The following is a 57,671-nucleotide window of genomic DNA, read 5'->3' on the forward strand; positions in this document are numbered from 1 at the left end:
AGCTCGGTGGCTTTGGCACTGCCTTTCCTGGGATGCGGAAGATCGGCGGCCGCCGTGTCGTACCACGTCGGCGCGAAGGTGCCGCCCAGGCCGGCGATGCGCAGCGGCCCCACACTCGCGGCTGACGCATTGGCGATGTGGTGCAGGCCTCGCGGCAGATCGCCGGCGGCAATGGCGTCGAAGTTGTCGTTGTTGCCGTGAATCCAGTGGACGTCGGCGCCAAGCGGCTCGTAGCGCCCGTGTTCATCGGCGATGTCGCCGACGCACAGCCACGCGAGGATGTCAGGATGGCGGCTGATGACGGCGCGGGCTGAATCGAAGGCGCCGTGGATGTCGCCCAGAACCCCGATCATGGGAGGATTTGGAAATTTGGAAATTTGGGAATTTGGAAATCTGGGAATTTGGGAATCGACAAGATTTCCAAATTTCCAGATTTCCAGATTTCCAGATTTACTCGCTCGTCTGCGCGGGGACGAGCAAGTCGGCCTTGTCCCAGATGAAGTCCTTGTTGCTGTAGACCGCGAGCTCGTAGTCCTTGCCCATGAAGATCGCGGACACCGGGCAGGCTTCTTCGCAGTAGCCGCAGAAGATGCAGCGCGTCTTGTGGATCTGGTAGACCTTGGCGTAGCGCGGGCCGGCCTGCACCGTGCCGTCGTTCTCAGCCGCCTCGAGGTAAATCGCGTCCGCCGGACAGGCCACCGCGCACAGCCCGCAGGCGACGCACTTCTCGAGGCCGTTCTCGTCGCGCATGAGCACCTGTTTGCCGCGCCATTTCGGGAACACCGGGATCTTCTGGTCGGGGTAATTGACGGTCACCGGCTTCCGGAAGATGTGCTTGAAGGTGGTGGCGAAGCCGTGGATCAACGGACGGATCATCCTTGAATCATATCGTAAACTGCTAAGCAGACAGTGCCGCCGCAATCTCCCCACCTCGCGTCGGAGCGTGACCTGCTCTTCACGCTGATGGCGCAGCTCGCCGTCGGGGCGGTCCTGTCGACGATGCTGGTGCGGTTTCCGTGGTTCAGGCGCATCCTCCTGACCGAGAAGCGGGACTGGCCGGAGCGGCTGATCTTCGCCGCCAGCCTGGGGCTGCCGCTGACGCTGGGCGTGGTGTGGCGGCTCGTGCTCAACAACAACGGCGCCGACCTGACCCTGTCGGGCGCGTTTCTCGCCGGGCTCCTCGCCGGCCCGTACGCGGGCGCCATCGTCGGCGTCATGCTCGGCATCCCGCCGCTGTTCGCCGGCGAATGGGGCGCGCTCCCCTTCGCGATCGGCTGCGGGTTCGCCGGCGGCGGGCTCCGCGAGATCTGCCCCAAGGAAGCGATCTGGCACTTCTCGCCGCTGTTCTTCACCGGCCTGCACCGCCACGTGTGGCGGCTGGTCCGCCGCTTCGAGATCGACTGGGTGGTGATTCTCCTGGCCACGCCGATCGGACTCGCGCTGATTCAGCAGGCGGTCGGCTACCGCTGGCCGCTGCGGCTGTTCGTGATCCCGGCGCACACCACGGGCATGTGGGTCGCGGTGCTGATCTGCGCGGTGCTGTCGGTCGCGATCCCGATCAAGATCTGGAACAGCGCGCGCATCGAGCATCGCCTGCAGGAGCAGGAGAAGCTGCTCATGGCATCGCGCCTCGACGCGCTCTCCAGCCAGATCAATCCGCACTTCCTGTTCAACACGCTGAGCTCGATCTCCTCGCTCACGCGATCGCAGCCGGAGACGGCGCGGACGCTCATCCTCAAGCTGTCGGGGCTGCTGCGGCGGCTGCTGCGCAGCCAGGATCACTTCGTCACGCTGCGCGAGGAGCTCGAGGCCATCGACGAGTACCTCGACATCGAGAGCATCCGCTTCGGTCCGTCGCTGACGATCGAGAAGCACATCGATCCGGCGACGCTCGGGCTGGTGGTTCCGAGCATGATTCTGCAGCCGCTGGTCGAGAATTCCATCAAGCACGGCCTCGCGCAGAAGCTGGGCGAGGGACGGATCACCATCCGCAGCCTCCGCGAGCGCGACCACGCGATCATCGACGTCATCGACAACGGCATCGGCATCCCCGCGACGGAGGCGGGGCGGGTCCGCGGCACCGGCATCGGCCTGCGCAACGTCAACGAGCGGCTGCGGGTGATCTACGGCGCCAACTACCAGCTGCAGCTCGACAGCGTGCCGGGCCAGGGGACGTGCGCGCGCGTGGTGATTCCCGAGACCACCGTCGCAGACCGGATCACCGCATGACGTCGGCGGCGCCGCTGCGCGCGATCGTGGTGGACGACGAACAGCTCGCGCGCGACGAGGTCTGCTTTCTGCTCGATCAGCTCGGCGGGGTCGAGGTGGTCGCGCAGGCGGGAAACGGTGTCGACGCGCTGACCGTAATAGAGGAGTACCAGCCGGAGCTGGTGCTGCTCGACGTCCAGATGCCCGGACTGACCGGGTTCGAGGTCGCGCGGCGGGTCGTCCAGGCCGGGATGGACTGCCACATCGTGTTCGTGACGGCGTTCGACCAGTACGCGCTCGACGCCTTCGAAGTCAACGCGGTGGACTACCTGCTGAAGCCGGTCGAGCCGGGGCGGCTGGCGACCGCGGTCGACCGCGTCCGGAAGCGCCTGGCGGCGGAAAAGGGGCCGCAGCGCGCCGACCTGGATCAGCTCCTCCAGATGCTGGGGGACCGGCAGGGGCGGCGGGAACAGCTGGCCATCAAGGTGGACGAGCGGTTCCTGCTGGTGCATGCAGACGAGGTGGTCCATGCCTCGGTCGAGGACGACCAGATCCGGGTTGTAACGAACAGCTTGTCAGGAACGTCCAACTATCGGACACTGGATGAACTCCAGACCCGGCTGGATCCGGCCGTGTTCTGGCGGGTGCACCGGTCGCACCTGGTGAACATCAATAAAATCAAGGAGATCGTGCCCTGGTTCAGCCGCAACTACATCCTCCGGATGAAGGACGGCAAGGGCAGTGAGATCCCTGTGAGCCGGTCGCAGACGCGGCGGCTCCGCGAGTATCTGAAGCTATGAACGACAGCAATCACGATCCGCGATTCGACGCACCGCCGCCGCCGGCCCACGACGCGCCGCCGGACGCTGACGTGTTCCATCCCGCGGACCCGGTGCTTGGCACGGCTGCCGATCCGAGCCTCGGTCCGTCCGCCGCCCCGCCGCCGCCCGTCGACAACGCGTCGGTGTGGCTGAATCGCGTCGGCGAGGAACTGGTCGCCTGGCTGAAGACGCTGGCGTCGGCCGCCGTCTACGCGACGCTGATCGTGACCTTCGGCTTCCAGGTCGCCCGCGTGGAAGGCATGAGCATGGCGCCGACGCTGCAGGACCAGGATCGGCTGATCGTCAACAAGCTCGCCTACCGGCTCGGCGATCCCAAGGTCGGCGACATCGTGATGCTCTACTATCCGCTCAAGCCGGAGAAATCCTTCGTCAAGCGGATCATCGCCGAAGAAGGCGATCAGGTCCGGATCGTGGACGGCCGCGTCTATCGCAACGACGTCCCGCTGGACGACAGCTTCGTGCCGCCCGACTACCGCAGCCACGACGACTGGGGCCCGAAGATCATCGACGAGGGCTACTACTTCGTCATGGGCGATCACCGCAACAACAGCTCCGACAGCCGGCACTGGGGACTGGTGCCCAAGAAGTACATCATCGGCAAGGTCCAGCTGCGCTGGTGGCCGATGGGGCACGCGAAGGTGTTCTGATCCCGGCGCGCCACCAGGAAGTCTCGCGGGTACTGACGCGGGTCCTGGTTCTCAACCTGGCCGTGGCGGCGGCGAAGCTCGTGCTCGGCTACGCCACCGGCGCGGTCAGCGTCCTCTCGGACGGCTTTCACTCTCTCACCGACTCCGCGTCGAACATCATCGGGCTCGTCGGGCTGCGCGCCGCGGGCAAGCCGCCCGACGCCGAGCATCCGTACGGCCACCGCAAGTTCGAGACGCTCGCCGCCGCCGCGATCTTCATCTTCCTCGTCTTCGCCGTCATGGAGATCGGCCGCACGGCGGTGGCGCGCTTCGGCAACCCGGTGCCGCCGGCGGTGACGTGGGTCAGCTTCGCGGTGATGGTGGCGACGCTGCTGGTCAACATGTGGGTGGTGCGCTACGAGGCGGGCCGCGGGCGGGCGCTGGGCAGCGAGCTGCTGCTCGCCGATGCGGTCCACACGCGGACCGACGTGTACGCCACCGTCGGCGTGCTCGCCTCGCTCGCAGGGGTCGCGTTCGGCTATCCGGTTCTGGACCCGATCGCCGGCGTCGCCATCGCCATCGTGATCGCGCGGACGTCGTTCGACATCGCCCGGGACACGTCGAGCATCCTCGCGGATCGCATGGTCATGGACGAGGACGACATCCGGCGGGTGGTGATGAGCGTCCCCGAGGTGATCGGCTGCCATCACATCCGGACCCGCGGCTCGCTGGATCACGTCTTTCTCGACCTGCACGTCTGGTTTCCGGAGGCGATGCCGCTGGTGCAGGCGCATTCGCTGTCGCACGAGGTGAAGGATCGGCTGATCGCGCGTTTCCCGCAGATCGCCGATGCCATCATCCACATCGAGCCGCCGCCCAACGCGAATACCTGAGCCCGCACCGCGCGCGAACCGCGCCCGGGGCCATGGGCTGGATCGTCTCGTTCGAGGACGCGATCCCGGATCCGCGATGCCGGATCCGGGATGATCGATCAGGGATTAAGGATTCGACGGCTAGGTGCTGAGCGCGCGGCGGCAGTACTCGAGGCACTTGCGCACTTCCGCCACCGGGGTGGAATCCGCGGGCACCGTGTACTCCAATTCGATCGACGCCGGGAACTTCCACTTGTTCTTCCTGACCAGCTGCAGCACTTCCTTGATCGGCGTCTCTCCCTGGCCGAAGGGCAGGTTCAGCGCGCAGTGCTCCGGCGTGGTGCGGTCCTTGACGTGGAAGCTCGAGACGCGATCGTGGTACTTCTGCAGGAACTGCATCGGCGTGCCGCCGATGTTGCCCGCCGCCACCCAGTGGCCGATGTCCACGTTCGCCATGTTGCCTTTCGAGAGGGCGAACGCCTTGTCGAAGGCGGTCATGCTCCCCTGCAGATGCGTGTGGTAGGCGGCGTAGATCTTCTTCTTCATCGCGAAATCGCCGACGCGCTTGAGGATGGCGTCCGCGCCCTCGCCGGTCGGCAGCTCCAGCGTCGTGTGAGTGCATCCGAGCGCTTCGGCGACGTTGAAGATGTACTCGTACTCCTCGTCCGACATGTTCGGATTGAGCTGCTTCCACGCGTAGATGGTGACGCCGGCGTCGTTGTACATCTTGCGCAGCGCCTTGAACGTGTCCATCGACACCGAGGTGCGCCAGGCCTTGACCTTCGCGTTCTGCTCTTCCTGAGCGGCGCGCTGCTCCGCCGTGAGTTCGCCGCGCCCGCGGCCGCCGCCGACATCAGGTCGTCCCCCGCCGCGCGCTCCGGGAAGCGCATCGCCGCGCGGCGCCGCGTTGCACGGCTGGCCGTTCCACGACGAGTCGAACTGCGCCGGAGGCGCGTCCGCTGCGCCTTCGCCGCGGCGGCCGCGGCCGGCGCCGCGGCCGCCGCCGGGCCCGGTTGACGGAATCCCGGCGAAGCTCTCGACCGGACCGCCCATCAGCTCGATGGCGCTGATGCCGGAGTCGACCACGTATTTCAGCGTCGCCTCGGCGCTCTGATCCGGCATCGCCCGGTAGCTGTAGGTGATCGCTCCGATCTGCACGCCTTCGATCAGCGAGTTCGGCTTCGCCTGCGCGAACGCACCAAAGATCGACTCTCCACGGCCCAGCAGCGCAGCCGCCGGGAGACCGGCGAGCGCCAGCCTTCCGAATTCCCGTCTCGTGTACGACATCGCTCTCTCCTCGGTCTTGATCCGAGGGCGTCGCCCCCGGACTCCCCTCCGCACGCGCTCGCGCGCGCCACCGGCACGCCCCCTGTGCGTGCTCACCCGCCGACGCCCGCTCGTCTAGGTGACGGCTTTGAGCTCCCACCCCTTGCGGAAGAACGGCTTCACGAACGTGTTCGCCTCGCGGCTGTTCGTGAACGCCATCTTCTTCGCGTCCCACAGCAGCTTGCCGGGCACGCGCGCCGCGATCGCGCCGAGCACCATCCACTCGGTGTACGGCCCGGCGATGCCGAAGTGCGAACACGCCGCCTCGCCCCCCTTGCAGGCGCGGATCCAGTCGCGCTGATGTCCCGGCGATCGCGTCAGGCTGCGCGGCGGCAGCTTGTAGTCCGCCCAGCGGCTGCCCGGCAGGAGCCCGACGCTCTCGCCGCGGCCGCCGGTGCCGAGGTAGCCCCTGGTCCCGACGAACACGGTGTTGTAGCCGCTGCCCTGCGGCGCAGCGCCGCCGCGGGCGCCGCCGCCGCCGCGGGCGCCGCCACCGCGGCCGCCGCGCGCGCCCTGCGTGCCTTCGATCTCCGGTCCCGTGCCCGGGATCGCACGCATCTGTTCGACCGTCATCCCCGCCGGCGTATACGGCTCCCCGGTATCCGACCAGTAGATGGCGACGGGCGGCATCGTGCCGCGCGCCGCGAACTCCCATTTCAGCGCGACGCCGCCGCGCGGGAACGTATACGGGCTCTGCCCCTCGCCCAGCTTGAGGCACTCGACGCTGACCGGGCTGCCCAGCCGCAGTGCGAGATTCGCCGGCCCGAGCTGATGAATCCCCCAGTCGCCAATCAGGCTGGTCCCGAAGTCGTAGAAGCCGCGCCAGTTGAACGGCAGGTAGAACCCGTACTGCTGCTGGTTGTACTCCTTCCGGTAGGCATCGTCTCCCGAGGTGTACGGACGCATCGCTGCCGGACCGAGCCAGAGATCCCAGTCGAGCGTGTCGGGCACTTTCTCCGCCGCCGGCAGCGACTGCATGCCCTGCGGCCAGCTCGCGCGATTGCGGAACGAGTGCACCTCCGTGACGTCGCCGATCTCCCCCGACCAGATGATCTCGGCGGCGACGCGGGTCGCGTCATGGGAGTAGCCCTGGTTTCCCATCTGCGTGGCGACTTTGTACTTCGCCGCGGCCTCGGTCAGGAGCCGCGCCTCCCACGGCGTGCGCGTCAGCGGCTTCTCGACGTACACATGCTTGCCGAGCTGCATCGCGGCGAGCGCGACGTGCGTGTGCATGTGATCGGGCACGATCACGGTGACCGCGTCGATCGACTTCTCCTTCTCGAGCAGCTGGCGGTAATCCTTGTACTTCGCCGCTTTGTCCCAGCGCTTGAAGCCCTCCGCGGCGCGCGCCCAATCGACGTCGGCGAGCGCGACGATGTTCTCGGATTCCATCGCGCCGAGCACCTGGGTCGCGCGGCCGCCCGCGCCGACGCCGGCGATGTTCATCTTGCCGTTCGGCGACTGGTAGCCGAGGAACTTCAGGGACGGCACACTGCCGAAGCCGGCGCGCGGAATCACGCCGGCCAGGAGCGTGCCGAACAGGAAATGGCGTCGTGAGAAGTCGGTCATCGGGCCTCCCCCCGATCAGCGGCCGTAGAGCGCGAACGCGGCAAGCGCGTCGCCCAGCGACACGAGCAAATACTGCCTGCCGTCCAACGAGAACGTCTGCGGCGCACCGGCAACGTTGCCCACCCGCGCGTGCCATAACGGGTTGCCGTTCGCCGGATCGAAGGCGACGATATTGCCGCCGCCATCGCCCGCGAACAGCAGCTTCCCCGCCGTCGTCAACATGCCGGTGGCGCCGCCGCCCCCCGGGAGCGCGTGACGCCACACGATCCTGGCAGTCAGCGGATCCATCGCCGTCACCGAGCCGCCGGTCGACACGCCGCCGCCCCCCTGCGTGCCGCCGAGCCCCATCGACCCGCGCGGATCATCATTGATCAGGTAGCGGATCCCGAGGCTGTTGCCCTCCGGAAGATAGAACAGCCCCGTGTCCGGCGAATACGCCGGCGGAGGCCAGTTCGTTGCGCTGCTGCTGACGATCGCCCCCGGGACGGTGGCAACCTTCTCCGGGTTCAACACCGGACGTCCCTGCTGGTCGAGGCCACTCGCCCAGTTCGCGGTGGCGCTGAACTTCCCGCTGGCGACATATTCCCCCGTCACGCGATCGACGGTGAAGAAATACCCGTTCCGCGCGCCCGTCGACACCAGCTTGCGCGGCTTGCCGTTGATCTTCACGTCGATCAGCACGGGCGTCTGCGTCGAATCCCAGTCGTGCATGTCACGCGGCGAGGTCTGGTAGTACCACGCCATCTTGCCGGTGTCGACGTTCACCGCCACCAGCGAGCAGGTGAACAACCCCACGCCGACGCCGCGCCCCGCCGGCGTATACGCCGGCGTCGGGTTTCCGGTGCCGAAGATATAGAGCCGGGTCTCCGGGTCGTAGACGCCGGGCACCCAGGGATGGCCGCCGCCGTGCCGCGCCGCCTCCAGGCTCGGCCAGGTGTCGAGACCGGGATCACCAGGATTCATCGGCACCGTGTACAGAATCCACTGCCGCTTGCCCGTCTCGGGATCGAACGACTGCAGGAATCCCGGGGCGTCCAGATCGTTGCCGGTGCCGACGATCACGTGATCGCCCACGATCACCGGCGCCATGGTCGAGAAATACTGCTGCTCGAACGGCGCGATCTCGACATGCCAGGCTTCCTTGCCGGTCCGCGCGTCGATCTTCACCAGGTAGTCGTCCGGCGTTTCGAAGAACAGGTAATTGCGCCACATGCCGACGCCGCGGTTGCCGATGTGCGTGCCGCCGCGCGTCTTCCAGTAGTACTGCCACAGGATCGTGCCGTCCCGCGCGTCGACGGCCCACACGTTGTCCGGCGACGTCGCGTAGAGCACGCCGTCCACCATCAGGATCGACCCTCGCATCGCCGCATTGCCGCCGGCATTCAGCTCGCCGGTGCCCTCGCCGCCGACAATGATCGGATGGTCGGCGCCGCCGCCGCGGCCGCCGCCGCCGAAGCCGCCGCCGAAGCCGCCGCCGCCGAAGCCGGCACCGCCGCCGGCCCCGCGTCCGGTCGGACCTGACCCGTTGGTGAAGCCGCGCGACAGCCAGGCGAGCCCGAGGTTCTTGACCGTCGTTTGATTGATTTGCGTCAACGAGCTGTAGCGCCGTCCCGTGTAGTCACCCGAGTACGTCGGCCACGTGTCGCCGAGCGGCTTCAGCAGCGCCGCCGGATCGAGCCCGCTCGACGGCGCCTGCCCTTCCACCACGCCGGCGCCGTGCGCCAGCAGCGCCGCGGGAAGGACGAGCGTCAGAACGATCGCGCGTATGGTCATTTACTTGATCGTCCAGAGGTAGGCGGTGACGTCGTGCATGTCTTTGTCGGCGAGCGCCGCCACCATCCTGCGATGCGCCTCCGCCGGATCGTTCAGCTCGATGCGCGGGTCGGTCGCGGTGCGGCGCGGGAACGTGCGCCGGCTGCCGTCGGCGAGTATCACCGAGACGAGAAAGTCGTCGATCCGCGACAGCCGTCCCTCGATGGTGGCGCCGCCGGTCGGCGTGATCTTGACGGTGGCGCGGCTCGAGGTACCGCCGCGTCCACGGCCGCCGCCACGGCCGCCGCCGCCGCCGCCCGACACCCACAGATTCTGCAGCTCCCGCGCGTCTGCGACGCGCGAGGCGAGGCCTTTCAGATCGCCCGATGTCGAGTGGCAACCGGCACAGGTCGCCTGAAAGTACTTCTCTCCCGCCGCCGGATCGCCGACCAGCACCCGTTCGGGCGCCACGGTGTCGTCGATGGGCGGACGCCCCTGGCGGCCGCCCTGCGCGAGCACGCTGTGGATGTATTCGCTCACCGCGGTGAGGTCGTCCGGCGACATCGGGAACGGCGGCATCGCCGGTGCCGGCGGCGCCGGATTGGGACGTCCGCTGACGATCACCGGGCCGATCAATTCGCCGCGCCTGTCGAGCAGCACCGTCTGCGATCGCAGAAGGTTCGGCCCGCCGAGCTGTCCGCCGCGCAGATCGATGCCGTGACACGCGCCGCACATCGTCTCGTAGATACCCTTTCCCTTGGCGATGACGGCCGCGTCGGCCAGTTGACGCTGCTGCGCGGGAAAGGAACTGCCGCCGCGCCCGCGTCCCTGCTCGGCGCCCCGCCCGCCGCCTTGCGCGGCGGCGCGGGCGCCACTCAACACCACGATCGTCAGGATCATGGCGATCGTCGGGGGGATGACCGAGCGTCGGATCATGCAGAGGTTCTCCGGGTTTGTCGGGCTCGATCCGATCTAGAACGAGAACCGGATCTGCAGCTGCATCGTTCGCGGCGCCTGGTACGCGTTTGCCACGCCGAAGCCCGCGTTCTTGGGCTGCGAGCGGGAGACGACGACGTTGCCGCTGGCGTCGTAGGGCAGATTGGCCGGCGTCGGGTCCAGCGGGCTGGCGACGCTCAGCGTCGTGTTGCGGCCGGTGGTGATCGCGCTGTTCGGGGCGTTGAACACGTCGAGGCGGATCTGCAGCTGCTTCTGGCCGGGGAAGCGGATGTTCCGCGCGATCGACATGTCGAGCGTGCTCTGGAAACAGCCGCGCAGGTAGTCCGCGCCCGATTCGAGGCCGACGCTGTTGACCAGCGGCGGGGCGAATCCGGCGGCGACGAACTGGCGCAGCGGATCGCTGCTGCATCCCGAGCCGATGTCGCCGACGATCCGCATCCGGCCGCCGTAGTCGGGCGAGCCGGTCACGTTCTGGCTGCCGCCGGTCTGGTACGAGGTGCCGACGGTGTACGCGGATCCCGTGGCGCCCGTCCAGACGCCGGACAGCTGCCAGTCGTTCAGCGCCAGCCCGAGCCCCTTCATCGCCGCCCCGCTGCCGTGCAGGTCGGGAAGATCCCAGACGAAGTTCCCCTTGAACGTGTGCTTGACCGGCACGAAGCGGCCGAGCAGCCGGTCGGCGTCCGCCTGATCGGCACGTTCGGAGAAGGTGCCGTCCGCATTGTGCTGGAGCCGCGCGCCGGCGCTCCCCTTCTGCGAGATCAGCCACGCATCGTTGAAGCCGAACGACACGCCGTTGCGGAAGCGGCGGTTGAACGACATCTGCAGCGAGTGGCTGGTCAGCCAGCCCCGCGGCTGCGCCTGGGTGATCGAGCCGAAGCCGCGGAACGCCCGCATCTGGTCGGCGGTCACCGCCGCGCCGCCGGGCAGCGCGCTGGAGACCGTCGGATCCTGATTGGCCGCGAGATAGGCCGTGCCGAAGTCGATGGCGTTGATGTTGACGTTCTCGACCAGGTTGTAGGCGTGCTGCCCGGTGTACTCGACGTCGAGCGCGACCGCCCACGGCAGCACCATCTGCACGCCGCCGTTCCACTGCCACGTCGACGGCAGGCCGCTCTCGTACTGATACACGGTCAAGGTCGGAGGCGCCTCGGTCGCCAGGCCCGAGGTGAGCGACTGGAGCGTGCTGTAGCGCAGCGTGACGTTGCGGATCGTCGGCGGGTTCTGCACCTGCTGATAGATGGAGTTGCCCGCCGGGCGATCGAAGAACAGCCCGCCGCCGCCGCGCAGCACGAGGTTCTGACGGCCGGTCACGTCATACGCGGTCCCGAAGCGCGGCGCGACCCGCAGCTTCGGCCAGATGTAGGTGGTCTTCGAGATCCCCTGTCCCGACAGGAACAGGCCGTTGGTGGTGTTTCCCGAATTGGGAACCAGCGTGCCGATCGCCACCGACGTGGCCGGTCCGAGGAGCAGCCCGGTCCGGGGATCGCGCGCCTGCCGGTTGTTGCCCGTGCACGGCGTCGCCGCGCAGCCGGCGGTGTAGAGATACGGCGCGCTGCCGGGCGACCACTGGTCAGGCAGGAAATTCGCCGCCTGCCCGAGCTCGTCGTACTGCGGCTGCTGGCGCACCAGGCGGATGCCGTAGTCCAGCGTCCACTTGTTGTTCACCTTCCAGTTGTCCTGAACGTAGCCCTCGGTGTTGTCGTAGACGTAGCTCCCTTCGACGTACTTCGAGAACTGCTGGAAGGACGAGAACACGCCCACCGCGGCGTTGGCGTAGCCGAACGTCGTGTCGAGCGGGTTGTTCGCGTCGTTCTGGAAGTTGATGGTGCCCTGCCAGCCCTGGCGCTGCTGCGCCTTGTAGCTGTGCGTGTTGTAGAAGCCCGCCTTCAGCGTGTGACGGCCGCGCACGTTGGTCAGGCTGATCGAGATGTCGTTCGTCTTGTTGACGTTGAGATAGCCCGGGAACGGAATGTTCGACGGGGCGTTGGCAATGCGCGAGCCCCAGGCGAAGTTCGGCACCATCGAGATGCGCGTGCCGTCCCAGATGGGCGGGTTCACACCGTTCAGCGCCTCGTAGGCGAAGTAGCTCTGATTGATGACGCTCGCTTCCGGGAAGATGAACGGCAGGTTCTGCAGCCCGGCGCCGGCGAGGCTGGCATTGTCGTTCATCGGGAACGCGGCGCGGCAGAAGGACGGGCCGGTGTTCGCCTGGGCCAGCGCGCAGCCGGTCAGCGAGTTCTGCGCCCGGCCCCACGTGCCTTCCAGGAAGGTCGCGTTGGTCACCGAATAGTTCACCGTCGTCGCGATCGTGCGCACGAACGGGTTGTACTGGCGCGTGTCGTTCCATCCGGGAATCGTGCCCGGGATGATCACGTCCTGCTGCGACCATCCCGCGTACTTGAACGTGCCGCGCAGCTTCATCGTCGGCTGATAGTCGAGCCGCAGCGCCGGCTGGTTGGCGCGCAGCTTCTCGGCCGGGCGCACCAGCTCGAAGTTGTACTGCGCCGCGGTCACGTTGGGCATCGGATACATCTTGAGGATGTTCAGGCCGGTCTGGTAGAGCCGGTCGGCCGGGATGCGGCCGATGACGCCGCCGGACTGAAAGCAGCCCGCCGTGTTGTTGGCGTTGCAGGGGGCGCCGCTCAGCGGATCCCTGACATAGGGATAGAGGTTGCCGTTGTTGTCGAGGCTCTGCGAGAAATCGCCGGCGCGCTCCAGCGCGGTCGGGAAGCGGAACCGGACCGTGTCGCCGCCCGACGTCCGCGGCGCGTACTCGTGGGCGTAGAAGAAGAACAGCTTGTTGTTGCCGCCCGGCTTGCCGATCGGTCCGCCGATGGTGTAGCCGAGATCCTTCTCGTTCACCCGCGCTTTCGGATCGCCGTTGAGGATGTTGGTGCGGCTGTTCGAATTCCAGCGATCCTGGCGCATGACGTCGTAGGCGGAGCCGCGGAAGCGGTTGGTGCCGCTCTTGGTCACCGCGCTGACCTGCACGCCGCTCGACCGGCCGTACTCCGCCTGGTAGCTCGAGACCAGGACCTTCACCTCGGCGATCGACTCGACGTTCATCTGCAGCAGCACCGAGTTGCTGCCGGTGTCCATCGTGGAGATGCCGTCCATCATGATGTTGCTGTTGTTGCCGCCGGTCGACGACCGGTCGCCGACGCGCGACGGGTTGTTGCCGGTCACGCCGGGCGCGAGCGAGGCGAGCTGCACGAAGCTGCGGTTGGAGATCGGCAGGTTCTGCACCGCCTGGGTCGTCACCGTGAACGAGCGCTCGCCGCTCTGCGTCTGCACCAGCGGCGACTCGGCCTGCACGGTGACGGTCTCGGTCAGCGCGCCCACCTCCACGACCAGCACGCCGAGGCCGACCCGATCGCCCGCGCTCATGCTCAACCCGCTGCGCTTGAGCGGCTTGAACCCCTGCATCGTCACTTCGAGCGTGTAGGTGTCGGGGGGGACGTTGACGATGACGAAGTCGCCCTGCGCGTTGGTGACGGCGGTCGGCAGCTGCGTGCCGCGCGCTTCGCTGGTGAGCACGACCGTGGCGCCGGGCACGACGAGCCCGGTGCCGTCCTTAATGGTGCCGGTGAAGGTCCCGGTGGTGAGCTGGGCCGCGGCGGGCGCCGCGATCAGCACGGTGAGGAGCAGAGCAACCGACGCCGACGTCCGTCCGACCATGGTTCCTCCCCTTTCGCGTTCCGGACCGTGTCATGACTGAAATCGATTGCACCGATGACGGATTTCGAGGCCGGACGCTATCAGAGTCTGAAATCGGTTGCAAGACCGCCCCGCCCGGCCCGGGCGATAATGGCGCGGCATGCCCAACATCTACGAGGTCGCCAGACGCGCCCGCGTGTCGGCGGCGACGGTGTCGCGCGTCCTCAGCCGTCCCGACGTCGTCTCGGCCAAGACGCGGCAGCGGGTGCTGCGCGCCGTCGATCGGCTGGGCTACACGCCGAACTCCACCGCCAAGAACCTGCGGCAGGCGCGCACCGGCAAGCTGCTGGTCACCGTCCCCGACATCTCGAACCCGTTCTTCTCGCTGATCCTGCAGGGCATCGAGGAGGCCGCCCTCCGCGAGGACTATGCGGTGCTGTTCGGCGACACACAGCACGACCCGGTGCGCGAGGAACGCTACGCGCTCATGCTGAAGAGCAAGGAAGCCGACGGGCTGATCTTCCTCGGCCACCGGCTCCCCGAAGCCGCCGCCGAACTGGCCCGCGCCGCCGCGCCGCGCTGCGCGCCCGTGGTCAACGGCTGCGAGTTCAATCCGCGGCTGGGGGTGCCGAGCGTGCACATCGACAACGCCCGCGCCGCCGCCGACGTCATGCACGTGCTCTACGATCTCGGCCACCAGCGCATCGGCGTCATCACCGGCCCGCTCGCCAGCCCGTTGAGCCGCGATCGCCTGCGCGGCGCCACGACCACCGCGCGCAACCGCCGCGCGCAGAACCTGCTGGTCGTCTCCGGCGACTTCTCCGTCGAATCGGGCGCCGCCGGCGCCGCGCAATTGCTCGCCGCGGCGAAGCCGCCGACGGCAGTCTTCTGCTTCAACGACGAGATGGCGATGGGCGTGCTGGAAGCGGCGCGGCAGCGCCGGCTCCGGGTCCCGAGGGATCTCTCGGTGGTCGGCTTCGACGACATCCGCTTCGCGCGCTACACGCAGCCGCCGCTGACGACCGTGGCGCAGCCGATGCGCGCCATCGGCGAAGGCACCGTCCGCCTCCTGCTCGCGATCATCGACGACGGCAGCGCCGCTCCCGACTCGGTGACGCTGCCCCACACCGTGGTCCGCCGGGGAAGCACCGCGCCGGCGCCGGCGCCGCGGTAGCCCCCTCGATCAGCGCACCAGCGCCTTCTGCGCCGCCGCCCACGCGCGCACGCGATCGCGATACGCGGCCACCCTGCCGGGAAGCTCGCCGGCGCGGTCGCGCGACTCACCCGGATCGGCGCAGACGTCGTACAGGGACGATCGGCCGCCATCGATGTCGTGGACGTACTTCCAGCAGCCATCCGCGAGCCCGAGCCAGCCGGTCGAATAGTCGGTGAAGAACAGCGCCATGCGGTGACCGGCGGTCAGCAGCGAGGTCCCCTGATGCAGCCTCTCCGCCGGGAGGCCGAGCAGGTCGAGGATCGTCGGCGCCGTGTCGATCGCGCTGACGACGCGCTGGAGCCGCCGCTCGCGATCGATCGCCCCCGCCGCGGCGATCAGATACGGCACGCGGACGTTCTCCTCGTGGATGAACAGGGTGTGCGCGAAGTTGCCGGGATGCTCGCCGAAGGCCTCGCCGTGGTCGCCGAACACGACGACCAGCGTCTCGTCGTCGAGGCCGAGCCGGCGCAGGCCGTCGAGCAGCAGGCCGAGCGCCTGATCGGACTCGTGAAGCGAGTTCAGGTAGCGGGTGAAGTCGTCGCGGCCGCGGAACGGCCCCGGCGTGGCGGCCTCGTACGGATGGTGGCCGGCGATGGGCAGATAGGTCAGGAAGAACCGCTCGCCGCGCAGCGACGCGATCCAGTCGAGCATCCGGCGGACCGTCGACGCGTCGTCGATGCCGAAGCTCGAGTCCACCTGGCCGCCGATCGCGCCCGCGTCCTCGAGCCGCTCGAAGCCGCGGCCTTCGATCATCGCCGGCATGCCGAGATACTCGAACCGGCCGGAGTGAAACAGGGCCGTGCGGTAGCCGGCGCGGCGCAGGATTGCCGGAAGCGGCGCGCACGGCACGCCGGCGTACAGCTCCGGAGGCGTATCGAAGGCCGGGTACCGCGAACAGAGCGTGGCGAACAGGCCCTTGATGCTCTCCGGATACACCGCGTAGGCGCGCTCGACGACGATCGCTCGTCGCGCGAGCGCCGTGAGATTCGGCATCGGATCCACGTCCGCGCCGTACGTCTTCAGGTGCCGCGATCCGGTGGACTCGAGCGCCACGACGACGACATTGCGTCCGCGCATCGCGCCGCGCAGGGCGGAGAGATCCTCCGCCGTCCGCTGCGGAAACGGACTCGCCCGCCAGTCGTCGTCGGCGGCGAGCGGCGTGACGCGAGGCAGGCTCGTCGCCACCAGGGCGCCGATGGCGTTGCGATGCAGCCCGAACGTGTTCACGCGCGTCGTCGCGATCGCGCCGAGGGGGACGAAGGCGAGCCCGAGCGCGATGGCCCACGCCCGGATCCTCGGCGTCCGCCGCGCCAGCAGCAGCGGCAGCGCGATCGCCAGCCCCAGCGGGATCGCGAGCGCGATCAGGTTGGCGGCCGTGACGTAGTGGCGGACGGCGTCGGCGAGCGGTCCGCGCGCGGCGCGCGCCATCGTCCAGGTCAGCGGCGTCGACAGCACGCGCGCGATCGGCACGTTCAGCGCGGCGTAGGCGGCGATCGCGGCGTACGCCGTCCACGCCGCGGCGGGCCGCTTCACGATGCGGTCGAACGCGAGGAACACCAGAACGACGCAGACGTCCTGCCAGAAAAAGGCGAACGGGGACCAGGCGGACAGCGGGACGGGACGGCCCGCGAGCGCGATCGCCTTGGCGCTCGCCAGGACGGCGAGCAGGGCGATTGCTCTCAGCGCGTGACCAGGTTGAGCCGCTTCAGCAGCAGCCACGACACCGGGACGCCTCCACCGCGCCGCTTCCATATCCAGTCGTGGACGACCGCCGCCGCCGCGGGCGGATGGCGGTACACGCGCTCGCGGTCGCCGATGAAGGCGAGCGGAATGACGACGAGGTCCGCGGGTTCGGGCACCGCGGGATCGAACAGCCGCTGCTCGCACTCGACCGAAGACGGCAGGTACGCCGCCGCGATGTCGAGATGCTCCCGCCTGGCGTCGACCACCGTCAGCAACGCGTCGGGGAGCAGCCGGCGCACCACCAGCGCGGTTCGCGGAAAGAGACCGCCGCCGACGATGGTGACGCGGCGTATCGACGGGAGCTGCGGCAGCAGCGCCGCGAACGCGCGTTCGTGCGCCCCGACCACGAACCGCTGCAGCCGCGGCGATCGCAGCACCACGCGCTCGAGCGATTCGAGCGACACGGCGTCCAGCCAGCGGAGGACCGGCGGCCACCGGCTGGCGCGGGCGCCGTCGCGCGGCGCGCCGGGCAGGCGGGTCCAGTGCTCGCCCGGCCGCCGGTGATGCTCGGCGTGATACCCGTCGTTGAAGAAGGCGCGGTTGTACAGCCAGCCGTAGTGGCTGGTGGTGCCGCGCGCGTGCTCGAAATGCCCCTGCAGCGCGCACAGCCCCAGCCCGGCGAGGTAGCCGGGCGCGTAGACCAGCAGCAGGAATCGCGCGTCGAGCAGCGCGATCGCCGTCCATGCGGTCAGCACGAGCGCCGCTTCGACGGCCGCCTGACGCGTCCACAAGGGCGGCGCCGGCGCCGGCCGAGCGGCGCGTTCGGGATGGTCCTCGAGGACGTGCTCGTGATGATGGCGCAGGTGGCGCGCGCGCCAGAGGCTCTGCGGGACGCCCATCAGCACGCTCAGGAACAGCGCGTACGCGCGATTCAGCCGGCGCGATCGGAAGAACGGCGTGTGGATGAAGTTATGCGCCGCGGTGTTCGCCGTCCACCAGAGGCCGACGGCGATCAACAGGATCGAGGGCGCGGCCACCAGGAGCGCGGCATAGCCCAGCGACAGCGCGATCAGGACCGCGTCCCAGCCGGAGTAGCGCAGGAGATGGATCGATCTGGCGCCGACGGTGCCGTGCACGGGTGCCTCCGTGTGCTAGCGTCCGCGCAGCACGGCTTTGATGCGCTCGATGACCGGCAGCGACTCGTGTCCCGCCGAGAGACGCGTCAGGCCGCGTTCGATCGGATACACGTCCGGCGACGCCGGCGGCTCGTCGGCCTTGCGAACGCGCCCGGTGGGAAGGTACCGCCCGCCGAACCCGATGCCGATGTCCTTCCCCGCGACCGACTGCAGGTCCGCCCATTCGCGGCGGCACACGGCCAGCTGCGCCGCCGGACAGGAATAGTAGAGATAGCCGCGCTGCGCCTCGCCGTAGCCGCTGCCGCGCTTGCCGTCCGAGAACGCGAACGCGCCGCGGATGACGATCCGCTCCGGAGCGCTGTCGCTCGGTTCCAGCACGACCTTGTCGATCACGGCATAGACGCCGACGAAGTCACTGGCCCCGAGCGTCGCCGTCGCCGCGACGACGCAGGCGCCGGCGAGCACCAGACCGCCGATACTGCTCAGTCTCATGGCACGTCCTTTCGAATCCGGGTCACGCAGAGAGGACGGCATCGGGCTCGGGGTGTTAGCGGATGACTAGCGGCGACTGGGTAGCTCGAGGTTCTTCGGGTTCCACGGTCCACGGGTTCCACGGGTCCACGGGTTCTTCGGGTTCCACGGGTTCTTCGGGTTCCACGGGTTCCACGGGTTCCACGGGTTCCACGGGTCCACGGGTTCTTCGGGTTCCACGGGTTCCACGGGTTCTCCGGGTTCGGGTTCTTCGGGTTCGGAGTTCGGGGTTCTCGGTTCGGGGTTCACGGTTCGGGGTTCTCGGTTCGGGGTTCACGGTTCGGGGTTCTCGCGGACGCTCGACTTTTCGCGGGAACCGCGGAGAACCCGAACCCGGAGCAACCCGAACCCGGAGAACCCGGAGAACCCGTGGAACCCGTAGAACCTGAACCGCCGAACCAGAACCCGGAGCAACCAGAATCCGGAGAACCCGGAGAACCCGTGGAACCCGTAGAACCTGAACCGCCGAACCCAGAACCCGGAGCAACCCGAACCCGGAGAACCAGGAGAACCCGTGGAACCCGTAGAACCCGAACAACCCGTGCGCCCGAAGGACCCCTGCCCTCCGAAGAACCCCCGTCAGTCTCAGTAGAGAGAGAACGCGTAGAGGGTGTCGCCGACCGCGACCAGCACGTACTGCTTGCCACCCACCTGGAACGTCTGCGGCGCGTTCGACGGCGAGCCGATGCGCGAGTGCCAGAGCGGCTTGCCGCTGGTCGCGTCGAAGGCGACCAGATTGCCGCCGCCATCGCCGGTGAACACCAGCCGTCCCGCGGTGGCGAGGATCCCCCCGGATCCGCCGGCGCCGCTCACGCCCGGGAACTCATGCCGCCAGACCGCCTTGCCGGTCTTGTAGTCGATGGCGCGCAGCGCGCTCGGCCAGGCGCCGACCTGCCCGACCGCCTTGCCGGCCAGTCCCATCGATCCGCGCGGATCGGTCTCCGTCAGGTACAGCAGGTTGAAGCCGTTGCGCTCGTGGACGTAGAACAGCCCGGTATCGGGTGAGTAGGCCGGCGGCGGCCAGTTGGTCACGCCCCCTTCGACCGGCGACACCAGCGAGCCTGGAACCGTCGCTTCCTTCTCGGGATTCGGATCCGGCGCGAGATTCTTGCGGATCCCCTTGGCCCAGTTCGTCGTGGTGCCGAACATCGACGAGACGATCGGCTCGCCGGTGACGCGATCGACGGTGAAGAAGTAGCCGTTGCGCGCCGCCGTGGAGATCACCTTCCGCGCCCGCCCGTTGATCGTGCCGTCGATCAGAATCGGCGTCTGCGCCGAGTCCCAGTCGTGGGTGTCGTGCGGCGACGTCTGGTAGTGCCACACGATCTTGCCGGTGTCGACGTTGAAGGCCACGAGCGAGCACGAGTACAGGTTGTCCCCGGGACGCCCCTGGCCGGTGTAGCCCGGCGTCGGGTTGCCGGTGCCGATGATGTAGAGCCGCGTTTCCGGATCGAACACGCCGGGGATCCACGTCTGGGCGCCGCCGTGGCGCGCCGCGTCGAGGCTCGGCCAGGTCTCGAGGCCGGGATCGCCCGGGTTCATCGGCACGGTGTAGGTCTTCCACTTCAGCTTGCCGGTCTCGGGATCGTACGACTGCAGGAAGCCGGGCATGTCGAGGTCGTTGCCGGTGCCGACGATGACGTGGTTGTCGACGATCATCGGCGCGGGCGTCGAGAAATACTGCTCCTCGAAGCTGGCAATCTCGACGTGCCACCGCTCCTTGCCGGTGCGCGCGTCGAGCGACACGAGGTAGTTGTCGGGCGTCTCGAAGAACAGGTAGTTGTTCCACAGCGCCGCGCCGCGGTTGCCGATGTGCGTGCCGCCGCGCGTCTTCCAGAAATAGCGCCACAGCTCGCGCCCGGTATGCGCGTCAATCGCCCAGACGTTGTCGGGCGCGGTCACGTAGAGGACGTCGTTCACCTCCAGGATCGAGCCCTTGACGTTGGCCCCCTGGAACGCAAACTCCTCGGGCCCTTCGCCCCCGACGTTGACCGTCGCCGGGCCGCCGCCGCCGCCGCGGCCGCCGCCGCGCCCGCCCCCGCCGCCGCCGACGGGCGGCAGCCCCGACGTCAGGCGCGACACCCACGCCAGCGTGAGGTTCCTGACGGTCGACTGATTGATCTCGGCCAGCGAGCTGTACCGGCGGCCGGTGTAGTCGCCGGAGTAGCTCGTCCAGTCGTCGCCCAGCGGCTTCTTCAGCGCCGCCGGATCGAGCACCACTTTCTCCTGGGCGAGCAGGACCGGACCGGCAAGGAATGACGCGGTCAGCAGGAAGCGGAATGTACGGCTCATTTCAGTGTCACCAGATAAGCGGTCACGTCGTGGATGTCCTTGTCCGTGTACTTGACGAGCATCTTCTTGTGCGCCTCGAGCGGGTCGGTGATCTGCACCGCCGGCACGCTGCCGTTGCGGCGGAACGTCTTCGGCGTGCCGTCAGCCTGGGTGAGCGACACGATGAAGTCGTCGATCCGATCGAGCCGTCCTTCGTAGCGCTGGCCGTCCGCGGTCGTGACGACGACGGTCACCGGTTTGGGCACGCGCGCCGGCCCCGCGGCGTTGCCGGCGGCGCCGCCGCCGCGTCCGAAGCCCTGCGACACGCCGCCGACCCAGGTGTTCTGCAGCTGCATCGGACTCGGATACCGCGATGCGAGCCCCTGCAGGTCACCCGTCGGCGAGTGACAGCTCGCGCAATTGGCGGCGAAGTAGCGCTGCCCGGCGGCGGGGTCGCCGACGACGATGTTCAGCTCGACCGGAGGTCCGGGCGGCGGCCCCCCCTGGCCGGCCATGGTCGCGGCCACGCTGTGGATGTAGGCGGCGATCGCCTTGATGTCGTCGTCCGCGAGCGGGAGCGGCGGCATCGGCGGCATGCCGGGACGCTGCCGCCCTTCCTTGACGACGGGGAGAATCTGCTCTCCCTCTTTGTCGCTGAGCACGAGCGCGGAGCGGAGCAGGTTCACGCCGCCCAGATCGCCGCCGCGCAGGTCGGCGCCGTGACAGAGGCGGCAGTTGATGCCGTAGAGCGCGTTGCCGCGCTGGATGATGGCGGGATCGGCGAGCTGCCGTTGCCGGTTGGGGAACGTCTGGCCGCCGCGTCCGCCGGGGCCCTGGCCGCGGCCGCCCGGCGGCGCGCCGCCGGCGGGCGGGCCCTGCGCCGCGACGCCCGAATAGATTGCCGAAGTCAGAACCGCGGCCGCGGCCGCGAGCACGAAGTTGCGCATCGATACCTCATGGCGCGCCGTCGCGCGCCGTGCACGTGAAACGGGATTTCGCGCCGGATGCTAACAGGATGCGAGAGGCGCGGCAAGTGGGCGTGTCGCGATGCGCAACCGGTCGAGCTGCCCTCTTGGGAGAATGTTGCGCCTTGCAAAACGTTGCGGCATAATCCGCCCCCCGGGGAGGAAGCAGCATGAATGCGACGCCGCAGAGCAAGTCCGGCACGAGCAGCCGGCGCGATCCGTACCTCGTGAAAGCCGTCATGCACGCGGCGCAGTTGTTCTCGGCGTTCCGCTCGTCGGGCGAGGCGCTGCCGCTGCGCGAGATCGCGGCGCGGAGCGGGCTGCCCAAGAGCATGACGTTCCGCCTGCTCTACACCCTCGAGCGCTGCGGCATGCTCGAAAAGGTGGGGGAAAACCTCTATCGCTCGCACCTGCGCCCGTTCAAGCAGCGGCCCTACCGCCTCGGCTATGCCGCGCAGGGCACCGACTACCAGTTCTCCAAGGAAGTCTCGACCAGCCTGCAGCGCGCCGCCGCGGCGCACGGCATCGAGCTCATCTGCGTCGACAACCGCTACAACGCGAAGATCGCGCAGCGCAACGCCGACGTCCTGGTGCGCGAGAAGGTCGATCTGGTGATCGAGTTCCAGACCGACGAGCACGTCGCGCCGATCGTCGCGGCGAAGTATCGCGAGGCCGGCATTCCGCTGATCGCGCTCGAGATTCCGCATCCGGGGGCGACCTACTACGGCGCCAACAACTACGAGGCGGGCCTGATCGGCGGCCGGCATCTCGGACGCTGGGCGCGGCAGCAGCGCTACGGCGAGGCGGACGAGATCGTGTTCCTCGCCCTCGACCGCGCCGGCAACCTGCCGCGGATGCGGCTCACCGGCATGCTGGTCGGCATGAAGGAAGTCTTCCCCGCGCTCGAGGCGTGCAAGGTGACGTATCTCGACGGCGACGGCAAGCTCGGCGAGAGCTTCGAAGCGATGCGCCGCCACCTGCGGGGCACCCGCGCGCGCGGGTTTCTGATCGGCGCCATCAACGATCCGAGCGCGCTCGGCGCGCTGCGGGCCATGCAGGAGGCGGGGCGCGTGAACAACTGCGCCATCATGGGGCAGAACGCGTCCCCCGAGGGGCGCGCCGAACTGCGCCAGCCCGCGACCCGCTTGATCGGCTCGGTCGCGTACTTCCCCGAACGCTACGGCGCCGACATCGTCGCCGTCGCGCTCGATATCCTCAACCGCCGCGCCGTGCCGCCCGCCGTGTTCGCGAAACACCAGCTCGTCACGCCGGACAACGTCGATCACATCTATCCGAACGACAGGCTGCTCCAGACGGCGGGGGCATTCGCGTAGGACGGGCGTAACTCGAGGTTCTCCGGGTTCCTCGGGTTCTCCAGGTTCTCCGGGTTCAGGTTCTCCAGGTTCGATCGGTTCTCGGTTCCTTCGGGTCCTACGAGGGCAGAACCGACAGAACCCGTAGAACCAGAACCCCGAGAACCCGAGGAACCCGGAGAACCCCGAAGAACCCCGGTGAGCCCGAGCGCTGCTAGCGAAGAAAGGCTTCGGGCAGTCCCCCGTCGACCGGAATGACGTGTCCCGTGGTCTTTGCGCTCTGATCGCCGGCCAGCCAGCAGATGGCGTTGGCGTTGTCGATCGGGAGGATCGGGCGCTTGGTGATGGTGCGCTGGGCGTAGAACCGGGCGAGCGTGTTGCGCAGCTCCTCGTCCGAGTCCGAGTCCTTGTAGGGCAGGCTGTACTTCTTCAGCGCGACGATGACGCGGTCGCGCGGGAACATGGCGGAGCCGGCGATCACCGTGGCCGGCGCAATGCCGTTGACGCGAATGTCGGGGCCCAGGCCGATCGCCAGCTCGCGGATCAGATGGTTGATGGCCGCCTTGCTGACGTCGTACGCCTCGCTGCCGGCCTTCGGCACCACCGCGTTGGCGGATCCCGTGAGCACGATCGACGCCGGCAGCTTCTGCGCCCTGAGCACCTTCGCCGCTTCCTGCGCGAGGACGAAGTTCGACGTCACGTTGATCGACAGCGTCCGGCTCCACACCGTTTCGGCGGGCACGGACGGATCGGGCGTCGGGTAGATCGCCGCGGTGTTGATGACCACGTCGAAGCCGCCGAACTGCAGCACGGCGGCGCGCGCCGCGGCCGCAATCGTGTCGCGCGCCGTGAGATCGAGCGCCGCCGACTGCACCATCTCCTTCGACGACAGCGCCGCCGCTTCCCGGGCCACATCCGCCGCCGCGGCCGCGTTGGCGTCCGCCACCACGACGTGTCCGCCGCGCCGGGCGATCTGCAGCGCGACCTCGCGGCCGATGCCGCTGCCGCCGCCGACGACCACCACGACCTTGCGGCTGAACTCCTTCTCCGGCGGCATCCGCTGCAGCTTGGCTTCCTCGAGCGCCCAGTACTCGATGCGGAACGCCTCGAGTCGGGGCAGCGCGACGTAGTTGTGGAACGTCCGGAACTCGTTCGCCTGCTCGGGACGACGCACCTGCGGCAAAGTCCTGGGAGCCGACTCCCCTTCGAGCGCGTTGGCCCCCTGCATGACGTGGATGGCGTTGACGAAGAACTCCGTCGTGATCCGCGCCTCGCGCTTGTCCTTGCCGAAGCCGAAGAGCCCCAGCCCCGGAATGACGACCACCGACGGATTGCTGTCGCGCAGCGCCGGCGAAGTCGGCTCGGCGAACGCCTGGTAATACTTCCTGTAGTCGTCGCGGTAGCGGACGATGCGCTCGTCGATGCGCTCGCGCAGCCGGGCCACGTCCTCTTTCGCCGGGTTCCAGGCGATGAACATCGGCGAGATGCGCGTGCGCAGGAAGTGGTCGGGGCAGCTCGTCCCCAGCTCGCACAGCTCCGCGGCCCACGCCGAGTTGGCGAACGCCACCGCCTCGTCCGACGCATCGAAATGCCCGATCACCCGCCGGTTCGACGAGACGGCGCCGCGGAGGTACGGAAAGATCTCGGCGATCGTCGACTCGCGGTCGGCAACCGCGTGCGTCACCGCCGCGCCGCCGAAGCGCGGACGGTTGGCCCGGCGCTCGTGCGCGTCGAGGAACTCCCCCATCTGATCGATGGTGCGGATGCTGTTCACGTAGCACTCCCGCTGCGTCGTGCCCCAGGTGAACAGCCCGTGGCCGCCGAGGATGATGCCGTCGCAGCCGGGGTGTTCCTCGACCGCCTTCTTCAGCATCAGCGCCAGCTCGAAGCCGGGACGCTGCCACGGCACCCAGACGATGTTGCGCCCGTAGTGCCGGTTGAACTCCTCGAGCCTGGCGGCGCCGTTGGCGCTCGCGGCCAGCGCGATCGCCCAGTCGGGATGGAGATGATCGACGTGCGGGAACGGCAGGAACGCGTGCAGCGGCGTATCGATCGACGCGGCGACGCGGTTCTCGCCGAACGCGCAGAGCGGATAGAACGCGACCATCTCGTCCTCGTGCGCCTCGCCCCGATAGCGCGCGATGAGCGCTTCGAGCTTGTCGAGATACAGCACCGCGAACCCCGACGCGCTGATCGATCGCAGGTCCCCGCCGCTGCCCTTCACGGCCAGGACGCGGCGCCGCTCGCCGGTGAGCGGATCCTCCAGCTCGAACTTCGAGCTGGTGTTGCCGCCGCCGAAGTTGGTGATCCGCAGGTCTTCCCCGAGCAGGTTCGAGCGGTAGCGCAGCAGCTCCAGCGGGTTCGACTCGAGCGCCGCGGCGGCGCGATCGTCCCAGAGGTTCTGCAGGCGGGTGGTTTCCCCAGATATGGCCACGTGCGACGATTCAGACACAGGTCAGCTCCACGTAATTCTGGAAGCGCCGGTACTCGGCGTTCCAGCAATCCGCCGCGGCGGGTGCGAACCGCTCGACGGGGAAGGAATGTTCGATGATGCCACGCGCTTCGGCCAGCGTCGAGACCGCGCCGGTGGCGAGCATCTGCATCGCGATGTTGCCGAGCGCGGTCGCTTCCACCGGGCCGGCGATCACCGTGCGGCCGGTCGCGTCGGCGGTGAACTGGTTCAGCAGCCGGTTGCGCGACCCGCCGCCGACGATCTGCAGCTCGGTGATCGGCGATCCGGTGAGCCCCTCGAGCGTGTCGAGCACCACGCGGTACTTGAACGCCAGGCTCTCGAAGATCGCACGCGTGCAGGCGGCGGGGCCGTCCGGCTCGGGCTGCGCGGTACGGCGGCAGTACGCCGCGATCGCGCGCGTCATGCGCTCCGGGTGCAGGAACGCGGGATCGTCGGGATCGAACAGCGATCGGAACGGCGGCCGGTAGTCGGCCGCCGCGGCGACGAGCTCGGCGTATTCGAAGTGCCGCCCGTCGTCCGCCCAGTCGCGGCGGCATCCCTGCAGCAGCCACAGGCCGCTGATGTTCTTCAGGACGCGCGTCGTCCCGCACACGCCCCCTTCGTTGGTGAAGTTGGCGTCGAGCGCGCGGGGGGTGATGATCGGCCGCGGCACTTCCGTGCCGAGCAGCGACCAGGTGCCGGAGCTGAGGAACGCGCGCCGGCCGTGCGCCGGGACCGACGCCACCGCCGACCCGGTGTCGTGGCAGGCCGGCGCGACCACCGGCGTGCCCTCGAGCGCGGCGCTCAGCGATCGCTGCAGCGGCCCGAGGATCGTGCCCGGCTCGACGAGCGGCGGCAGCAGCCGCGCCGGGACGTCGAGCTGACGCAGCAGGTCGAAGGCCCAGGTCCGCGACCGCGCCTCCACCATCTGCGTCGTCGTCGCGTTGGTGTACTCGGCGCGCAGCTCGCCGGTCAGCCAGTAATTGAGGATGTCGGGGATGGTGCCGAACTGGATTGCCGCGTCCAGCAGGCGCGGGGTCAGGCGCGCGGCGGCGACGAGCTGATACAGCGTGTTGAACGGCAGGAACTGGATGCCGGTGACGTCGTAGATCTGCGCGCGCGGCACGCGCGTGAAGACGTCCTCCATGACGCCGTCCGTCCGCGCATCGCGATAGTGAAACGGGTTGCCGAGCAGCTCGCCGTTCTCGCCGAGCAGGCCGTAGTCGCAGCCCCAGGTGTCCACGCCGATGCTGTCGACGCGCGGGCGCGCCGGCACCTCCCCGAGCGCGCGCTGCACGTGCAGCCACAACCGCGGCGCGTCCCAGTACAACGATCCGTCGACCCGTACCGGCTCGTTGGGAAACCGGCACAATTCGACCAGGTCGAGGATGCCCGAGCGCAGCCGCCCCGACATCGCGCGCCCGCTTTCCGCACCGAGATCGAAGGCGAGATAGTTGGCTCTCATAGGACGCGGCCCCTGAGCATACCGAGCGGGCGGACCGGTATCGAGGGAGTTTCCTCAGGAATCGCGGTGTTTCACGGTACGGAACGAAGGACCCGCGGTGCGCGCCCCTCCACGGCCCGCGGCTGCGGCGCGCTGCTTGGGCACCGGCGCCGCGGGATTTCGCGATGTGAAACGGGGGCTCTGGTTCCTGAGCAGGAACAGCCCGCTCTTGCCCGGACAGATGATGTCGCGGTCGCCGTCCCCGTCGATGTCCACGACCGGCAGCTGCATGCCGCCGCCGACGCGTCCGCCGTAGTCCGCGACGTGGCGCATCCACTCGGCCGCGCCGTTCGGCGCCGGCCCGAACTCGTACCAATACACGCCGAGCGGATCGCGCTCGCCCGGATCCGCGCCGTTGTGCGCCATGAAGCGCTTGCCGGTGACCAGGTCGGCGCGGCCGTCGCCGTTCAGATCCGCGAGCGTGGACGCGTGCCCCTGCGACCAGGCGTTGTCGATCGTGCGGCGGCGCCACACGCCATCCGCCGCGGGCTGCTCGAACCAGTACACGCCGAAGTCGTGCCCGGCGGCGGCGATCACGTCATTCCGGCCGTCGCCGTTGACGTCCGCGACGTGCATGAACCCGAGCTCGAGAATGCGCGGCGGTGAATTCGGCGCGGCGGCCGGCGCCGGGTTCGCCGGCGCGGTGACCGGCGTGTTGATCGTCTCCCAGTCGGGGTGGAACGGCCAGCGGCCGGCGCGCGGATCCGCCGGAGCTTCGAGCCAGCCGCGCGGCGTCAGGATGTCGTTGCGGCCGTCCTTGTTCACGTCGCCCGCGCCGATGCCATGGCCGTAGGTGCGATCGCTGACGACGTGCGCCACCCACGCGCCGTTGCGCACCTCGTACCACGCCTGGCCGGTTCCGTTCTCCTGCGCGACGATCTCGTTGGCCTTGCCGTCGTTGTCCACGTCGGCGAGCACGGCGAACTCGACGTTGAACCCCTCGTGGATCACCGTCTCCTTCCAGGCGGCGCCGTCGCGGCGATCCTCGGGGTCCCGGCGCGCCGTTCCGCGCGCCTGCCCAGGGCCGCGCCGCGGCGCCCGATCGGCCGGGTTCCTCCACCAGGCCACCTTGCGCGCGAACCACGACACGGTGACGACGTCGGGATAGCTGTCGCCGTCGACGTCGACGCACAGATCGCTGAACGCGTCGATGTACTGCTGACGGAACCCGAGCTCGCGGAACCGGTGCGGCCTCCAGGACGGAGCTTCGTACCAGAACTCGCCCGAGACGATGTCGAGCCGGCCGTCGCGGTTGAGGTCGGCGACCGCCGCCGTCTCGCTCGCGCCGGGATCGATCATCTGCACCTGGAAGCGGATGTCAGGCGATCGCGGCACCTGTGCCGGCAGGGGGACGGCGAGCGCGAGCGCGACGATCAGAGGCCGGTGAAGCATGGTGTTTCGCGATGTGAAATGCCGCCGATTGCCGCCATCGGTATTGCGGCGCCCTCGGCGGCGGTTATATGGTGAGCGGCCATGGCTACCACGGATCGCTCAACTATCCAGGACGCCCTCGGCAAGGGCAACGGTATTCTGCGCCTCGAACCCTGCTGGGTGCCGCGGTCGTTCATGCACCCCGGGCGCCGGCTGCGGCTGCACCCCGACGATCTCTACGCCTTCGGCGCGCATCGCGGCGGGATCAACGAGCGGTGGTTCTCGTCGACGACCAACGCCGACAACGGTCCCGGCACGCCCGCCGACGAGGGCCTCAGCTACGTGCGCACCGACGGCGGCCGGCGGTTCCTGCTGAAGGCCGCGGTCGAGCAGTCGGGTGACCTGCTGCTCGGCAAGGAGGTGATGGCGCGCGAGAACGGCTGGAACCTGCTCTGCAAGTTCTTCGACAACATGGGGCCGATTCCGCATCACATGCACCAGAGCGACGCCGACGCCCGGCGCGTCGGCCGCCGCGGCAAGCCGGAAGCCTACTACTTTCCGCCGCAATACAACCCGACGGACAACAACTATCCGTACACGTTCATGGGCCTCGAGCCCGGCACGACCAAAGACGACGTGCGGCGCTGCCTCGAGAACTGGAACAGGGGGGACAACGGCATCACCTACCTGTCGCGCGCCTACCGGCTGGAGCGCGGCACCGGCTGGCAGATCGATCCCGGCATCCTGCACGCCCCGGGCTCGCTCCTCACCTACGAGCCGCAGGTCAACAGCGACGTGTTCGCGATGTTCCAGTCGGAGGTCGAAGGCCGGATGACGCCGTGGGACCTGCTGGTGAAGGACGTGCCCGCGGACAAGCATCGCGATCTCGACTACATCATCGGGATGCTGGACTGGGACGCGAACACGAATCCCCGCTTCGGCGAGAGCAACCGGTACCAGCCCAGGCCGGTGAAGCCGTTCGCCGAGACCGAGGGGGACGGCTACCGCGAGGTGTGGGTCACGTACGGGACGCAGTGGTACTCGGCCAAGGAGCTCACCGTGCTGCCCAGACGCACCGTGACGATCGAGGACGCGGCCGCGTACGGCATCATCCTCACCCAGGGGCACGGCACGTTCGGCGGCCTGCAGGTCTCGACGCCGGCGATGATCCGCTTCGGCCAGATGACGGAAGACGAGCTGTTCGTGTCGGCCGACGCGGCGCGCCAGGGCGTAAGCATCGCGAATCGCAGCGAGTCGGATCCGCTCGTGATTCTGAAACACTTCGGCCCGGGCAACCCTGACGCGCCCAGGCGGTGAACGGGGTCGTCGGCCATTGAAACTGGGGAGTTGACATGTCTCACGCGAAACCAGCTTTACACAACGCCATGTGGCCTGGTCTGGTCGGCAAAGGGGGCCCCGACGCCGAGCCCACCATCGATCTCGACACCATGCTCGACATGACGGCGAAGGCCCGCGCCGGCGACACGAAGTTCGACGGCGTGGATCTCTTCCTGTTCGATCCGCACGTCAGCATCGACGCGTCCAACGACGACCTGCAGCGGCTCGCCGACAAGATCCGGGCGAAGAACCTGATGGTCGGATCGCTGGTCGCGCCGGTGTGGCCGCCGACCGGCGGCGGCTCGGCGATGGGCGGCGCCGCGGAACAGACGGCGTTCCTCACCCAGGTGCGCAAGGCGTGCACCATCGGACGGAAGCTGGAAGACTTCGGCGTGCGGCGCTACGGCGTCGTCCGCATCGACTCGGCCTGCAGCCCGGGTGATTGGGCCAAGGATCCGGCGGGCAACACCAGGAAGATCGCCGACACGTTCCGCAAGGCCGCCGACATCGCCGAATCCATCGGCGAGAAGCTCGCCATCGAAGGAGAGATCTGCTGGGGCGGCATGCACAGCGTGCAGCGGACGCTCGACCTGCTCGAGGAAGTGAACCGGCCGCAGACCGTCGGCTTCCAGGCCGACATGGCGCACACGCTGCTCTTCACGCTCGGCTACAACGCGCCTGAGGATCGCATCCTGCCGGAGAACTTCGACTGGAAGGATCAGGCGACGCTCGACGACGCGTTGAAGACGATGACGCGCAAGCTGCGTCCGTGGCTCTTCGACTTCCACGTGGCGCAGAACGACGCGACCGTGAAGGGCTCCGGCTCGCACGACAAGACCGGACGGCACTGCCTGCCGTTCGATCCGAACGGCAAGCTGGACATCGTGAAGCATGCCGGCTACTGGCTCCGCGACGACAGCGGCAAGGTGGAAGCCCGGGTGCGCCACATCTGCTGGGACGGGTGCATGTTCCCCAACGCGGTCATGACGCAGCAGAAGACGTGGGACGACGTGCTCGGCGTGATGAAGGCGGTGCGCGACGCGCACGGCTGGGACTAGGCTGTTTCGCTCATGGAGGAGAGAACATGGGAGGAGCGATCGTCCGCGTCAGCACCCTGATGCTGTTGGTCATGTGCGCCGCCGTCCCGGCGGCGGCGCAGAGCGAGCTCGGCACGATTACCGGCACGATCAAGGACGCGCAGGGAGCCGTGCTTCCCGGCGTGACGGTCACCGCACAGAACACCGCGACCAACGTCTCGACCACCGCGGTCAGCAACAGCGAAGGCGTGTACCTGGTGCCCTCGCTGATCAACGGCACCTACAAGGTCACCTTCATGCTGTCCGGCTTCGCGCCGAGCGCGCGGGAGATCCAGGTCCGGGCCGGCGATCGTCTGCGCGTCGACATGGCGCTCGACGTCGGCGCGATGACCGAAGAGGTGCGCGTGGTCGCCGAAACGCCTCTCCTCGAGACGACGACCGCGACGCGCAGCCAGGTGCTCGACCAGGCCAAGGTGGAAAGCCTGCCGCTCTCGGGACGCAACCCCTACGCGCTCGCCTACACCGTGACCGGCGTCACCACCCAGGTGACGCGCGAGAGCATCAGCTTCCGGCCGTTCGACAACGGCGGCATGGACGGCATCTCGATCAATGGCGGCGTCGTCCGCTCGAACGAGTTCCTGCTCGACGGCGCGCCGAACGCGAGCCGCGAGGGGAACGCGCAGGGCAGCCTCGCGTTCGTCCCCTCGCCCGACGCGGTGCAGGAAGTGCGCGTCAGCACCAACACCTATGACGCCCAGTTCGGCCGCACCGGCGGCGGCGTGATCGCGGTCAGCATCCGCAGCGGCACGAACCGCCTGCGCGGCACCGCCTACTACAACCACCGCGACGCGAGCCTGAACAGCAACCTGTTCGAGAACAAGGTGCGCGGCATCCCGAAGGAAGACCTCTTCCACTACAACCCGGGCTTCACCGTCGGCGGCCCGGTCAAGCTGCCGAAATACGACGGCACGAACAAGACGTTCTTCTTCTACTCCTTCGAGGGGCTGAAGTCCGGCATCCCGGTGTCGTCGGGCGAGCGTGCGCCGACCGATCTCGAGCGGGCCGGCGACTTCTCGCAGTCGGGCGCGATCATCTACGACCCGCTGAACACGGTGAGCGGCGTGCCGCAGCCGTTCCCCGGCAACGTGATCCCGAGCTCGCGGATCGATCCGGTGGCGCGGACGCTGATGAGCTACATGGTGCAGCCGAACACGACGCCGGATGCGTCGTCGAACAACTTCTTCGCGCGGGAGAACTCGCGGTTCGACACCTACACCTCCGGGATCATCCGCATCGACCACAACTTCAGCGCCCGGCACCGCCTGTTCGGCCGCTACGGCCACAACGGCCGCCGCGAGACACGCGCGAAGAGCGGACGCGCCGAAGAGGCGTTGACCGCCGGCTACCACCACCGCTGGAACAACGTGCTCAGCGTCGACCTGACGTCGACCCTGACGCCGACGCTGCTCTCGAGCGCGCGCGCCGGCTGGACGCGGCACCGCCGGCTCGACATCAGCGGCGCCGAAGACATGGGGGGATTCGATCCGGCGGCGCTCGGCTGGCCGTCGACGTATACGAGCGCGCTGCCGCGCCGCTTCCCGCCGATCCGCATCACCGACTACGGGGGCGCGTCGATCGGCCAGGGCGGCGGACAGGATGGCCCGAGCGACGACTTCTACGTGCTCGAGAGCCTCACCAAGGTGATGGGCAGGCACCAGCTGAAGTTCGGCGCCGAGTACCGCTACGGCATCAGCACGGTCGAGAATCCGCTCGGCGGCGTCAACCTGGGGAACCTGCAGTTCTCGCGCAACTTCACCTCGCTGCGGCCGAACATCGCCAACCTGACGGCCGCCGATGGCGGCAATGCGTTCGCGTCGTTCCTCCTCGGCTACATGGCCTCGACCAGCGTGCAGCTCTCGCCGATCTTCGACTGGCGCAGCAGCTACACCGGGGTGTTCGTGCAGGAAGACTGGCGCCTGTCGAATCGGCTGACGCTGAACGCCGGCCTGCGGTGGGAGTACGAAGCGCCGGTGACGGAGACGAAGAACCAGGTGAACGGCGGGTTCGATTTCGATGCCCTCGCCCTGAACTGCCCGCTCTGCCCGGCCTCCGGGCTGCCGGCGCAGTTGAAGGGAGGCCTCACGTTCGCCGACGGCGCGTTCTACACGAAGGACCTCAACAACTTCGGGCCGCGCTTCGGCTTCACCTACAACGCGACGCGCAAGGCGGTGGTGCGCGGCGGCTACGGCCTCACCTATCTCGATTCGTCGACCGACCGCGGCACGCAGACCGGCTTCACGCGCACGACGACCTACGTCGCGTCGCTCGATGCGGGGCGCACGCCGGCGAACCGTCTCGCGAATCCGTTCCCGACCGGCGTCCTGCAGCCCGCCGGTCCGGCGCTCGGTCCGGCGACGGCGCTGGGCACCAACATCTCGTTCCACACCACCGGCCGCAAGATTCCCGAGTTCCATCAGTGGTCGATCGGGATGCAGCACGAGCTGCCGTGGCGCAGCGTGGTCGACGTCTCGTACATCGGCAGTGCGACGCGGAAGATCGGCGTGACGCAGCCGATCAACGATCTCAGCCGCGATCAGATCCTGCTCGGCGACGCCTTCCTGAATGCGCTGGTGCCGAACCCGTTCATCGGCCTGATGCCCGACGGCGGCGCGCTGAACACCGCGGCCACCATCCAGCGGCGCCAGCTGCTGCGGCCGTATCCGCAGTTCGGCACGATCAGCCAGAACCTCATTCCCATCGGCACGCGCGATTACCAGGCCCTGCAGATTTCCTGGGACAAGCGGCTGTCGCACGGGGTGCACCTCTCGACCGCCTATACCGGCTCGCGCAGCGTGCAGCGCACCTCCCCGTTGAACCAGGGGGAGCCGCTCTTCGAGGAGGTCACGGCGGATCACCGGCCGCACGTCCTCCGCCTCACCGGCGGCTGGCAGCTGCCGGCGTTCGACAAGCGCGGCGTGCTGCTCCGGCTGCTGGCCGGCGGATGGCAGGTCAACGCCAGCACCTTCTTCCGCTCCGGCATCACCGTGGGGATGCCGGGGAACGTCGATCTCATCGGCGACCCGGTGCTGAAGAACCCGACCACCGCGCGCTGGTTCAACACCTGCACGCTGACGACCACCGGCGCGCGGCAGGGCTGCGCCAGCGACACCGAGCAGCCGGCGTTCCGCATCCGCGCCGAGAACGCGCTCGACACCACCGGCGATCGGCTCGAAGGGGTCTACCGCAGCGAACCGTTCATCCTCGACATGTCGTTCTTCAAGACGATTCGCACCGGCGGACGGACCAGCTTCCAGATCCGCGTCGAGATGTTCAATGCGTTCGACAAGGTGATGTGGCCCAACCCGAACACGACGATCACCTCGCCGCAGTTCGGCATGGTGACCGAGACGCAGTCGAACGATCCGCGCTTCGTGCAGATCGCGTTCCGCTTCTCGTATTGATCGCCGCGGCGATGGCGGCGGCGGAACTCCCCTGCACGCGGGGCATTTTGCGATAGTTTGTGTCAGCTCAAACACCGAGGCGTTGATGAAGCAGTTGAACATCGGTCTGGTCGGATACGGGTTCATGGGACGAACCCACTCGAATGCATTTCTCCAGGCGCCGCGCTACTTCGAGCTGCCCTGCAAGCCGGTGCTCAAGGCGGTCGCGGCGCGCAACGAAGAGCGCGTCAAGACGTTCGCCGGGAACTGGGGCTACGAGTCGTACGTGACGGACTGGCGCGAGCTGGTGAACCGCAAGGACATCGATGTCATCGACATCGCCAGCCCCAACGACACGCATCACGAGATCGCCATCGCCGCGGCGAAGGCCGGCAAGATGGTGATGTGCGAGAAACCGCTCGGACGGAACGCCAAGGAATCCAGAGAGATGACGGAGGCGGTCGAGAAGGCCGGCGTCCCGAATACCGTCTGGTACAACTACCGCCGCGTCCCCGCCGTCACGATGATCAAGCAGCTCATCGACGAGAAGAAGCTCGGGCGGATCTTCCACTACCGCGCCAAGTTCCTGCAGGACTGGACCATCTCCAGGGACCTGCCGCAGGGCGGCGAAGGGCTGTGGCGGCTCGACGTCGCCGTCGCCGGCAGCGGCGTCACCGGCGATCTGCTCGCGCACAACATCGACACCGCGCTGTGGCTGAACGGGCCGATCGTCGAAGTCACCGCCATGACGGAGACGTTCGTCAAGGAGCGGAAACACAACCTCACCGGCAAGGTCGAGCCGGTCGGGATCGACGACGCCAGCCTCTTTCTGGCTCGCTTCGAGAACGGCTCGCTGGCCAGCTTCGAAGCCACCCGCTATGCCCGCGGACACAAGGCGCTCTACACACTGGAGATCAACGGCGAGCACGCCTCCGCCTTCTGGGATCTCCACGATCTGCACCGCGTCCAGTACTTCGATCACAAGGACGAGGGGCGGGTCCGCGGCTGGCGCAACGTTCACGTGACCGACGGCGATCAGCCCTACATGAAGCACTGGTGGGTGCCGGGACTGCAGATCGGCTACGAGCACACCTTCATCCACCAGTTCGCCGACTTCGCCCAGGCGGCGGCCGGCGGAAAGGGGCTGCCGCCCACCTTCCGGGACGGCCTGGCCACGGATCTGGTGACGGATGCCGTGCTGAAATCCGCGAAAACCCGCCAGTGGGAGAAGGTTTGATCTAGCATCTCTCCATGGCAGTTACCCCGGACGGCGGCGCCGTGCGCGAGGTCGTGGCGCACGCCGCCGCGCTCCGCGACCGTTCCGCGCGCCATCGCCGGACGTGGCGCGCCGCGCCCGTCGTCGCCGCGCTGCTGCTCGCCATTGCGGTCGGCGGACGGCTGTTCGGGTGGCCGGCGCTGGTCACGTTCGCCTGCGGCGCGGGGTTCGCCGCGGTCCTCGCCGCATACGCGCTGCTGCCCCGCCGCGGCGCGCACGTATCGGACCAGCAGGCCGCTGCCCTCGACGCCCGCGCCGCGCTTGGCGGCGAGCTGCGAAGCGCGCACTGGTTCGCCGGCCAGCCCGCGACCGACGCGTGGGTCAGCTATCACCTGTCCCGTGCCGCCGAGCGGATCGCCGCGACGCCGTGGCCGACGCTCTACGCGCTGCAGCGCATGCCGCGCCGCTACGGCGTGACCGCCGCACTCGCGATCGCCGCCGCGATCGTGGCATTCATCGGTCCGAGCACCCCTGCGGCGGTCGCTCCCGGCATCCAGGTGAACGGTCCCGCCGGGCGCGGCCGGCCGCTGACCGCGGCTGAGATCGAACGTCAGCTCGCCGCGCTGCTGGCGACGCTCGAATTCGCCGACGCGTCGAACGCCCGGCCGGCGACCCCCGAAGAGATCCGCAAGCTGCTCGACGCCGTCCGCGAGTCGCAGCGCCAGAACGCCGGCCGCGGCGCCGCCATCGACGAAGAACTCCGCAAGCGGCTCGAGCGCGCGGCGCAGAAGGACGCGCTCGATCCCGAGGTGCGCGAGGCGCTGCAGGACCTCGAGAAGGCGCTCGCCGCGTCGCGGGATCAGACCGCGAAGACCGAAAAGCCCGCCGGCCAGACGGCGGATCAAAGCGGCGCGCCGCAGGGGGACGCCGCAAAGGCGAACCAGACCGGCGGCCAGCAGGACGCCGCGGGACAGATACGTTCGGACTCGCAGCCCGGCGCCGGCTTCGGCATCGTCGCCATGGCGAACGAGCCAGGCGGGCAGCCGCGCGACCCGGGACTCGGCCTCGGCGGCGGCGACGGCGGATCGCCGAACTCGGGCGTGATGGCGGATCTGCGCGCTGCGCTCCGCCGCGAAACCGTGGAGTCGGGCGCCGGCGCGGCGGCCGGCGATCCCGTCACCGACCTGCGGCACAAGACCGATCGCGGGACCGCCTCGGTGGGGTTCTCGGGCGGCGCCGCGGCGGCAACCGAGCGCGGACGCGCCAACGTCGTCCCCGTCATTCCCGAAGCGCGCCGGCCTGCTGCGCGTGCATACTTCCAGCGAAAACGATGATTTCTCCAGCCGTCGGCGAATCCATTGACCTGTTCCGCGATCGGTTTGCGCGCGTCACCGCCGAAGTCGGACGCCGCATCGTCGGCCACGACGAGATCGTCGAGCTGACGGTCACCAGTCTTCTCGCCGGCGGCCACGTGCTGCTGGAAGGCATTCCCGGCGTCGGCAAGACCAGCCTGGTCCATGCCCTGGCGGACGTGCTGCACCTCTCGTTTTCGCGCATCCAGTTCACCCCCGACCTGATGCCGGCCGACATCGTCGGCACCTACATCGTGCAGGAGCGGCCGCACGGCGGGACGACGTTCGAGTTCCAGCCGGGGCCGATCTTCGCCAACGTCGTGCTCGCGGACGAGATCAACCGCGCCACGCCGAAGACGCAGTCGGCCCTGCTCGAGGCGATGCAGGACGTCAGCGTTTCGGTCGGCCGGACCACTCACCGGCTCGAGGAACCGTTCCTCGTCCTGGCCACGCAGAACCCGCTCGAGATGGAAGGCACGTATCCGCTGCCCGAGGCGCAGATCGATCGCTTCTTCTTCAAGCTCAAGGTCGGGTACCCGAACGAGGAGGCGATGCACGGCATTATCGAGCGCACGACGGGAGAGGCCGCGGCGCCGCTCGCCCGCGTCCTCGACGGCCCCGCCCTGCTCGAGATGCGGCGCACCGCGCGGGCGCTGCCGATCGCACGGCCGGTGCAGAGCTACGCGATTCGGTTGACGCTCGGGTCCCACCCGACGACGTCCTACGCGCCGGCGATGGTGAAGAAGTACGTCCGCTACGGCGCCAGCCCGCGTGCGGCGCAGGCGCTGGTCGTCGCCGGCAAGATCCTGGCGCTCAAACACGGCCGCGCATTCGTGTCGCCCGACGACATCCGCGCCGCCGCGCTGCCCGCGCTCCGCCATCGTCTCCTGCTCAACTTCGAAGGCGACGCGGACGAAATCGATCCCGACGCCATCGTCGCGGAACTCGTCAACACGATCGCCCCCTAGATCACCCGATCACCCGATCACCCGATCACCCGATCACCCGATCTCCCGATCCATGCCGCTCAGGTTTCAAGACGACTTCCTTCGGCGGCTCGGCTATCTCCGGGTCATCGCGACGCGCGACTTCGCCGGCCGCAATCGCGCCGACCGCCGGACGCGCCGGCGCGGACGGGGCATCGAGTTCGCGGACCATCGCCCGTACGTCCCGGGAGACGACGTGCGGCACATCGACTGGAAGGCGTACAACCGGCTGCGGCGGCTGCTGATCCTCCTGTTCGAGGAGGAACGCGATCTTCCGATCTACCTCACGCTCGATCTCAGCGCCTCCATGGCCGAGCCGCGCAAGTTCGAGCTGGCGCGGCAGGTGGTGGCCGCGGTGTGCTACATCGGGCTGGCGCACCTGGATCGCGTGCGCGTGCTGGCATTCTCCGGCGGCAAGCTGGTGCAGGAGCTGGCGCCCGGACGCGGCAAGGGACGCATCTTCGGCGTCTTCCAGATGCTCGACGCCCTGCAGCCGGGCGGCCCCACGAATCTGCGGGACGCGTTCAAGACATTCGTCTCGCGCCCGCGGCCCGCGGGGCTGGTCGTGGTCGTCTCGGACTTTCTCGATCCTGCAGGATTCGAACAGGCGCTGAAGATCCTGCACACGCGGGGGCACGACGTCGCCGTCGTCCACATCGCGTCGGCGCTCGACCGCGATCCGTCGGCGTTCGGGGAAGTGCGCGTCGTCGACGCCGAGAGCGGCGAGTGGCGCGAGCTGGACGTGACGCCGCGGCTCGCCGCGGCGCACGCCAGGGCCTGGGACGAGCATGCCGAGCACCTCGCCCGCTTCTGCGCCCGCTACGGCCTCAAGTACATCCGCGCTGACGTGGGGCGGCCGATCGAGGATCTGATGCTCAAGGGCTTCCGCCAGGGGCGCGTCGTCGAATGACGATCGCGTTTGCCGCGGCGGCGGTCGCGCTCGCCGCGTATCTGTTCTTCCGCAAGCTGCGGCCGGCGCGTGTCGCGGTGCCCTCGCTGCTCCTCTGGTCGCGCGTGCTCGCCGACCCGCGGCAGGTCACGTTGTGGGACCGGATCCGGCGGGCGGTGTCGCTGATCGTGACCTGCGCCATTGCCGCCGCGCTCGCATTCGCGATCGGCGATCCGCGCCGCACCGGCTCGCCGAGCGAGGGGGACGGCACGCGGACGCTCGTCGTGCTCGACGCATCGCTGTCGATGCTCGCCCGGACGACAGGCGGCACGCGATGGGAGCGTGCGCTCGGCGAAGCCAGACGAATCGCCGCCGCGGCGGGCGGCGAGGTGGCGGTGGCGACGACGAGCGACGGGATCATCGAAGGGCCGACGGCCGACCGTGCGCTGATCGATGCCGCGCTCGACCGCCTGGCGCCCGGCGGCGCTGCGGGTGCGTGGCCGGAGCTCGAGGATGCCCATGCGGTGCACTTCATCACCGACGGGACGGCGGCCCCTCCGGCGGATCAAACCGTCACCGTTCATTCGGTGTATCAGGCCGCGTCGAACGTGGCGATCACCGCGTTCGACGTGCGCCAGGGGGACGCGGGGCAGACCGAGATCTATCTCGAGGCGACGAACTTCGGGCCGCGCACCGACGCGCGCATCTCGGTTCGGCGCGGAGAGGCCACCATCCTGCAGCGAAGCGTCGCCATCGAGGACGGCCAGTCCGTCAGACACCTCATTCCGATCGCCACTGCCGGCGCGCCGCGGCTGACCGCGCGGGTGGACGCCGGTGACGACGCGCTGCCGATAGACGACGAGGCCTCCGCATGGATCGCGGCAGCCGATCCGATCGCGGTCACGGTCGTCGGTGCGCAGACCACGTGGCTGGCGAAGCTGTTGACGCAGAGCCCGAACGTGAAGCCGGCGTTCGTCTCCCCCGCCGACTACAAACCTTCCGGCGAGAACGTCGTCATTTTCGACGAGTGGGCGCCGCCGGCGCTGCCTCCCGTGCCGGCACTGTTGTTCCATCCGCCGGCAACGGACGCCGAGGATCCGCAGTGGATTGCCGTGGGGACGCATCCGGTGCTGCGCGGGGTCGATCCGCTGACGTTGTCGATCGCGCGCGCGGCGCAGTACGGCGCGGACGGCCTGACGCCGATCGCCGCGTCGACGCGCGAGCTGCCGTTGATATCGGTCCGCGATCGGATCGATGCGTCGAGGATGGTCGTCGTCGCCTTCGGCGCCCGCGGATCCAACCTCGCCGATGCGCCCGCGTTCCCGGTGTTGATCGGCAACGCGCTGGACTGGCTGTCGGCGCACGACGACGCGGCGGCGCGGCGTCCCGGGCTGGCGCTGTTCGATCCATCCGTGGAGCGGGTGACCGACCCGAACGGGACCCCGCTGCCGCTCGTCCGCTTTCCCGCTGAAACGGTGGCGACGCTCCGGACGCCGGGGTTCTACAGCGTCGAACGGCGCGGGTCGCGATCCACCTTCGCGGTCAACGCGGGCGATCCGCGGCTCTCCAACCTGCGGCAGGCGCCGGCGGGTCAGGCGGCTCAGGCCTCGCTCGCGGCGGCCGCGCTGCGCAGCCGTCCGTGGTGGATCTATCTCGCGGGATTGGCGTTCGCGGCCGCGCTCGTCGAGTGGTGGACCTGGCTGCGGCGGATTACGGTGTGATGCCGGCCGTCACCTGGACCTCCCCGGCGGCGCTGTGGCTGCTCCTCGCGGTGCCCATCGTGTTCTGGCTGTCGCGCCACGCGCGGACCACGTTCAATCCGCGGCAGCGCCGGCTCCAGTCGACCTTCCGCGCCGCGATCCTGGCGTCCATCGCGCTCGCCCTGGCGCGGCCGGTGATTGGCACCCGCACGTCGCGCACGTCGGTGGTCTATGCCGTCGACGTCTCGCACAGCATCGGGTCGCCGGCAATCGAGCGCGCGGCAGGCCGGATCGACGAGTTGAACGCGAGCCTGTCGCCCTCTCATTGGCGCATCGTCGCGTTCGGCGGCAGGCCGCATACGGTCCCCAGTACGGAAGCGCTTCGCAAGACGGAAGACGGCGCCACAGACAGGTTCGAACGCGGCGGCACCGATCTGGAGCGGGCGCTCGAAGCGGCGCGGACGGCGCTCGCGCCGGGCCACATCCCGCGCATCGTTCTCTTCACGGACGGGCGTGACGTCGCCGGGGATGCGCGCGAAGCGGTGCGGCGGCTGGCCGCGGCGGGCATTCCGCTGTCGGTGGAGCCGCTCGCGCCGCGCACCCTTGGCGATACGTGGATAGACGCGGTCCGCGTCCCCGAGCGGGTCACCGCCGGGGCGATGTTCACCGCGGCGATCGAGGTCGCGAGCCAGCGCGAGACGACGGCGACGGTTTCGGTCCGCGCCCGCGACGGCGTGCTGGCGAGCCGAACCGTCCCCCTCCCCAGGGGGCGGACGACGGTGCCGCTCGACGTTCAGATCGACACGCCGGGCACGATCGCCGTCGATGCGTCCGTCGAGGCCGCGGGCGATCCGCTGCGCGGCAACGACAGCCTCGCGCGCGAAGTCCACGTCGAAGCGCGGCCGCGAGTGCTGTACGCGGAAGGAACGCCGCGCGGCGCGCGCTATCTCACCGGCGCGCTCACCGCGTCGGGGTTCGACGTCACGGCAGCCTCGCCGGGAACGCTGCCGCGCGATCCCGCCGGCCTCAGCGGATATGACGTCGTCATTCTCAGCGACATCGCGGCACGGAGCATCCCCCCTGCGTCGATGAGCGCCATCGAGACCTACGTCGAGCGTGACGGCGGCGGTCTGCTCATCGCCGGCGGTGACGCCGTCTTCGGCGAGGAGGGATACAAGGACACCGCGCTCGAACGGGTCGCACCGGTGACGTTCGAGCGCCGGGATGCCACGCTGGCGCTGGTGATCGTCCTCGATCGGTCGTGGAGCATGGCCGGGCCGGCGATGAACCTTTCGAAGGCCGCGGCGCAGGCGGCCGTGGACGTGATGACGGACGAACAGGCCGTCGGCATCATCACCTTCAACGAGGATTACGTCTGGGACGTCACCGTCCGCAACGTCGGGCGCAATCGTGAGAGCATCCGCCAGCGCATCGCCGCGATCGAGCCGGCGGGGCGCACGCTGATCTACCCGGCGCTGGAGCAGGCGTATCTCGCGCTGCGCGCCGCGCGGGCGCGGACCAAGCACGTCGTCCTGCTCTCGGACGGCCGCACCTATCCGGACAAGTACGAAGAGCTGGTCGGCAAGATGGTCAAGGCGAACATCACCGTCTCCGCCATCGCCGTCGGCCCGGCGGCCGACCAGGAGCTGCTGCGCAGCATCGCCGCCTGGGGCAAGGGGCAGCAGTACGCGGTGGCCGACGCGCGCGAACTGCCGCAGGTGTTCGTCAAGGAGGCGCGCGATGCGGCGAACGAGGCGTTCGACGAGCGATCCATCAAGCCGGTGATGAAGGTCCCCGGCTTCTTCGGCGTGACGCCGATCGGCGCGCTGCCGCCGCTCAAGGGCCGGACGGCGACGACGATGAAGAACGGGGCGATGGAGGTCGTCGCCACCGATGACGACGAACCGGTGCTGGCGTTCTGGCCGGCGGGGGCGGGGCGCACGGCGGTGTTCGCCTCCGACGTGAAGGATCGCTGGGGCGCCAACTGGGTCGGCTGGCGCGGCTACGGTCCGTTCTTCGCGACGCTGGTGCGTTCGCTGCAGCGGCAGACGCCGCCGCCGCTCGTGGTCGAGGTGACACCCGGACCGGTGCGGCGCGGCGCGGTCGCTCACCGCGTCGCGATCGAGGCTCGCGACCAATCGGGCGGTCTCCGGAACCTGCTGCGGCCCGAAGTCACGCTGGACGCGGATGGCCGACGGACGGCCGCGACGGTGGCGCGGCAGGTGGCGCCGGGCCGCTACGAAGCGGACGTGATCGCGCCGGCACGGCGGCTGACGGTCGGCGTGCGCGGCCTCGACGGCACGTCCGCTGCGACGCGGTTCGTGCTGCCCGATCCGATGGCGGAATACCGGTTCCGCGACGCCGACCTGGAGCGCCTGCACGCCTTCGCGGACGCGACCGGCGGCGCGTTCCGGCCGGCGGCCGAGACGCTGCGGCAGAAACCCACCGAGCACCCGGCGGTGCGGCGTCCGGTCTCGGGGGCGCTGCTGCTGCTCGCGCTGCTCTGCTGGTTCGCCGATATCCTCGCGCGGCGCGTGCGGGTGTTCGAATAGTTTTGCTCTGCGCAACGACCGCGCGCGGCACTCGCGCCGCCTGGCGCCGTCATCCGGCGATGAGCGGTTCGCAATGCGAGACGACGGCGAGACGCCGACTCGGGCCTCCGCGAGTCGCGCGGTCCGATGTATTGTCTCGTCACTATTTTTCTTCTCGCAGGGGAGATTCCATGCGCATTCGTCATGTGACCGCAGCCGGTGTCGGCACGCTGATGCTCCTCGCGGTGGTGTCCGCGCACCAGGGTGCGCAGCCTCCCGCCCACCCGCCGGCCGGCCAGCCGTCGGCGCGGCCGCCGGCAGGCGCCCAGCCGCCCGCCGGACAGCCGCCGGCCGGACGCGGCGCCGGGCAAGGGCGTGGCGAAGGGCGCGGCCGCGGCGGCGGCGGCGGCCGCGTGCCGATGGTGCCGTTCGACAACACCGACGGGTTCACGCAGATCTTCGACGGCACCACGTTGAAGGGCTGGGACGGCGACCCCACGTTCTGGAAGGTCGAGAACAACGCCATCACCGGGACCAGCACCGCCGAGAACCCCGTCCGCGAGAACACGTTCATCATCTGGCGCGGCGGCGAACCGGGCGACTTCGAATTGAAGCTCGAGTACCGCATCAACGCGTCGAACAGCGGCATCCAGTTCCGCAGCACGCATCTGCCCGCCGGCACCGTCACCGGCGAAGGGGCCAGACCGATCGAAGGCAAGTGGGTGTTGAAGGGCTACCAGGCGGACATCGACTTCAACAATCAGTTCACCGGGCAGATTTACGAGGAACGGGGACGACAGTTCCTCGCCATGCGCGGCCAGCTCGCCACCGTCACACCGGCCGGCGTCGTCCAGGCGCTCGGCTCGCTGCAGACAGGCCCGAACGATCTGCGCGGGGTCTTCAACAACAACAACTGGAACCAGGTACACCTGATCGCCAAGGGCAACCTGATCACCCAGATCGTCAACGGCAGCGTCACCTGCGTCCTGATCGACGACGATCCGAAGGGGCGGGCGATGAAGGGGCTGCTCGGATTCCAGATCCACACCGGGCCGCCGATGAAGATCGAATACCGCAACATCTGGCTGAAACAGCAGTAGCGGTTCGCGGACAGCGGCAAGCGGGAGCTCGCACACACATGAAACGACTAGTAGCCGGACTGGTGCTTTGCGCAGGCGCGACACTGTGCGCGACTGAGTTCCTTACCGAGGGGGTCGACAACGGACGGACCGGCTGGGTGAAGGACGAGAAGATCTTCACCCTGCAGAACGTCGGCAGCACGAAGCTGCTGTGGAAGCTGAAGCTCGACAGCACGCCGCGCGCGATGCACAACCTGTTCGCGCCGCTCATCGCCGAGCGCGTGCAGACGGCGAACGGCGTCAAGGAGATCGGCGTCGTCGCCGGCATCAGCGACGACCTGTTCGGCGTCGACGTCGCCACCGGACAGCAGCTCTGGCACAAGAAGTTCGACGGCGGACCGGATCCGGCGCCGCCGTCCAACAACACGCTCTGCCCCGCCGGGCAGACGGCGGTGCCGACGATGGCGCAGGTCTCGCCGGGCAAGTACACCGTGTACGCGGTGTCGTGGGACGGACGGCTGCGCCAGGTCAACGCCGCGGACGGACAGGACGCCACGCCGCCGGAGAAGTTCATGCCGGGCGGGGGCAAGCCATACGCGCTGAACCTGTACAACGGCGCGATCTACACAGCGACCGCGCAGGGCTGCGGCGGTCTCACCAACGCCTTCTACTCGTTCGACCTCGCCACGAAGAAGGCGAGCGCCTTCATTCCCGCCGGCGGCGGGCTCTGGGGGCGGCGCGGCGCCTCGATCTCGCCCGAAGGCGTGGCGTATCTCGGCACCGGCGACGCGCTGTTCGATCCCGCCAACCGCCGCCTCGGCAACGGCATCGTCGGCGTGAAGATGGACGCCAACAAGCAGCTGCAGCTCGAGGACTATTTCGGCGCGCCCAACGCGAACTGGCTGTTCCGCCGCGACCTCGACGTCAACGTCACCCCGGTCGCCTTCGATTACCGCGGCCGGAAGTTCCTGATCGGCACCAGCAAGGAGTGCCGCATGTGGCTGCTCGATCGCGAGTCGCTCGGCGGCGAGGACCATCGCACCACGCTGCACACCACGCCGCTGCTCTGCAACGACGCGCAGGCATTCGACGGCCGCGGTGTGTGGGGCTCGATCAGCGTCTGGGAGGACCGCGGCACGCTGTGGGTCATCGTGCCGTTCTGGGGGCCGGTGAGCAAGGAGTTCAAGGCGCCGATCGAACACGCGCGCGGACAGGGGGGCGGCGTCGCGGCCTACAAGCTGGAACAGCGCGCGGGCAAGTGGCAGCTCACCCCGGCCTGGCTCTCCCGCGACATGGACCTCGCCGAAGAAGCGGTCATCGCCAACGGCATCGTGTTCGCCTATGCCGCCGGCGAGGACGCGACGCAGGTGGTCCCCGACGCGGCGTGGAACGAGCCCGGAGGCGCGCGGTATGGCGGCGGACTGAGCTCGGGCCCGGCGCGCCGCGTCCCGAACTCCCGCAAGGCCGCGCTCTATGCGCTCGACGGTCAGACCGGCAAGGAGCTGTGGTCGAGCGGCACGCAGATCGAATCCTGGAACCATTTCAGCGGACTCACGGTCGCCAACGGCCGCGCCTACATCGCGACGTGGGACGGCGTGCTGTACGCCTTCGGAGTGAAACAGTAGCCGGTAACCGGTAACCGGTAACCAGTAACCAGTAACCGGTAACCGGTAACTGGCAACTGGCAACTGGCAACTGGCAACTGGCAACTGGCAACTGGTAACCGGTAACCGACAGTGAGCAACGCATGGTGAACACACACAGACTTCTCGTAGCAGGAACCGCGCTTGGAGTTGCGGTGCTCGTCGGACGACTCGGTGCGCAGGTCGGCCGCGGTTCCACCGAATGGCTGACCGCCGGCGGCGACGCGCAGCGGACCTACTGGGTCCGCACCGATCCGAAGATCTCGGTGGCATCGATGTCGAAGCCGGGGTTCGAGCTGCAGTGGACGCAGAAGCTCGACAACCGTAATCGCGGCGGCAACGGACTCCTGCACGGCGTCACGGCCAACGGCGTCACGCTCTTCGTGCCGATGTCCGTCGTCGCCGGCAGCTCGAACAACGTCTACGCGATCGACAACGACACCGGCTACGTCGTCTGGCAGCGCCGCTTCGAGGCGCCGATTCCCGCCGCGACCGCGCAGTGCCCCGGCGGCATGACGGCGGGACCGACGCGGATCGTGACGCTGGAGCCGCCGCCGATCACGCTCGCCCTCGCCGGCCTCGATGCGCCGGGCGGCGGACGCGCCGGCCAGTCGTATCGCAGCGTCATCGGCGAGCCTGGACAGGGGGTTCCGCTCGAAGGGCGCGGCGGACGCGCCGGCGGCGGCGCTCCCGCGGCTCCGGGAGCGCAGGCCGGCCTCGGCCAGGGCGCAGGTCCGCAAGGTGCGCCGCAACGCGGCGCCGGCGGTGCGCCGGGCGCTGCGCCGGCGGGTGCGCCTCCTGCGGGTGCGCCTCCTGCCGGCGCGGCTCCGGGCGGCGGCCAGGGCGGCGGCGGACGCGGCCAGGGTGGTCCCGGAATTCCCGGCGCCACGCCCGAACAGATCGGCGGCGGCGGCGGACTGGGGCGCGCCTCCGGCGTCGTCTACGCGCTGTCGAGCGACGGTGTGCTGCACGTGCTCGGCCTGCCGTCCGGCAAGGACATCCAGCGCCCGGCGGAGTTCATCCCGTCGAACGCGCAGTGGACCGACACCATCGCGGTGAACACGACGCTCTACGCCACCACCACCGGAAGCTGCGGCGGGGCGCCGAACGCGGTGTGGGGGATCGATCTGGCGAGCGAGAGCAAGCCGGTGGTCTCGTGGAAGAGCAACGGCGGCCCGATCGTCGGGCGCATCGCATTCGCCACCGACGGCACCCTGTTCGCCGCCATCGGCCCGGGGACGGCGACCGGCGACGGCAAGGTCAACGCGATCGTCGCGCTGGATCCGACAACGCTGCAGCTGAAGGACTGGTTCACCAGGGCCGGCGTCGAGTTCGCCACCGGACCGACCGTGTTCAAGCACGGCGATCGTGAGGTGGTGGCGGCGGCGACGAAGGACGGCCGCGTCGTCGTGCTCGCGGCGAACTCACTCGGCGGCGGCGATCACGGTACCGCGCTGCATACGTCGGCTGCGGTGACGGGCGCCGGCGGCTCGATCGCGGGCACCGCGCTCGCGACCTGGCAGGAACTCACCGTCACGGCTCCGCCGCCGCCGGCCGCACCGGCGACTCCGGCGCCTCCGCAGGGTGGCGGCGGGCGCGGCCAGGGCGCTCCTGCGCCGATCGTCACCGCGGGCGCGCGCTGGATCGTGGTGCCGACGTCGACCGGTCTGACCACCCTGAAGGTCGGAGACGCGGGTGGCGCGGTCTCGCTCGAACGCGGCTGGACCGCCAGCGTGGCGTCCCCGGCGACGCCGATCGTCGTGAACGGCGTCGTCTTCGCGCTCGCACCCGGACGCGCGGCGACGCCGGCGGTGCTGCACGCCTTCGACGGCACGTCCGGCAAGCAGTTGTGGACGAGCGGCAGGGCGATGAAGGCCGCGGCGGCCCCGGGCAGCTTCTGGAGCGCGCTCAGCCAGATCTACGTCGGCACCACCGACGGCACGCTGCACGCCTTCGGGTTCCTGGACGAGCGGCGCTGATCAACGGAGGTTGACGGAGGGAACGGATTCCAGCAACGGAGCAACGGAGGCAACGGAGGCAACGGAGGTAAACGGAGTCTGGCTGGTTCAGCAAGAAAACCAACAGGCTCCGTTCACCTCCGTTGCCTCCGTTGCTCCGTTCTGTTGATCCGTTCCCTCCGTCGACCTCCGTTCACTGATTGAGAACGAACGCCACCAGTCGATTCCCTGCCCCGGCGATGACGTACTGCAGGCCATCGAGCTGGTAGGTGATCGGCCCGTTGGTGACGGAACTGCCGACGCGGGCGTTCCACAGCGGCTCGCCGGTGGTCGCGTTGTAGGCGCCGATGCCGCCGGCGGCCGACCCGAACAGCAGATTGCCGGCGGTCGTGAGCAGGCCGGAGTTGCCGCCGTAGCGCGGGATGCTCCAGCGCACGTCACCGGTCTTGTAGTCGATCGCCTTCAGCTGCGGCTGCTCGGTATAGCCGCCGCGGTCGGTGCCCCCCCACCCCATCGGGTTCTCGCTGACGTCGTAGAGATACCAGACGCTGAAGGCGCGGGTGGCGTTGACGTAGAAGAGGCCGGACTGCGGGCTGAAGCTCGGCGGAAACCAGTTGGTGGCGCCTCCCTGATTCGGCGTCACCAGCGCGCCGGCGACCTGCGGGTTCTTCGCCGGATTGGGAATCGGCACTCCCTGGTCGTCATGGCCGAGCGACCAGTTGGTCTTGATGTATTCGCTCGACACCACGGCCTTGCCGTCGGTGCGATCGAGCACGAAGAACTTGCCGTTGCGCGAGGCCTGCGCGATCAGCTTCCGCCGCTGACCGTTGATCGTGCCGTCGAAGATCACCGCGGTCTGGGTCGCGTCCCAGTCGTGCGTGTCGTGCGGCGACGCCTGGAAGTACCAGACCATCTTCCCGGTGTCGGCGTTCAACGCCACGATTGACGCGGTGTAGAGATTCGCCCCCTTCCGATTCGCGTGGGCGATCACCGGCTGCGGGTTGCCGGTCGTCACGTAGATCAGGTTCAGCTCGGGATCGTAGGTGATCGGCTGCCAGGTCATGCCGCCGCCATGCTTCGCCATGTCGAGATTCGGCCAGCTCTCGAGGCCGGGATCGCCCGGCTTCTGCGGCGTGACATACCAGCGCCAGATGAGATCTCCCGTCTCCGGGCTGCGGGCGTCGAGGTACGCCGGCACGTCGAGATCGTCGCCGCTCGGGCCGAGAATCAGCTTGTCCTTCACCACGACCGGCGCGATCGAGCCGTAATACATCATCTCGAGCGAGCAGAACTCCTTCGCCCACTTCTCGCTGCCCGTCTTGATGTCGAGCGCGACGAGATTGCAGTCGGTGGTGACGAAGTAGACGGTGTCGTTGAGGATGGCCACCCCGCGATTGCCGATCTGGATGCCGCCGCGGCTGCGCGAGTAATTGAAGTGCCACAGCTCGCGGCCGGTGCGCGCCTCGACGGCATAGACGTGATTGGGCGTCGTGAAGTAGAGCACGCCGCCGACCTGCAGCGGCGTCGCCTTGATCGTGCCGCCCGCCGGCAGGTCGTAGATCCACGCCAGGCTCAGGTTCTTCACGTTCCCGGTGTTGATCTTGAGCAGCGGACTGTAGCGGCGGCCCGAGTAGTCGCCGTTGTAGGTCGGCCACGACTCGGTGGTCGGGTTCTCGATTTGATCCGCCGTCAGCGCGACCGGCGAAGCCGGCGGCTGCTGCGCCGCCAGCGCCGCCGAGGCGAGCGCGGCTGCAATCAGGGCTGCACGCATGGCTCTCATTTCATCCTCGCCAGGTAGGCGACAACGTCGTGAATCTGCTTGTCGGTGATGCGGTCCAGCAGGTCGATGTGCGCCTGCAGCGGATTGACCTTGACCACCTTCATGTTCGGAGTGCGGCGGATGACGCGGATCGGGCCGTCGGAATGCCGCAGCGTGATGTAGAAGTCGCTCTCCTCCACCAGCTCGCCCGACAGCGGCGTGCCCTGCGGCGGCGTGACCGTGACGATGATCGCGTTCCGGCTGGCCCCCGGCGGTCCGCCGGCGCGCCCGGCGCCGCGCCCGCCGCGGCCGCTCGCCGGAAACAGCATCCGCTGCTGCAGGTCGACCGGCTGCAGCCGGCTGCCAATCCCGGCGAGGCTGCGCGTCGTGTCGGTGTGGCAGGCCGCGCAGCCCCCTTCACCCTTGAAATAGGCCTCACCTGCCTGCGGGTCGCCGACGAGGATGTCGGAGACGGTGAACAGCGGCGACTGCCGCATCGTGTCGTTGACGCGCTCGCGCAGGAAGTTGGCGAGCGCGACGATCTCTTCATCCGTGAACGACACGGTCGACTTCCGGGTCTGCGCCGGATGGCCGCCTTTGAGGAACGGCCCGAGCACGCTGCCGGCGCGCTCGGCGAACCGATCGTAATTGACCGTCTTGCTCCGGATGATATTGGGACCGGACTCCGACCCGCGCGCCTGCGAACCGTGGCAGGTGATGCACTCGCTCGCCCAGATGGCGCGCCCGCGGTCGTGCGCCGCCTGGTCGACGACGGGCAGACGGCCGAGGATGCTGGGAGGCGGAGCCGGCGGCTGCGCCGCTCCTCTCCCGCGCCCCTGTTCCTGCGCATGGGCGATCGAGAGCGCGCAGAGCCCGGCCGCCAGTGCCATCGCGGATCGGGCGCGGCGGGTGCCGGCTCGTGGACGCATACGTCTCCCCTTCGTGCGAATCGATGCGGCTTGCGTGTGGCGACAGCTTAACGAGTCTGGCGCGTCAGAAGCAAACCAGCCGATCCCGCTTGGTGTCCACCTTGTTGAACGGGAATCCGGGGACCTTCTTCAGATCGTCGATGCTCTTGCACGGCCCGACGTCGTTCCGGTACTTGATCCACAGCGCCGCTTCCTTCCGGAGCAGCCCCGCGACGCTCTCCAGATCGATGGCCGGCGCCGTGTTCAGGTTGATCGGCTTGGCCGCCTCTCCCTTGTAGTGCTCGGCGAGGTAGTCGACCACTCTGCCCAGCTCCTCGTCCGTCCCCTTCGCGCCCAGTCCGACCATCTTCGCGACCACGGTCTCCCACCCCTCGCGGGTCAGGCGCACGGACGCGGCGCGCTGCGGCTCGTGGCAGGCGCCGCACACGCGGACGGTCAGCTCGCGATTCGCCCCCTCCGGCATCGTCTTCGCCAGTTCGGCGATTTCCTCCGGCGTCAGCGTACGCCCGGCCATCGGCGCCTGGCGGGCGCCCGCGCCCGCGGCAGCGGCCGCGAAGATCGCCGCGGCGATCAGAATCCCGGTCTTCGGCATGGAAAGATTGTAACCAGAGCCGGCGCGTTCGCGGGGCGCGCCGCGTCAGCTCGGCTTTTTCACCCGGAGAGTGCGATGAGCGCGCGCACTAGGGCTGGAACAGCAGCGGGGCGAACTGCGACAGATAGTCGCGCCAGTTCAGCCAGGTGTGGCCGCCGTCGCTTTCCGTGAAACGCGGCGTGAAGCCGTGGCGCTTGAGCAGCTCCACCGTCGAGCGCGTCGTCTCGATCAGGAAGTCGTCCTTGCCGGTGCTGAACCAGAGCAGTTTGAGCCCTTTCTTCGCGGCGGCGTTGTCGAGCATCGCCAGGTGACGCTTCTCCCACGCCTCTCCGAACGGCGGCGGCGGCGCGGCCGGCGACGCACTCGCCTCGGCGGCGGGCGCGGCGCCACGCCCGCGTCCGCCTGCGCCCCCGATCAGGCCGGAGCTGAACACGCCCACGTAGGCGTAGTCGTGGAGATTGGGAACGGCGATGTTCAGGGTCTGGCTGCCGCCCATCGACAGCCCGGCAATCGCGCGGTGTTCGCGCCCGGTCCGCACCCGGTAGTGCTTCTCGATGTAGGGGCGGACCGCCATCGTGAAGTCCTGCGTGAACTCGTCGGGCTGCCCCGGCGCAATCGTGAGCGGCGCCGGCGCCGGTCCCATGCCGGGCGCCGGCCCGTTGGTGTGCCCCGCCGGCATCACGACGATCATCGGCTGCGCCTTCTTCGCGGCGATGAGGTTGTCGAGGATGATGCCGGCACGGCCGACCGAGGTCCACGCCTCGTCGGAGTCGCCCGCGCCGTGCAGCAGGTAGAACACCGGGTACCTCGTGGTGCTGGATTCGTACCCGGGCGGCGTGTAGACGTGCATGCGGCGATGCCGCTGCAGCGGCGCCGAGTAGTAGGTGACGCTGGCGACCGCGCCGTGCGGCACCTGCCTGGTGTCGAACAAATCCGATCCCGGCACGAGCGCCAGGCTCCAGACGTTGTTGTTCGACACGCTCGTCAGCGGGTTGCGCGGATCGATCACCGCGACGCCGTCGACGTTGATGTTGTAGCGATACGCGCCAGCCGGCACCGGAGCCGACGTGAACGTCCAGACGGCGTTGTCCCCTTTCGTCATCACGCCGGTCTGACCCAGGCCGGGAATGTCGCCGGCGCTGACGCGGACCGCCTGCGCCTGCGGCGCGTGAATGCGGAAGGTGATCCGGCGGTCGGCTGACACGTCCGGTGAGACCACTTGCGGCGCGCCGGCGCCCCGCCCTCGCCCCTGGCCCGGCTGCGGCGCCGGCGGCTGGCCCGTCGCCGGCGCCGGCGGCTGGGGCGCCTGCCGGGCGGCGGCAGGCGCGATGAACGCGGCCAACAGGATGGACGTGCCGACGAACCGAAGCCGATGCGCTCTATTCATGGCGGATTCCAGAAACGAAGACAACGGGACCGCGCCGCCTGAGACCCTCCGGCATCTCGGGAGGAGTCCTTGGGGTCCGCGGCGGCGCGGTGCGAGGCGTGCCTCGCGACACTCACTCAGAACGTGAACCGGGCGCCCCGAAGGGCGCCCGCGTGACTCAGAACCGGAACCTGAGACCCAGCTGAATGATCCGGTTGGTATTCGCCCGCACCCCGGTGATACGGCCGAAGTTCGTATCCGTCTGCTGCCCGGTGGCGTAGTCGAACACCGCGCTCGTGTCGACCCCCTGGTATTGCGTCGCATTGAACGCGTTGTAGAGCTCCGCGCGGAACTGCAGCGTGCGGCTGCCGATCGCGAAGTTCTTGAAGAACGTGATGTCGTGGTTGACGTAACCCGGCGGATGGTACTCGTCGTTGGTCGACGTCCCGAGGTAGAACGGATCGTTCGGACCGCCGCCGGGCTGGATGCACTCCGTGCGGAACTGGCGATCGAACGTCCGCTGGCTGCTCGGCAGGTTGGGGTTGCACACGAGCGTCACGCGCCGCTGACCGCCGTTGCCCGACAGGTCGTTCGTCGGCGCGCCGGTGAACGTGTAGGTGAAGCCGGTGCGGTTCTCGCTCTGCAGCGTGCTGATGCCGGAGATCTGCCAGCCGTCGAGCACGAGCTTCGTGAACAGGTTGTTCCATCGGCCGCTCGCCTTGGGCAGCTCGTAGTTGTAGTTGATCACGAGGCTGTGGGGCCGGCTGTTGTTGAAGGTGTAGTTGCGCGCCTTGTTGGTGGCCTCGTCCAGGAACGGATCGAAGGTCCCGATGGCCTTGCGCTTCATGCCGGTGTAGCTGGCGCCAAAGGCGAGGCCGTGCGAGAAGCGGCGGTTCACCGCGACCTGGATCGAATGGTAGTCGTTGTAGCCGATCCAGTCGCGCACGTTGATGCCGCCGTAGCCGCGGTAGGGCCGCAGGTAGTTGGTCGCGATCGGCTGGCCGCTGTTGGTGGGATCGCGGTTCTCCGGCCGCAACAGCGTGCCGTAGGGCAAGTCGTTGATCGCCCGCTGGACCGGCTGGTTGCGCCCGGCGTTCCCGACATAGGCGACGTCGGCGATCAGGTTCCAGGGCAGGGCCTGCTGCACGCCGATGCTCCAGTTGTAGACCGTCGGCGCCTTGAACTTGGCGAAGGCGGTCACCCCGCGCGGGCTCTGGATCAGCTGCGAGTTCTGCAGATCTCCGATCGTCGTGAAGCTCGTCGTCCGCGTGTCCATGAGCGGCGGCTGCTCGACGAGCGACAGAATGAAGTCGTCCGAATAGCGGTCGTAGAAGAGGCCCCATCCGCCACGGACCGACGTCTTGTCATTGCCGAACACGTTCCACGCGAACCCGAGGCGCGGCGCCGGCGTCAGGAACTCCCCCTTGTAGACCGTCTCCTTGGTGACCACCATGCCTTCGTAGAAGTCGCCGGAGCCCGGCACCAGTTTGTCGATGTAGGTGTTGTTCAGGATCTGGCCGGTCAGCGGATTCCTCGCCTGCCGTACGTTGCCGGCGCAGCTCGCCGCGTTGTTCGGGCAGACCGCCTGGAAGAGGAGCGGGGCCGACGACTCCGACCATTGTGCGGCGTCGAAATACGACACGTCCTGGCCGGCGACGAACGTCGGACCGAGGTAGTAGAAGCGCACGCCGAAGTCGAGCGTGAGACGCGAGCTCACGCGCCAGTTGTCCTGCACGAAGCCCTCGACCTGGTTGAACCGTCCCTCCGCGTACGGCTTGGCCGTCGACTCGGTGTAGCTGTTGATCGATCCGAGCAGCGCGTTGGCCCACCCGAGGTTGGTGTCGAAGGGGTTGCTCGCGTTGCCGTCGAAGTTGTAGTTGCCGTTGAAGACCGACGCGCGCGGCGCCGGCCGCGCGGTGTGCTCGTAGAAGATCCCGGTCTTCATGTTGTGACGGCCGGCAATCTTCGACAGGTTCGCCGAGTAGTTCCAGATGATGTTGCTGGCGTTGAACGGATAGCGATCCGCCACGCCGATGCCGCGGGTGTTCGGCAGCGCGTTGGTCCCGCCGAAACTGATCTGCGGCACGAGGTACTGCGGGTTGGCGCTCGGGAAGAACTGCGGCAGCCCGCCGAGCACCACGCGGCGATCGTTGCGATCGAGATCGGCCTGCGTCACGTGGCTCACCAGCTGTTCGGCCCAGTTCCGCCCGACCGTCACCTCGGCGACCGTCGACGAACTGAACGTGTGCAGCAGCGTGCTCACCATGCTGAGCGAGCCGACTTCGTACGACGTGTTGAACTGCGGCCAGCCGGCGTTCCCCCCGTTGCCGGTGCCGGCCCCGAGGAACGCATTGGCGCCGCGCGAGTTCACTTCGTTGCCGAACTGCACCCGGGTGTAGAAGGTGGAGTTGCGGGCGATGTTGTAGTCGACGCGCGCCACCTGGTCGTTGCGCGGCCGCTCGAGCACGTTCTGGTAGGTGTAGTTGTACTGCCGGCTGCCCGACGGATCCGTCGCGTTCGGCAGCGGAAACAGGTTCAGCATCATCTGCCCGATCGGGTTGATGCGGTTCGCCGGAATCTTGTTGTCCGGGAAGCAGCCCGGCCCGCCGGTGTTGACGTTGCACGCCAGCCCCTGCGCGGCGAGGAGCGGATCCCTGATCCAGCGGACGCGGCCCTGGCTGTCGAACGTCTGCGAGAAATCCCCCGCCCGCTCCAGCGCCGTCGGCATGCTGCTCAGCTGCAGCGTCCCGGGATCCTTGCGCGGCAGCAGGTCCTGCGAGAAGAAGAAGAACAGCTTGTCGCGGTTCTGATTGAAGCCGGTACCCGGCAGGAGAACCGGACCACCGATCGTCCACGCCGTGTTGTCGAAGCGGTAGGGCGCCTTGACACAGCTCGCGGCCTGCCCCGCGGCGCACTGCCGCCGGCGGTCCCACGTGTTCGTGTTGAACTTCTCGTTGCGCTTGTAGTACGCCGCGGTGCCGTGAAAATCACGCGTGCCGCTCTTGGTGACGACGGTGATCGTCGCCCCGGAACTGCGGCCGTACTCGGCCTGGAAGTTCGACGCCTGGACCTTGACTTCCGCGATCGAGTCGAGCGCCGGCGCGGCGTAGTTCCCCGAGTTCGAGCCGGTGTCCTTGTTGGTCACGCCGTCGTACGAGAAGTTGAACGACGTCTGGCCGTTGATCGACATGCCGCCGACCGAATTCCAGCCCGGGGCGTCGCGCGCCGACGTGTCGATGACACCGGGCAGCATCTTGAGGCTGCCCATGAAGTCGCGCCCCTTCAGGCCGATGTCCTCGATCTGGCTGGCAGTGATGGTCGCGGAACGCTCGCCGGTCAGCGTCTGGACCCTGACGGTCTCGGACTGCACCGTGACCGTTTCGGTCACGCCGCCGACTTCGAGGACGATGGTCTTCAGCGTCACGCGTTCGGTGGACGACAGCACGATGCCGGTCTGCTCGTTGGTCTTGAAACCGGCGAGGCTCGCCTTCAAGTCGTACGTGCCGCGGAGCAGGTCCGTGAACACGAATCGCCCCTCGGCGTCGGTGACGGCGTCGCGGGTGGCTTTCGTGCCGGTGTTGGTGATGGTCACCGTCACTCCGGGCATGACGCCCCCCCCGGAGTCGGTGATGGTGCCGGAGATCTGGCCGGTCAGGCCCTGCGCCCTCGACGCAGGCGCCAGCGCCAGGCTCGCGGCGACGGCGATCCACGCCGTCAGGAACACTTGGTAACACACGCGTCGCATGAGGCTCCTCCCTCGTGTACAGTCAGCGACCGTTTACGATGGCGCAGGCTATGACCGCCGCCGATGCGTGTCAAAAGCAACTCGCATTGCATGTTGTTTATCGAAATGTCAAACGATGACGGTTGCGCGTAAGTGGTAGGTGCATGTAGAGTTGCCGCCGCAAACTGGACCGGGGTCGAACAGCGACGCCCTTGGTCATGTTTCGCAATGCACAACGGAAGGAGCCGGCCGGCGTGAGGACGACGTATCGCGATCGCCAGGCAGCGCGCCTCGAGAACGGCGCGCTGCGCGTGACGGTGCTGCAGGAAGGGGGACACATCGCCGAGATCGCCGACAAGGCCACCGGCATCAACCCGCTCTGGACCCCTGCGTGGCCGTCGATCGAACCGTCGCAGTACGACCCCGCCCGCCATCCGGAGTACGGCGGCGGCGCCGACGCCGCGCTGCTCGCCGGCATCATGGGGCACAACCTCTGTCTCGACATGTTCGGCGGTCCGTCGGCGGAGGAAGCCGCCGCCGGCTTGCCGGTGCACGGCGAAGTCTCCACGGCCCGCTTCGCCATCGAGCCCGAGAGCGCCGGGGCGCTGTCGATGCGCGCGCGGCTGCCCGAAGCGCAACTGGAGTTCGAGCGGCGCCTGGCGCTGGCGGATCGGACGCTGCGCGTGCGCGAGCGGGTGACCAACCGCAGCGCCACCGATCGCGCGATCGGCTGGACGCAGCACGTGACGCTCGGGCCGCCGTTCGTCGAGCACGGGCGCACCGCGCTGCGAGCCTCGGCGCGGCGCGGCCGCGTCTTCGAAGGCCCCTTCGGGCCGGCCGACTATCTGACGGCGGCCGCCGATTTCGAGTGGCCGCACGCGCCGCGCGTCGGCGGCGGCACCGCGGATCTGCGCACCTACTCGTCGGCGCCGGCGTCGAGCGCCTACACGGTGCAGCAGATGGATCCGTCGCGCGAAGACGCGTTCGTCGCCGCGCACTCGCCGTCCGCGGGCCTGACGTTCGGCTGCGTGTGGCGGCGCGCCGATTTCCCCTGGCTGGGGCTGTGGGAGGAGAACCGCGCCCGGCCCAGCGCGCCGTGGAACGGCCGCGCCGTGACCTGGGGACTGGAATTCGGCGTCTCGCCGTTCCCGGAAACGCGGCGGCAGATGATCGAGCGCGGTCCGCTGTTCGGCACGCCGACGCTGCGCTGGATCCCGGCCCGTCAGACGGTCGAGGTCGAATACTGGATGCTGCTCGTCCCCGCCGCGGCGCCGCCGGACGAGCTGACGCGCCCCACCTGGTAGCGGCGGCGGGTTACACTAGAAGCCGCCTGCTGACTGACCATCGGAAAGGATCGCTGCCTGTATGAAGCTGTTCTCTGTCTGCGTGCTCGCCGCAGCCGTCTTCCTCGGCGCGCCCGTGCACGCCACCCAGGGCACAAAGCCCGCGCCCGCGGCCGGCGGCGCCAAGCCGCGCACGATCGAGCTGACCGGCGACGAGAAGATGAAATACGACAAGGAAGAGATCGCCGCCAAACCGGGGGAGACGATCCGGATCGTCCTCAAGGCCGTGGGCCAGATGCCGAAGACGATCATGGCGCACAACTTCGTGCTGCTGAAGCCCGGCGTCGACGCCGTCGAGTTCAACAAGGCCGCGTTCAACGCGCGCGAGACCGGCTTCATCCCGCCCGACAAGAAGACCGACATCATCGCCGCCACGGCCCTGGCCGGCGCCGGCGAGACCGTCGAAGTCACCTTCAAGGCGCCGGCGAAGCCGGGCAGCTACAACTACATCTGCAGCTTCCCCGGCCACTTCGCCATGGGGATGCGCGGGAAGCTCGTCGTCAAGTAGCTGTCTTCTTAATCGAAGGGTCGAAGGAGG

General features: G+C 68.8%; 40 protein-coding genes (1 of these 40 only partly in view). 20 read left to right on the forward strand and 20 right to left on the reverse strand.

Annotation, left to right across the window (positions count from 1 at the left end; genetic code table 11):
* Together VFK57_17035 and VFK57_17040 are read right to left on the reverse strand one after the other, a co-directional pair.
* Positions 1–353, reverse strand: the 5' portion of a protein-coding gene (locus VFK57_17035) for a metallophosphoesterase (GenBank protein HET7697423.1). It extends 316 nt beyond the left edge of the window; 353 of the gene's 669 nt are visible here — the first part of the coding sequence; its start codon is at positions 351–353; its stop codon lies off the left edge, out of view.
* Positions 354–450: 97 nt separating this feature from the next.
* The gene (locus VFK57_17040; protein HET7697424.1) at positions 451–876 is read right to left on the reverse strand and encodes an NADH-quinone oxidoreductase subunit I; all 426 of its coding nucleotides are present in this window, start codon (positions 874–876) and stop codon (positions 451–453) included.
* 33 nt (positions 877–909) lie between these two features.
* On the opposite strand from VFK57_17040, the gene VFK57_17045 reads away from it, so the two are divergent.
* From VFK57_17045 to VFK57_17060, 4 genes are read left to right on the forward strand one after another with little or no spacing between them, the layout of a single operon-like run.
* The gene (locus tag VFK57_17045; GenBank protein ID HET7697425.1) at positions 910–2,229 is read left to right on the forward strand and encodes a histidine kinase; all 1,320 of its coding nucleotides are present in this window, start codon (positions 910–912) and stop codon (positions 2,227–2,229) included.
* A complete protein-coding gene (locus VFK57_17050) occupies positions 2,226–3,008 on the forward strand; it encodes a LytTR family DNA-binding domain-containing protein (protein ID HET7697426.1) in 783 nt (260 codons plus the stop codon). Before VFK57_17045 ends, VFK57_17050 begins: the two co-directional genes overlap by 4 nt.
* On the forward strand, positions 3,005–3,697 hold the full coding sequence (gene lepB / locus VFK57_17055) for a signal peptidase I (GenBank protein HET7697427.1): 693 nt from the start codon (positions 3,005–3,007) through the stop codon (positions 3,695–3,697). The genes VFK57_17050 and lepB overlap by 4 nt, the downstream gene beginning before the upstream one ends.
* The gene (locus tag VFK57_17060) at positions 3,667–4,569 is read left to right on the forward strand and encodes a cation diffusion facilitator family transporter (protein HET7697428.1); all 903 of its coding nucleotides are present in this window, start codon (positions 3,667–3,669) and stop codon (positions 4,567–4,569) included. Before lepB ends, VFK57_17060 begins: the two co-directional genes overlap by 31 nt.
* A 120-nt stretch (positions 4,570–4,689) precedes the next feature.
* Here VFK57_17060 and VFK57_17065 read toward each other — a convergent pair whose 3' ends face one another.
* The 5 genes from VFK57_17065 to VFK57_17085 form a co-directional block, all read right to left on the reverse strand.
* Entirely contained in the window at positions 4,690–5,835 is a 1,146-nt protein-coding gene (locus tag VFK57_17065; GenBank protein ID HET7697429.1) for a sugar phosphate isomerase/epimerase, read from the reverse strand.
* Between the two features lie 114 nt (positions 5,836–5,949).
* The gene (locus tag VFK57_17070; GenBank protein HET7697430.1) at positions 5,950–7,443 is read right to left on the reverse strand and encodes a Gfo/Idh/MocA family oxidoreductase; all 1,494 of its coding nucleotides are present in this window, start codon (positions 7,441–7,443) and stop codon (positions 5,950–5,952) included.
* Between the two features lie 15 nt (positions 7,444–7,458).
* Entirely contained in the window at positions 7,459–9,216 is a 1,758-nt protein-coding gene (locus VFK57_17075) for an acido-empty-quinoprotein group A (protein HET7697431.1), read from the reverse strand.
* Positions 9,217–10,131: a c-type cytochrome gene (locus VFK57_17080; protein ID HET7697432.1), complete on the reverse strand. Its 915-nt coding sequence runs from the start codon at positions 10,129–10,131 to the stop codon at positions 9,217–9,219.
* A 36-nt stretch (positions 10,132–10,167) separates the two neighbouring features.
* Positions 10,168–13,830, reverse strand: coding sequence for a carboxypeptidase-like regulatory domain-containing protein (locus tag VFK57_17085; GenBank protein ID HET7697433.1), 3,663 nt, complete (start codon positions 13,828–13,830; stop codon positions 10,168–10,170).
* Positions 13,831–13,969: 139 nt separating this feature from the next.
* Here VFK57_17085 and VFK57_17090 point away from each other — a divergent pair, with 139 nt between their 5' ends.
* Positions 13,970–14,983, forward strand: coding sequence for a LacI family DNA-binding transcriptional regulator (locus VFK57_17090; protein HET7697434.1), 1,014 nt, complete (start codon positions 13,970–13,972; stop codon positions 14,981–14,983).
* Positions 14,984–14,992: 9 nt separating this feature from the next.
* On the opposite strand, the gene VFK57_17095 is transcribed toward VFK57_17090, so the two are convergent.
* From VFK57_17095 to VFK57_17115, 5 genes are all read right to left on the reverse strand, one after another.
* Positions 14,993–16,744: a sulfatase-like hydrolase/transferase gene (locus tag VFK57_17095; protein ID HET7697435.1), complete on the reverse strand. Its 1,752-nt coding sequence runs from the start codon at positions 16,742–16,744 to the stop codon at positions 14,993–14,995.
* Positions 16,705–17,844 carry a fatty acid desaturase gene (locus tag VFK57_17100; protein HET7697436.1) on the reverse strand — a complete coding sequence of 380 codons (1,140 nt, stop codon included), beginning with the start codon at positions 17,842–17,844 and terminating at the stop codon, positions 16,705–16,707. The genes VFK57_17095 and VFK57_17100 overlap by 40 nt, the downstream gene beginning before the upstream one ends.
* A 15-nt stretch (positions 17,845–17,859) precedes the next feature.
* Positions 17,860–18,336: a hypothetical protein gene (locus tag VFK57_17105; GenBank protein ID HET7697437.1), complete on the reverse strand. Its 477-nt coding sequence runs from the start codon at positions 18,334–18,336 to the stop codon at positions 17,860–17,862.
* A 624-nt stretch (positions 18,337–18,960) separates the two neighbouring features.
* Positions 18,961–20,667, reverse strand: coding sequence for an acido-empty-quinoprotein group A (locus VFK57_17110; protein ID HET7697438.1), 1,707 nt, complete (start codon positions 20,665–20,667; stop codon positions 18,961–18,963).
* Positions 20,664–21,593: a c-type cytochrome gene (locus VFK57_17115; GenBank protein ID HET7697439.1), complete on the reverse strand. Its 930-nt coding sequence runs from the start codon at positions 21,591–21,593 to the stop codon at positions 20,664–20,666. The genes VFK57_17110 and VFK57_17115 overlap by 4 nt, the downstream gene beginning before the upstream one ends.
* A gap of 188 nt (positions 21,594–21,781) precedes the next feature.
* Here VFK57_17115 and VFK57_17120 point away from each other — a divergent pair, with 188 nt between their 5' ends.
* A complete protein-coding gene (locus VFK57_17120; GenBank protein ID HET7697440.1) occupies positions 21,782–22,945 on the forward strand; it encodes a substrate-binding domain-containing protein in 1,164 nt (387 codons plus the stop codon).
* Between the two features lie 193 nt (positions 22,946–23,138).
* Here the strand turns inward: VFK57_17120 and VFK57_17125 are convergent, their stop codons facing one another.
* From VFK57_17125 to VFK57_17135, 3 genes are read right to left on the reverse strand one after another with little or no spacing between them, the layout of a single operon-like run.
* Positions 23,139–25,358: a bifunctional rhamnulose-1-phosphate aldolase/short-chain dehydrogenase gene (locus tag VFK57_17125; protein ID HET7697441.1), complete on the reverse strand. Its 2,220-nt coding sequence runs from the start codon at positions 25,356–25,358 to the stop codon at positions 23,139–23,141.
* Between the two features lie 10 nt (positions 25,359–25,368).
* Positions 25,369–26,841 (reverse strand): rhamnulokinase family protein, encoded by a 1,473-nt coding sequence (locus tag VFK57_17130; protein HET7697442.1) that lies wholly within the window; start codon positions 26,839–26,841, stop codon positions 25,369–25,371.
* Between the two features lie 54 nt (positions 26,842–26,895).
* Positions 26,896–28,272: a VCBS repeat-containing protein gene (locus VFK57_17135; GenBank protein ID HET7697443.1), complete on the reverse strand. Its 1,377-nt coding sequence runs from the start codon at positions 28,270–28,272 to the stop codon at positions 26,896–26,898.
* Positions 28,273–28,353: 81 nt separating this feature from the next.
* Between VFK57_17135 and VFK57_17140 the strand changes: the two genes are divergently transcribed.
* The 12 genes from VFK57_17140 (at position 28,354) to VFK57_17195 (ending at position 47,441) form a co-directional block, all read left to right on the forward strand.
* Positions 28,354–29,568 (forward strand): hypothetical protein, encoded by a 1,215-nt coding sequence (locus tag VFK57_17140; protein ID HET7697444.1) that lies wholly within the window; start codon positions 28,354–28,356, stop codon positions 29,566–29,568.
* 35 nt (positions 29,569–29,603) lie between these two features.
* Positions 29,604–30,647 carry a TIM barrel protein gene (locus tag VFK57_17145; GenBank protein HET7697445.1) on the forward strand — a complete coding sequence of 348 codons (1,044 nt, stop codon included), beginning with the start codon at positions 29,604–29,606 and terminating at the stop codon, positions 30,645–30,647.
* 26 nt (positions 30,648–30,673) lie between these two features.
* Positions 30,674–34,087, forward strand: a complete 3,414-nt coding sequence (locus tag VFK57_17150) for a carboxypeptidase regulatory-like domain-containing protein (protein ID HET7697446.1) — start codon at positions 30,674–30,676, stop codon at positions 34,085–34,087.
* 85 nt (positions 34,088–34,172) lie between these two features.
* Positions 34,173–35,303 (forward strand): Gfo/Idh/MocA family oxidoreductase, encoded by a 1,131-nt coding sequence (locus VFK57_17155; protein ID HET7697447.1) that lies wholly within the window; start codon positions 34,173–34,175, stop codon positions 35,301–35,303.
* Between the two features lie 14 nt (positions 35,304–35,317).
* Positions 35,318–36,616, forward strand: a complete 1,299-nt coding sequence (locus VFK57_17160; GenBank protein ID HET7697448.1) for a hypothetical protein — start codon at positions 35,318–35,320, stop codon at positions 36,614–36,616.
* Positions 36,613–37,602: a MoxR family ATPase gene (locus tag VFK57_17165; GenBank protein ID HET7697449.1), complete on the forward strand. Its 990-nt coding sequence runs from the start codon at positions 36,613–36,615 to the stop codon at positions 37,600–37,602. The genes VFK57_17160 and VFK57_17165 overlap by 4 nt, the downstream gene beginning before the upstream one ends.
* A gap of 52 nt (positions 37,603–37,654) precedes the next feature.
* A complete protein-coding gene (locus tag VFK57_17170; GenBank protein ID HET7697450.1) occupies positions 37,655–38,530 on the forward strand; it encodes a DUF58 domain-containing protein in 876 nt (291 codons plus the stop codon).
* Positions 38,527–40,230 (forward strand): BatA domain-containing protein, encoded by a 1,704-nt coding sequence (locus VFK57_17175; protein ID HET7697451.1) that lies wholly within the window; start codon positions 38,527–38,529, stop codon positions 40,228–40,230. Before VFK57_17170 ends, VFK57_17175 begins: the two co-directional genes overlap by 4 nt.
* Positions 40,230–42,761 (forward strand): VWA domain-containing protein, encoded by a 2,532-nt coding sequence (locus VFK57_17180; GenBank protein ID HET7697452.1) that lies wholly within the window; start codon positions 40,230–40,232, stop codon positions 42,759–42,761. The genes VFK57_17175 and VFK57_17180 overlap by 1 nt, the downstream gene beginning before the upstream one ends.
* Positions 42,762–42,931: 170 nt before the next feature.
* On the forward strand, positions 42,932–43,840 hold the full coding sequence (locus VFK57_17185; GenBank protein HET7697453.1) for a family 16 glycoside hydrolase: 909 nt from the start codon (positions 42,932–42,934) through the stop codon (positions 43,838–43,840).
* A 38-nt stretch (positions 43,841–43,878) separates the two neighbouring features.
* Entirely contained in the window at positions 43,879–45,444 is a 1,566-nt protein-coding gene (locus tag VFK57_17190) for a PQQ-binding-like beta-propeller repeat protein (protein HET7697454.1), read from the forward strand.
* Positions 45,445–45,617: 173 nt separating this feature from the next.
* Positions 45,618–47,441 carry a hypothetical protein gene (locus VFK57_17195; GenBank protein ID HET7697455.1) on the forward strand — a complete coding sequence of 608 codons (1,824 nt, stop codon included), beginning with the start codon at positions 45,618–45,620 and terminating at the stop codon, positions 47,439–47,441.
* A gap of 172 nt (positions 47,442–47,613) precedes the next feature.
* Here the strand turns inward: VFK57_17195 and VFK57_17200 are convergent, their stop codons facing one another.
* The 5 genes from VFK57_17200 to VFK57_17220 all read right to left on the reverse strand — a co-directional run bounded on the left by VFK57_17200 (position 47,614) and on the right by VFK57_17220 (position 55,811).
* On the reverse strand, positions 47,614–49,200 hold the full coding sequence (locus VFK57_17200) for an acido-empty-quinoprotein group A (protein ID HET7697456.1): 1,587 nt from the start codon (positions 49,198–49,200) through the stop codon (positions 47,614–47,616).
* A complete protein-coding gene (locus VFK57_17205; GenBank protein HET7697457.1) occupies positions 49,197–50,108 on the reverse strand; it encodes a cytochrome c in 912 nt (303 codons plus the stop codon). Before VFK57_17205 ends, VFK57_17200 begins: the two co-directional genes overlap by 4 nt.
* A gap of 64 nt (positions 50,109–50,172) precedes the next feature.
* Entirely contained in the window at positions 50,173–50,700 is a 528-nt protein-coding gene (locus VFK57_17210) for a helix-hairpin-helix domain-containing protein (protein HET7697458.1), read from the reverse strand.
* Positions 50,701–50,788: 88 nt separating this feature from the next.
* Positions 50,789–52,087 (reverse strand): alpha/beta hydrolase-fold protein, encoded by a 1,299-nt coding sequence (locus tag VFK57_17215; protein HET7697459.1) that lies wholly within the window; start codon positions 52,085–52,087, stop codon positions 50,789–50,791.
* 157 nt (positions 52,088–52,244) lie between these two features.
* Positions 52,245–55,811, reverse strand: a complete 3,567-nt coding sequence (locus tag VFK57_17220; protein HET7697460.1) for a carboxypeptidase-like regulatory domain-containing protein — start codon at positions 55,809–55,811, stop codon at positions 52,245–52,247.
* 233 nt (positions 55,812–56,044) lie between these two features.
* Between VFK57_17220 and VFK57_17225 the strand changes: the two genes are divergently transcribed.
* Entirely contained in the window at positions 56,045–57,094 is a 1,050-nt protein-coding gene (locus tag VFK57_17225) for a hypothetical protein (protein HET7697461.1), read from the forward strand.
* 61 nt (positions 57,095–57,155) lie between these two features.
* Positions 57,156–57,641 (forward strand): plastocyanin/azurin family copper-binding protein, encoded by a 486-nt coding sequence (locus tag VFK57_17230; GenBank protein ID HET7697462.1) that lies wholly within the window; start codon positions 57,156–57,158, stop codon positions 57,639–57,641.
* Positions 57,642–57,671 lie beyond the last annotated feature (30 nt).

The organism is Vicinamibacterales bacterium (genome assembly GCA_035699745.1).
Lineage (GTDB): Bacteria > Acidobacteriota > Vicinamibacteria > Vicinamibacterales > 2-12-FULL-66-21 > JAICSD01.

Bases quoted from the DNA above. Each gene is read 5' to 3' on its own strand.
- VFK57_17040 (HET7697424.1), bottom strand. From the start codon at position 876: ATGATCCGTCCGTTGATCCACGGCTTCGCCACCACCTTCAAGCACATC.
- VFK57_17050 (HET7697426.1), top strand. From the start codon at position 2,226: ATGACGTCGGCGGCGCCGCTGCGCGCGATCGTGGTGGACGACGAACAG.
- lepB (HET7697427.1), top strand. From the start codon at position 3,005: ATGAACGACAGCAATCACGATCCGCGATTCGACGCACCGCCGCCGCCG.
- VFK57_17065 (HET7697429.1), bottom strand. From the start codon at position 5,835: ATGTCGTACACGAGACGGGAATTCGGAAGGCTGGCGCTCGCCGGTCTC.
- VFK57_17070 (HET7697430.1), bottom strand. From the start codon at position 7,443: ATGACCGACTTCTCACGACGCCATTTCCTGTTCGGCACGCTCCTGGCC.
- VFK57_17075 (HET7697431.1), bottom strand. From the start codon at position 9,216: ATGACCATACGCGCGATCGTTCTGACGCTCGTCCTTCCCGCGGCGCTG.
- VFK57_17080 (HET7697432.1), bottom strand. From the start codon at position 10,131: ATGATCCGACGCTCGGTCATCCCCCCGACGATCGCCATGATCCTGACG.
- VFK57_17085 (HET7697433.1), bottom strand. From the start codon at position 13,830: ATGGTCGGACGGACGTCGGCGTCGGTTGCTCTGCTCCTCACCGTGCTG.
- VFK57_17090 (HET7697434.1), top strand. From the start codon at position 13,970: ATGCCCAACATCTACGAGGTCGCCAGACGCGCCCGCGTGTCGGCGGCG.
- VFK57_17105 (HET7697437.1), bottom strand. From the start codon at position 18,336: ATGAGACTGAGCAGTATCGGCGGTCTGGTGCTCGCCGGCGCCTGCGTC.
- VFK57_17110 (HET7697438.1), bottom strand. From the start codon at position 20,667: ATGAGCCGTACATTCCGCTTCCTGCTGACCGCGTCATTCCTTGCCGGT.
- VFK57_17115 (HET7697439.1), bottom strand. From the start codon at position 21,593: ATGCGCAACTTCGTGCTCGCGGCCGCGGCCGCGGTTCTGACTTCGGCA.
- VFK57_17120 (HET7697440.1), top strand. From the start codon at position 21,782: ATGAATGCGACGCCGCAGAGCAAGTCCGGCACGAGCAGCCGGCGCGAT.
- VFK57_17130 (HET7697442.1), bottom strand. From the start codon at position 26,841: ATGAGAGCCAACTATCTCGCCTTCGATCTCGGTGCGGAAAGCGGGCGC.
- VFK57_17135 (HET7697443.1), bottom strand. From the start codon at position 28,272: ATGCTTCACCGGCCTCTGATCGTCGCGCTCGCGCTCGCCGTCCCCCTG.
- VFK57_17140 (HET7697444.1), top strand. From the start codon at position 28,354: ATGGCTACCACGGATCGCTCAACTATCCAGGACGCCCTCGGCAAGGGC.
- VFK57_17145 (HET7697445.1), top strand. From the start codon at position 29,604: ATGTCTCACGCGAAACCAGCTTTACACAACGCCATGTGGCCTGGTCTG.
- VFK57_17150 (HET7697446.1), top strand. From the start codon at position 30,674: ATGGGAGGAGCGATCGTCCGCGTCAGCACCCTGATGCTGTTGGTCATG.
- VFK57_17155 (HET7697447.1), top strand. From the start codon at position 34,173: ATGAAGCAGTTGAACATCGGTCTGGTCGGATACGGGTTCATGGGACGA.
- VFK57_17160 (HET7697448.1), top strand. From the start codon at position 35,318: ATGGCAGTTACCCCGGACGGCGGCGCCGTGCGCGAGGTCGTGGCGCAC.
- VFK57_17165 (HET7697449.1), top strand. From the start codon at position 36,613: ATGATTTCTCCAGCCGTCGGCGAATCCATTGACCTGTTCCGCGATCGG.
- VFK57_17170 (HET7697450.1), top strand. From the start codon at position 37,655: ATGCCGCTCAGGTTTCAAGACGACTTCCTTCGGCGGCTCGGCTATCTC.
- VFK57_17175 (HET7697451.1), top strand. From the start codon at position 38,527: ATGACGATCGCGTTTGCCGCGGCGGCGGTCGCGCTCGCCGCGTATCTG.
- VFK57_17180 (HET7697452.1), top strand. From the start codon at position 40,230: ATGCCGGCCGTCACCTGGACCTCCCCGGCGGCGCTGTGGCTGCTCCTC.
- VFK57_17185 (HET7697453.1), top strand. From the start codon at position 42,932: ATGCGCATTCGTCATGTGACCGCAGCCGGTGTCGGCACGCTGATGCTC.
- VFK57_17190 (HET7697454.1), top strand. From the start codon at position 43,879: ATGAAACGACTAGTAGCCGGACTGGTGCTTTGCGCAGGCGCGACACTG.
- VFK57_17200 (HET7697456.1), bottom strand. From the start codon at position 49,200: ATGAGAGCCATGCGTGCAGCCCTGATTGCAGCCGCGCTCGCCTCGGCG.
- VFK57_17205 (HET7697457.1), bottom strand. From the start codon at position 50,108: ATGCGTCCACGAGCCGGCACCCGCCGCGCCCGATCCGCGATGGCACTG.
- VFK57_17210 (HET7697458.1), bottom strand. From the start codon at position 50,700: ATGCCGAAGACCGGGATTCTGATCGCCGCGGCGATCTTCGCGGCCGCT.
- VFK57_17215 (HET7697459.1), bottom strand. From the start codon at position 52,087: ATGAATAGAGCGCATCGGCTTCGGTTCGTCGGCACGTCCATCCTGTTG.
- VFK57_17220 (HET7697460.1), bottom strand. From the start codon at position 55,811: ATGCGACGCGTGTGTTACCAAGTGTTCCTGACGGCGTGGATCGCCGTC.
- VFK57_17230 (HET7697462.1), top strand. From the start codon at position 57,156: ATGAAGCTGTTCTCTGTCTGCGTGCTCGCCGCAGCCGTCTTCCTCGGC.